46 protein-coding genes and 1 tRNA gene (1 of these 47 only partly in view) are annotated in these 57,671 nt (G+C 70.4%); 20 read left to right on the top strand and 27 right to left on the bottom strand.

Going from position 1 to position 57,671, the window contains the following annotated elements:
- Window positions 1-569 precede the first annotated feature (569 nt).
- Window positions 570-1,601, bottom strand: a complete 1,032-nt coding sequence (locus tag EV383_RS08785; RefSeq protein WP_130289457.1) for a uracil-DNA glycosylase — start codon at window positions 1,599-1,601, stop codon at window positions 570-572.
- A gap of 124 nt (window positions 1,602-1,725) precedes the next feature.
- Between EV383_RS08785 and EV383_RS08780 the strand changes: the two genes are divergently transcribed.
- The 3 genes from EV383_RS08780 to EV383_RS08770 all read left to right on the top strand — a co-directional run bounded on the left by EV383_RS08780 (window position 1,726) and on the right by EV383_RS08770 (window position 6,043).
- Entirely contained in the window at window positions 1,726-2,697 is a 972-nt protein-coding gene (locus EV383_RS08780; protein ID WP_341273711.1) for a PGN_0703 family putative restriction endonuclease, read from the top strand.
- Between the two features lie 566 nt (window positions 2,698-3,263).
- Complete coding sequence (locus EV383_RS08775; RefSeq protein WP_130289455.1) at window positions 3,264-5,717, top strand: AAA family ATPase; 2,454 nt, start codon at window positions 3,264-3,266, stop codon at window positions 5,715-5,717.
- A complete protein-coding gene (locus EV383_RS08770; protein ID WP_130289454.1) occupies window positions 5,714-6,043 on the top strand; it encodes a hypothetical protein in 330 nt (109 codons plus the stop codon). The genes EV383_RS08775 and EV383_RS08770 overlap by 4 nt, the downstream gene beginning before the upstream one ends.
- A gap of 155 nt (window positions 6,044-6,198) precedes the next feature.
- On the opposite strand, the gene EV383_RS08765 is transcribed toward EV383_RS08770, so the two are convergent.
- The 3 genes from EV383_RS08765 to EV383_RS08755 all read right to left on the bottom strand — a co-directional run bounded on the left by EV383_RS08765 (window position 6,199) and on the right by EV383_RS08755 (window position 12,193).
- Window positions 6,199-7,413 carry a hypothetical protein gene (locus tag EV383_RS08765; RefSeq protein WP_130289453.1) on the bottom strand — a complete coding sequence of 405 codons (1,215 nt, stop codon included), beginning with the start codon at window positions 7,411-7,413 and terminating at the stop codon, window positions 6,199-6,201.
- Window positions 7,410-9,266, bottom strand: coding sequence for an AAA family ATPase (locus EV383_RS08760; RefSeq protein WP_130289452.1), 1,857 nt, complete (start codon window positions 9,264-9,266; stop codon window positions 7,410-7,412). The genes EV383_RS08765 and EV383_RS08760 overlap by 4 nt, the downstream gene beginning before the upstream one ends.
- 158 nt (window positions 9,267-9,424) lie before the next feature.
- On the bottom strand, window positions 9,425-12,193 hold the full coding sequence (locus EV383_RS08755; protein WP_130289451.1) for an ATP-dependent helicase: 2,769 nt from the start codon (window positions 12,191-12,193) through the stop codon (window positions 9,425-9,427).
- A 110-nt stretch (window positions 12,194-12,303) separates the two neighbouring features.
- Here EV383_RS08755 and EV383_RS08750 point away from each other — a divergent pair, with 110 nt between their 5' ends.
- Both EV383_RS08750 and EV383_RS08745 read left to right on the top strand, forming a co-directional pair.
- On the top strand, window positions 12,304-14,412 hold the full coding sequence (locus tag EV383_RS08750) for a site-specific DNA-methyltransferase (protein ID WP_130289450.1): 2,109 nt from the start codon (window positions 12,304-12,306) through the stop codon (window positions 14,410-14,412).
- Window positions 14,409-17,039: a DEAD/DEAH box helicase gene (locus EV383_RS08745; RefSeq protein ID WP_130289449.1), complete on the top strand. Its 2,631-nt coding sequence runs from the start codon at window positions 14,409-14,411 to the stop codon at window positions 17,037-17,039. Before EV383_RS08750 ends, EV383_RS08745 begins: the two co-directional genes overlap by 4 nt.
- A gap of 17 nt (window positions 17,040-17,056) precedes the next feature.
- On the opposite strand, the gene EV383_RS08740 is transcribed toward EV383_RS08745, so the two are convergent.
- The 6 genes from EV383_RS08740 to EV383_RS08710 all read right to left on the bottom strand — a co-directional run bounded on the left by EV383_RS08740 (window position 17,057) and on the right by EV383_RS08710 (window position 24,933).
- On the bottom strand, window positions 17,057-18,556 hold the full coding sequence (locus tag EV383_RS08740) for an AAA family ATPase (protein ID WP_130289448.1): 1,500 nt from the start codon (window positions 18,554-18,556) through the stop codon (window positions 17,057-17,059).
- Between the two features lie 3 nt (window positions 18,557-18,559).
- A complete protein-coding gene (locus tag EV383_RS08735; protein ID WP_207223468.1) occupies window positions 18,560-21,181 on the bottom strand; it encodes a hypothetical protein in 2,622 nt (873 codons plus the stop codon).
- Between the two features lie 875 nt (window positions 21,182-22,056).
- The gene (locus EV383_RS08730) at window positions 22,057-23,748 is read right to left on the bottom strand and encodes a hypothetical protein (protein WP_165438282.1); all 1,692 of its coding nucleotides are present in this window, start codon (window positions 23,746-23,748) and stop codon (window positions 22,057-22,059) included.
- Between the two features lie 90 nt (window positions 23,749-23,838).
- Window positions 23,839-23,910, bottom strand: a tRNA-Val gene (locus EV383_RS08720).
- Window positions 23,911-23,957: 47 nt separating this feature from the next.
- Window positions 23,958-24,416 carry a peroxiredoxin gene (locus EV383_RS08715; protein WP_130289445.1) on the bottom strand — a complete coding sequence of 153 codons (459 nt, stop codon included), beginning with the start codon at window positions 24,414-24,416 and terminating at the stop codon, window positions 23,958-23,960.
- Between the two features lie 79 nt (window positions 24,417-24,495).
- On the bottom strand, window positions 24,496-24,933 hold the full coding sequence (locus EV383_RS08710) for a DUF3052 domain-containing protein (RefSeq protein ID WP_130289444.1): 438 nt from the start codon (window positions 24,931-24,933) through the stop codon (window positions 24,496-24,498).
- Window positions 24,934-25,338: 405 nt separating this feature from the next.
- On the opposite strand from EV383_RS08710, the gene aceE reads away from it, so the two are divergent.
- The 7 genes from aceE to EV383_RS08675 all read left to right on the top strand — a co-directional run bounded on the left by aceE (window position 25,339) and on the right by EV383_RS08675 (window position 33,725).
- Window positions 25,339-28,110, top strand: coding sequence for a pyruvate dehydrogenase (acetyl-transferring), homodimeric type (gene aceE, locus EV383_RS08705; RefSeq protein WP_242622974.1), 2,772 nt, complete (start codon window positions 25,339-25,341; stop codon window positions 28,108-28,110).
- 277 nt (window positions 28,111-28,387) lie between these two features.
- Window positions 28,388-28,594 (top strand): cold-shock protein, encoded by a 207-nt coding sequence (locus EV383_RS08700; RefSeq protein ID WP_130289442.1) that lies wholly within the window; start codon window positions 28,388-28,390, stop codon window positions 28,592-28,594.
- A 111-nt stretch (window positions 28,595-28,705) separates the two neighbouring features.
- Window positions 28,706-30,037: a helix-turn-helix domain-containing protein gene (locus tag EV383_RS08695; protein WP_242622973.1), complete on the top strand. Its 1,332-nt coding sequence runs from the start codon at window positions 28,706-28,708 to the stop codon at window positions 30,035-30,037.
- 145 nt (window positions 30,038-30,182) lie between these two features.
- Window positions 30,183-31,115 (top strand): ACP S-malonyltransferase, encoded by a 933-nt coding sequence (locus EV383_RS08690; protein ID WP_130289440.1) that lies wholly within the window; start codon window positions 30,183-30,185, stop codon window positions 31,113-31,115.
- The gene (locus tag EV383_RS08685) at window positions 31,112-32,101 is read left to right on the top strand and encodes a beta-ketoacyl-ACP synthase III (protein WP_130289439.1); all 990 of its coding nucleotides are present in this window, start codon (window positions 31,112-31,114) and stop codon (window positions 32,099-32,101) included. Before EV383_RS08690 ends, EV383_RS08685 begins: the two co-directional genes overlap by 4 nt.
- Window positions 32,102-32,161: 60 nt before the next feature.
- Entirely contained in the window at window positions 32,162-32,404 is a 243-nt protein-coding gene (locus tag EV383_RS08680) for an acyl carrier protein (RefSeq protein ID WP_130289438.1), read from the top strand.
- A gap of 67 nt (window positions 32,405-32,471) precedes the next feature.
- A complete protein-coding gene (locus tag EV383_RS08675; protein ID WP_130289437.1) occupies window positions 32,472-33,725 on the top strand; it encodes a beta-ketoacyl-[acyl-carrier-protein] synthase family protein in 1,254 nt (417 codons plus the stop codon).
- 65 nt (window positions 33,726-33,790) lie between these two features.
- Here the strand turns inward: EV383_RS08675 and EV383_RS08670 are convergent, their stop codons facing one another.
- From EV383_RS08670 to EV383_RS08660, 3 genes are all read right to left on the bottom strand, one after another.
- The gene (locus EV383_RS08670; RefSeq protein ID WP_130289436.1) at window positions 33,791-34,321 is read right to left on the bottom strand and encodes a hypothetical protein; all 531 of its coding nucleotides are present in this window, start codon (window positions 34,319-34,321) and stop codon (window positions 33,791-33,793) included.
- 91 nt (window positions 34,322-34,412) lie between these two features.
- Window positions 34,413-34,901 (bottom strand): DUF3145 domain-containing protein, encoded by a 489-nt coding sequence (locus EV383_RS08665; RefSeq protein ID WP_165438281.1) that lies wholly within the window; start codon window positions 34,899-34,901, stop codon window positions 34,413-34,415.
- 228 nt (window positions 34,902-35,129) lie between these two features.
- On the bottom strand, window positions 35,130-36,185 hold the full coding sequence (locus EV383_RS08660) for an MBL fold metallo-hydrolase (protein WP_130289435.1): 1,056 nt from the start codon (window positions 36,183-36,185) through the stop codon (window positions 35,130-35,132).
- A 68-nt stretch (window positions 36,186-36,253) separates the two neighbouring features.
- On the opposite strand from EV383_RS08660, the gene EV383_RS08655 reads away from it, so the two are divergent.
- Window positions 36,254-36,805 carry a hypothetical protein gene (locus EV383_RS08655; protein WP_130289434.1) on the top strand — a complete coding sequence of 184 codons (552 nt, stop codon included), beginning with the start codon at window positions 36,254-36,256 and terminating at the stop codon, window positions 36,803-36,805.
- Here the strand turns inward: EV383_RS08655 and EV383_RS08650 are convergent.
- Window positions 36,795-37,472, bottom strand: a complete 678-nt coding sequence (locus tag EV383_RS08650; RefSeq protein WP_130289433.1) for a transglutaminase-like domain-containing protein — start codon at window positions 37,470-37,472, stop codon at window positions 36,795-36,797. The two genes, EV383_RS08655 and EV383_RS08650, sit on opposite strands and share 11 nt — an antisense overlap.
- A 167-nt stretch (window positions 37,473-37,639) precedes the next feature.
- Between EV383_RS08650 and EV383_RS08645 the strand changes: the two genes are divergently transcribed.
- From EV383_RS08645 to EV383_RS08635, 3 genes are all read left to right on the top strand, one after another.
- Window positions 37,640-37,852 (top strand): helix-turn-helix domain-containing protein, encoded by a 213-nt coding sequence (locus tag EV383_RS08645; protein ID WP_130289432.1) that lies wholly within the window; start codon window positions 37,640-37,642, stop codon window positions 37,850-37,852.
- Window positions 37,853-37,859: 7 nt separating this feature from the next.
- Window positions 37,860-38,633, top strand: coding sequence for a methyltransferase domain-containing protein (locus tag EV383_RS08640; protein WP_130289431.1), 774 nt, complete (start codon window positions 37,860-37,862; stop codon window positions 38,631-38,633).
- A 121-nt stretch (window positions 38,634-38,754) separates the two neighbouring features.
- A complete protein-coding gene (locus tag EV383_RS08635; RefSeq protein ID WP_130289430.1) occupies window positions 38,755-38,994 on the top strand; it encodes a hypothetical protein in 240 nt (79 codons plus the stop codon).
- A gap of 3 nt (window positions 38,995-38,997) precedes the next feature.
- Here EV383_RS08635 and EV383_RS08630 read toward each other — a convergent pair whose 3' ends face one another.
- Both EV383_RS08630 and EV383_RS08625 read right to left on the bottom strand, forming a co-directional pair.
- On the bottom strand, window positions 38,998-39,999 hold the full coding sequence (locus EV383_RS08630) for a pirin family protein (RefSeq protein WP_130289429.1): 1,002 nt from the start codon (window positions 39,997-39,999) through the stop codon (window positions 38,998-39,000).
- 24 nt (window positions 40,000-40,023) lie between these two features.
- Complete coding sequence (locus EV383_RS08625) at window positions 40,024-40,500, bottom strand: NUDIX hydrolase (protein ID WP_130289428.1); 477 nt, start codon at window positions 40,498-40,500, stop codon at window positions 40,024-40,026.
- Between the two features lie 93 nt (window positions 40,501-40,593).
- Here EV383_RS08625 and EV383_RS08620 point away from each other — a divergent pair, with 93 nt between their 5' ends.
- A complete protein-coding gene (locus tag EV383_RS08620) occupies window positions 40,594-41,598 on the top strand; it encodes an alpha/beta fold hydrolase (RefSeq protein ID WP_130289427.1) in 1,005 nt (334 codons plus the stop codon).
- 151 nt (window positions 41,599-41,749) lie between these two features.
- Here EV383_RS08620 and EV383_RS08615 read toward each other — a convergent pair whose 3' ends face one another.
- The 4 genes from EV383_RS08615 to EV383_RS08600 form a co-directional block, all read right to left on the bottom strand.
- Complete coding sequence (locus tag EV383_RS08615; RefSeq protein WP_130289426.1) at window positions 41,750-44,665, bottom strand: vitamin B12-dependent ribonucleotide reductase; 2,916 nt, start codon at window positions 44,663-44,665, stop codon at window positions 41,750-41,752.
- A gap of 111 nt (window positions 44,666-44,776) precedes the next feature.
- Window positions 44,777-45,265: a transcriptional regulator NrdR gene (gene nrdR / locus EV383_RS08610; RefSeq protein ID WP_130289425.1), complete on the bottom strand. Its 489-nt coding sequence runs from the start codon at window positions 45,263-45,265 to the stop codon at window positions 44,777-44,779.
- A gap of 386 nt (window positions 45,266-45,651) precedes the next feature.
- Entirely contained in the window at window positions 45,652-46,200 is a 549-nt protein-coding gene (locus EV383_RS08605; protein WP_130289424.1) for a hypothetical protein, read from the bottom strand.
- A 136-nt stretch (window positions 46,201-46,336) separates the two neighbouring features.
- Window positions 46,337-46,786, bottom strand: coding sequence for a hypothetical protein (locus EV383_RS08600; protein ID WP_130289423.1), 450 nt, complete (start codon window positions 46,784-46,786; stop codon window positions 46,337-46,339).
- A gap of 210 nt (window positions 46,787-46,996) precedes the next feature.
- Between EV383_RS08600 and lexA the strand changes: the two genes are divergently transcribed.
- On the top strand, window positions 46,997-47,728 hold the full coding sequence (gene lexA / locus EV383_RS08595) for a transcriptional repressor LexA (protein WP_130289422.1): 732 nt from the start codon (window positions 46,997-46,999) through the stop codon (window positions 47,726-47,728).
- Between the two features lie 55 nt (window positions 47,729-47,783).
- On the opposite strand, the gene EV383_RS08590 is transcribed toward lexA, so the two are convergent.
- Together EV383_RS08590 and hflX are read right to left on the bottom strand one after the other, a co-directional pair.
- On the bottom strand, window positions 47,784-48,404 hold the full coding sequence (locus EV383_RS08590; protein WP_130289421.1) for a hypothetical protein: 621 nt from the start codon (window positions 48,402-48,404) through the stop codon (window positions 47,784-47,786).
- Between the two features lie 497 nt (window positions 48,405-48,901).
- The gene (hflX, locus tag EV383_RS08585; RefSeq protein ID WP_242623430.1) at window positions 48,902-50,308 is read right to left on the bottom strand and encodes a GTPase HflX; all 1,407 of its coding nucleotides are present in this window, start codon (window positions 50,306-50,308) and stop codon (window positions 48,902-48,904) included.
- A 317-nt stretch (window positions 50,309-50,625) separates the two neighbouring features.
- On the opposite strand from hflX, the gene EV383_RS08580 reads away from it, so the two are divergent.
- Window positions 50,626-51,822: an alpha/beta hydrolase family protein gene (locus tag EV383_RS08580; protein ID WP_130289419.1), complete on the top strand. Its 1,197-nt coding sequence runs from the start codon at window positions 50,626-50,628 to the stop codon at window positions 51,820-51,822.
- Between the two features lie 6 nt (window positions 51,823-51,828).
- Here EV383_RS08580 and dapF read toward each other — a convergent pair whose 3' ends face one another.
- From dapF to EV383_RS08565, 3 genes are read right to left on the bottom strand one after another with little or no spacing between them, the layout of a single operon-like run.
- Window positions 51,829-52,701, bottom strand: a complete 873-nt coding sequence (gene dapF, locus EV383_RS08575) for a diaminopimelate epimerase (RefSeq protein ID WP_130289418.1) — start codon at window positions 52,699-52,701, stop codon at window positions 51,829-51,831.
- A gap of 9 nt (window positions 52,702-52,710) precedes the next feature.
- Window positions 52,711-53,679, bottom strand: coding sequence for a tRNA (adenosine(37)-N6)-dimethylallyltransferase MiaA (miaA, locus tag EV383_RS08570; RefSeq protein ID WP_242622972.1), 969 nt, complete (start codon window positions 53,677-53,679; stop codon window positions 52,711-52,713).
- Complete coding sequence (locus EV383_RS08565; RefSeq protein ID WP_130289417.1) at window positions 53,664-54,386, bottom strand: class III extradiol ring-cleavage dioxygenase family protein; 723 nt, start codon at window positions 54,384-54,386, stop codon at window positions 53,664-53,666. The genes miaA and EV383_RS08565 overlap by 16 nt, the downstream gene beginning before the upstream one ends.
- 508 nt (window positions 54,387-54,894) lie before the next feature.
- Between EV383_RS08565 and EV383_RS08560 the strand changes: the two genes are divergently transcribed.
- Window positions 54,895-56,166, top strand: coding sequence for a DUF349 domain-containing protein (locus EV383_RS08560; RefSeq protein ID WP_207223764.1), 1,272 nt, complete (start codon window positions 54,895-54,897; stop codon window positions 56,164-56,166).
- A 29-nt stretch (window positions 56,167-56,195) separates the two neighbouring features.
- Here EV383_RS08560 and EV383_RS08555 read toward each other — a convergent pair whose 3' ends face one another.
- Both EV383_RS08555 and miaB read right to left on the bottom strand, forming a co-directional pair.
- Window positions 56,196-56,684 carry an Rv2732c family membrane protein gene (locus tag EV383_RS08555; RefSeq protein ID WP_130289415.1) on the bottom strand — a complete coding sequence of 163 codons (489 nt, stop codon included), beginning with the start codon at window positions 56,682-56,684 and terminating at the stop codon, window positions 56,196-56,198.
- A protein-coding gene (miaB, locus tag EV383_RS08550; RefSeq protein ID WP_207223467.1) for a tRNA (N6-isopentenyl adenosine(37)-C2)-methylthiotransferase MiaB crosses the window boundary here: on the bottom strand, window positions 56,681-57,671 show its 3' portion. The gene runs 545 nt beyond the window's last position; 991 of the gene's 1,536 nt are visible here — the last part of the coding sequence; its start codon lies off the right edge, out of view; its stop codon occupies window positions 56,681-56,683. Before miaB ends, EV383_RS08555 begins: the two co-directional genes overlap by 4 nt.

The following is a 57,671-nucleotide window of genomic DNA, read 5'->3' as shown; positions in this document are numbered from 1 at the left end:
TTCGATCTGGGATCGGGGAGGCAGCTCGACGGACGAAGTCCATGGTCGCCGCGCGACGGTTCGGATGCGCTCGTTCGACCGCCGCCTCCTCTACCTCAGTTCGGTGCGACTCCGATACATCTGCGCTCACGTGCCCAACCTCCGCCGCTTCTCAGGCTCCTACTGAGCCGATCAGCTGGTGTGTCGACGGTCCCCACGAGTCCGTTAAACATGATCATCAATTGTGCTGATGGGTCCGCCCATGGAGCGAATAGCGCCTCCACCACAGCCGGTCGGCAGCTCGTCAGGGGGCTCGCGTGCCGACGGTGTGCTCTTCCGGACGTCGCTACGCGACCACGACGCGAGCGGTTAGCTAGGCAACGAACGCACTAGTGGGGCCGAGGACCATGAACGCAACAGACCCGCTGGAGACAAGAGGTGGGCGCGGCAGGTTCGAACCTGCGACCGCTCGAGTGTAAAGCGCATGCGAGACGCTTTACGTCGCCTCTACCTGCGACGATGGTTCGCCCTGGCGCCCACCTGCTGTCTCGCGAACCCGTCGTAGCCAGGATTTCGTGTCACGACTCGTGTCACGGACTTGCGAGCGGCACGATGCGCAGCCGCGCTCCCGGCTCCTCGTCCCTAGTTGCCGGACGCTTCGACGCGACGATCCGGTCGATTCGCTCGTCGTCGGCCTGCGGTCGCCCCTGTCCCCGCCGCCACCCGATTGCTCCGCCCAACGCCTCGAACGTCGGCGTGAGGAGGCCGTCGACATCCCATCGGTCGTTGCGCTCTCGCGACGACGGCAGCCGGAACTCCACCTCGATCGCAAAGCGCACACCATCAGGGACCTCACGACGCCCGATCGCAGCCGTCACCGCCGCACGCCACAGCAATTCGGACGGCGTCGAGGCGGCCGCCGGCCGGCCGATGACGTCCACATCGATGACCCCCAGCCCCTCGGGGGCAGAGGGCGACGGCTTCTCGGCACCTGGCCCGGTGTCGTGCTCATCGATCACGCGCGCGGCCCGGCGCAGAGTCGACCGGATGTGCTCCTCCCGCCGGTCCCGCTCGGCCGGATCCGGGTGCTGCAACGCCTGCCGGCTCGGGTGGTAGGTCGACACCGCTTCGATCTCTCGGGATCGGACCCACGCCCCGTGCCGGGCGACGAACAGATCCCACGCCGCCTTGGCATCGATGCCTTCCAGGATCACCACACGAAGATGCGGCAGGAGGGCGATCAGACGCCGGAGCGGCTCGGTGCCCTGCTGGAGCTGCTCGCGCGTGGGCTTGCTGTTGATATACCAGGGGTAGGCGTTCCACGGCACGACTTCGGCCGGATCGATCCCTGCCCCACGGAAGAATTCGTCCTGCCGCTGCGCGGACTGGTCGTCGTTCTCCACCGAGAGGAAACCCGAGCCGTTCTCCCCGCCCGCCTTCGGACCGGGATCGCGCAAGATCGCCAGCGCTCGAGCGCGGACGCCTTTGTACATCGGCGCCACGTACGGCGGATGGCCCGCCTCGTCGCGCGTGCCGAGCTCGTCCACCAACTCGTTGATCGGGGCGACGTGAGGCGCGTACCGATCCCGCCACTGTTCCTCGCGATACCGGACGTCCCTCATACGACGGACCACATCGCCCCCTGACGAATTGCAGAATCAATCAGACACTATCCCCGGCAGCAGCCGACACGACGAGCGCGCCAACCTACTTCCGTCGGGCAGCGCCCTTCGATGTACTACGAGCATGATCCCGCGATCCGTTCTGGACGCTCACCACGTTCACGTCCACGGCGACAACCCGTGGCAGCAACGAGCCAGACTGCACCAGGCTCTGTGGCGCGAACAGCAATCGCTACCTGCCGGGCTCCACAACGGCTCGCCCCTCGGATCCCGCCTGGAAACCTCCGTCGCTCAACCCCCGGAACTGCGGAACTACCTATCCGCAATGGCCCGGGAGCAGGTACACAAGGCGGTCACCGACGCACCACGCACCGGGGCACTGCTGTTCCGCCCACGACTCTGGGTCGACCTGCTCTCGAGCCAACCGCTGTGCTTCAACATGTTCGGCCCGCTGGCCGCCGACCTGGAGCTCGCGACTACGACGCTCCGCCAGATCTGGCCGGACATCCGCGCCGTACGCGACATCCGGTTCGAGTGGTCCCCTGGCCGTATCGACGCGACTTACACCGCCAACCGGTCCGCCTTCGATGTGTTCATCGAGTACGACGGCGACCACGGCCACAGCTTCATCGGTATCGAGGTCAAGTATCACGAGGACCTCCGCGGCACGCCGGCGTCGAACAAGGACGGCCTCTACGTCGAGATCGCGAGAGACACTGCCGCCTTCGACCCGTCGACTTTCCACCTCCTGTCCGCTCTCCCGCTTCAGCAGATCTGGCTGGACCACTTGCTCGCGCTCCGGATGCTCGACAACAGCAACGACGGCTGGGACGCGGGGACGTTCGTGCTGCTCTATCCCGTCGGCAACACGCGCTGCGCCGTCGCGGGCCGGGACTACGGGCGCTGCCTCATCGACAGCCGGACCTTCGAGGCCCGCACGCTGGACGAGGTCGTTCAGGCGATGCGGCTTGTGACGACCGACGCGTGGCCGGACGAGGTCTACGCCCGCTATCTCGACGCTGCTCTTGTCAACACCACGATCACGACGCTTCCTCCCAGCGAGCAGCCCTCACCCGGCGGACTCTGCGATCGATGAGCTCCAAACGACATCGGCGTGGGCCGGTCGCCGCCAGACGGAGGAAGTCCTCGATCCGCCGGCCCGGCTCCGAAGATCGGCGGCAGCATGGCTGGCTGTCGCCGTCAGCGGTGAGCGGTGACCGGTGAGCGAGAAGGACAAGCACCACCCTCGTTCGGTCGATGGCCTGTTAACTCTAGAGAGCGGACTCGCTACGCTCTGCGCATGTCGATGGGATGCTCGGTAGTCGACGCACCTGACATCGGGGAGCTCCTCCGTGTGTGCGGGGAGCGACGGGGGACGGAGTGGCACCACTTCAGTTTCCATTGTCGCGAGGAGCTCGTAGGCGACGTGCCAGGCCAAACCGTCACGCTGCTTCCCAGTGCAACGCGTCCAGCCGAAGTGACGCTGCGCAAGCTGCGAGTCGCAGGCGATCACACTGTCCCCGCCGTTCGCGGCTGGGATCTCGCCCCAGAGATCGGCCACCACTCCACCAAGCTCGCCACCCGATCGAGGGTGTGCCCGGGCGACCTCCCAGTGCCATTCTCGCTGCTGATTGAGAACAGCCTGCACGCGGAGCACACGCCGTGACCGCCGTGCCGCTGCCGATCCCCGAGCCGTTACGGCTGCTCACCTTCGAGGATCTGATCGAGCTGGCCGAGGCGAAGCGCTCCCGCGCCACGTCGGAGGCGAGCCGGTCCGGTTGGGATCGCCTTCTGGAGGTCGCTCGCGCCCTCGGCGGCCGGGCGACCGCGGGCGATCTCGTCAGCGGACGCACGTGGACGCTGCTGCGCGTCAGTATCGACGGTTACCAGGGCGTAGGGGCGCCGCTCACCATCGACCTGGACCCCACCCCGGGCGTGACGGTACTGATCGGCCGCAACGGATCGGGCAAGTCCAGCATCGCCGACGCGATCGAAACCGCCCTGCACGGCGAGCCCCGTGCCCCCGCCAGCAACGGAAAGGGAGGCAAGGCGCCGCTCTGGGAGCGCCAGCACTGCGGCCGCGACGCGACCCAGGCCCATGTCGAGGTCACCCTCCTCGCGGGCGAGGAGACCTTGACGCTGGGCGTCCGGATCGCCCCGGACGGCAGCGTCACGGGCCGGACCGCCCGGCACGCCGCGGCCGACGGCACCACGACCGACGTAGACCTGGACACGACGTCGTGGCGTTCCGCGCTGGCCGGGCATCGGCCGGTGTTCGGCTATGCCGCCGTCGAGCGCCAGGTACAGCTCGCACAGAACCTGCAAGAGTTCTTGGAGCCTCTACTCGCCTTCGGTGGCTGCTTCGACGAGCTCAAGACTGGCGTCGACTCCGCCGGGAGCGCGGCAGCGCGGGCCCAGGACCGGTGGACGAAGGCTCGCGACGATGCGCGGCACCGCACCGATCAGGTCGACCACGAGCGCGCCGACCCAGCGCCGACCCAGATCGACTGGCCGGACGTCACCGACGACCCCAACGCGTGGCTTACCGCCGCTGGCCTCACCGAGACCGGCGCCGCCGCACCGGAGATCACCAGCGACCACCACGACCGGCTACACGCCGCCGCGACCAAGGCCTTCGCCGCGCTTAGAGACCTCGAGTCGGCCGAGGCCACCCCTGCACCCGACCTGGTCACCGCGAAGCTCGCCGCACCGCTTGCTGAGCTGCACCGTGCTGTAGAGCACCTCGACACCCCCGGCGACATCTGCCCCGTCTGCCGGCGCGAAGGACCCGACTGGGCCACCAACCTCGCCGCGACCGTCGACACCGCCCCGACCACCGAAACACAGACGACCGAGTTCGCACGCCGGCTCGGCGCACTGCGGGCGGCACTCGACAACGACCTTGTACCGATCAAGGAGGTGGTCGCGTACGACTGGTGCACGGACGCGCTCCGCGACGCAGCCCGCCCTGTCCTAGCGGCCGGGGCCGACCTCCGGCACCAGCTCGACGAGGACGGCAGGCGCGCCACCCCCGAGGTACGCGCCGCCGTCCGCGCGGCACACAGCCGTCTGACCTCAACTGGCTGGCACGCGACGGTCACCGAGCTCGCCGCGCACACCGACCGAGAGCGGCAGTGGCAGCGGGCCCGCCGCAGCGCCGTCGAACCGTTCCTAAGCGTGTGGCGGGAGGTTCGCGACGACGCGGCCGCTGCTGCGTCCTGGAAATCCGCCAGCGACTGCGTCCGCACCCTGCAGAACGACCTTCGAGCCGATCGCACCCGCAACCTGCAGGCCCTGACCGACTCCTCAGTCCGGACGCTGCTCGACGACGTCGGCCTACACATCACCGGGCTCTCGGTGAAGGGCACGAAAGCCGACGTCCAAGTCGTCGATGTCACCGGTCAGGCAGTAGGACTCTCTCTGCTCAGCGCTGGCCAGCGCAACGCCCTGCTACTCGCTCCCCTATTGGCTGTCGCCCACGGTGGTCCGTTCGGGTTCCTCGTGCTCGATGACCCGGTTCACGCCTTCGACCAGATCCGCGTCGACCGGCTCGCCCAACTCATTGATGCCCTGGCAGCCGACCGCCGAGTCATAGTGCTCACCCATGACGAACGCCTACGTGAGCACCTCCTCGTCCATTCCCCGCACCACACTGCCCGCAAAGTGCACCGAGACCATCTGACCGGAGTTGTCGAGGAGACCCCGAGCCCACCGATGTGGGAGGTTCTCCTGAAGGATGCGGACGCCGCGCTCGCGAAGGCTCCGAAGCCGGGACCTACAACGACCCCGCCGACCGTACTTATTCGCAGCCTATGTCGGATGGCGTTCGACGACGCCCTGCGCCATTTCGTCTTGCAGGAGTCCGTCGGTGTGCCCCGCGACCCGCAGTCTGACCTCGCTTTTCTCGATGAGACGGCGACGACGAAGAAAAGGATCTCCGCTGCTCTCACGCTGCACCCAGGGCATCCACGGGTACTCGCCAGCCAATCAATCATCGCGCCCCATCTCGATGGTTGGAACCAGGCCGCACACGGCAGAGCAAAAAGTCCCGAACCGACCACGGCGGAGATCAGCGACGCACGGAGCGCCTGTCAAACGCTGCTCGGGCTGCCGTGAGCGCCGACGCAATCAGCCGCCGACTGGAGGTCCTCGATCTGCGGATCCGGCTCGAACGCACCGCGGTCGAGGCGTATGTGCGCGTGTGCAACCCGCAGCAGCGGCCGCGAGCGTCAGGTGTTCGAGTACTGCTGCTGTTCCTGGTCGGTCTCGTCGACCCAGTCGAGCAAGCGGAGGTGCACCGGCTCGCCAGGCTAGGAGACCACGTCTATGGCCGTACTTCCGACGTCCTGCACGGACGGTTGAACGCGCTAGACCTAACCGACGTTGTGGTCGAGGAATGGCGAACGATTGTAACAAACCTCGAAGCGGTACTCGAAGGATGAATAGGCCTCGCTGTGTGCTCAACTGACGCTTGAATGAACGTTGTCAGCTGAAAAACGACTTGTGTGGCCGGTGGGGACGCCGACGCCGGCGACGTGGATGCGGGTGATCAGAGCGAGGCTGCGGCGGGGGAATCGGTAAAGGGTCAGGCTCCAGATCAGGCGAGGAACCGATCGAGCGCCTCCCCGATGCAGTCTCGAGTGCACACCCCGACGGGATGCTCGGCCGCGGCGAGACCCTCTCCCCACACCACACCGAGCCCCCACATCGGCTGGTCATCGAGGACAGGGGCGAAGGCCGCGCGGTAGGCAAGCAGATCTGTCAGCGCACGACGTGCGAGACGCGGGACGCCGACCGAGCCCTCGGTCGTCTTTGCCTCAATCGCGAGCCACCGGGTTGGCTCGCCCGCTCGTTCGAGACGGAGGGTCACGTCGGGACGGAGATCGTGGACTGCCGCGAACCCGTGGGCGAGCTGAGCGGCCCGATACTGGCTGCTGTCCCGCCAGGACGATGGTGTCTCCTGATAGAAGCCCATGATCTGCTCGTCGCCGCGGCGACCTCCAAACCGCAGACGTCCACGGAACAGGCGCAGCGGCTCCAGCGCGAATCCTGCCACCTGTAGTTGCAACCGCAGGGCGAACAGCACCGCGATCTCGAATAGGGTGCCGTCCGAGCTCGCTGCGAACCCGTACCGCTCGACCGAGTCACGGATGGCGGCCCTGTCCACGTGGGAGATCAACCGCTGGTGCACCGCATGTGCGTCGAGGGCAGCTGAGAACCGTCGACGTAGCCGGGGGCTTCGTAGCGCCGCAGCGTCCCTTGACGAGAGGGACGCAGGGGTGACCTCGGAGAGCGTTCGATGCGAGGCGAGGAACCCCGCGCGTGTTCCGATGGCCGTGATCTGTGCGGACAGACCAGCCTCGTGCGATCCCGCCCAGCCACCGACAAGGGACCGCGCCTGGTCCCGAATCTCGTTCAACAGCAGCGCCACGGCGCGGTTGGGCTGGATGTCCACGTCGCGGCGAGGAGGCCGAGTGACGAAGTGGGGCTCACGGGTGACCAGCCGTCTGCGCCGGGTTGCCTGCCAGTCGACGGGACCGCGGATCCGGTCGTGGGTGATCTCCACATTCTGCGTCATGTCGCTTGTCGGTCGACGGAGGAGATCCGGGGCGGCGTCGAGGAACGACGAGATTGCCGGATGGAGCAGGAAGTGGAGCTGACCGAGCGCTGCGGCTTCGTCGAACCGAAGCCCCAGCAGGGCCGCCGCGTCGAGGGCTATGTCGTGCGCGGTCGCCGACGGCGACAGATGCAGCCAGACCCGGTCGCGCAGCTCGGCGATAAGCGAGGCTCGATCCCACGGGACGGGCCTCACGAGGAATGCTCGGCGTCGGCTTCTCCGACGTCGTCGGAGAAGCCGCTGGTCCTCTCCGCCGCGAAGACTCCCAGCGACCTTCGAAGCAACGCGGTTACGACGGACGCCGAGCTTCCCGAGGCCAGAGTAAGGCGGCTACGCAGCTCGCCAGCCTCGCGCTCGTCGATGCCTTCGAACTGAGGAAGCAGGTAGGCGTGGAAGGCCGCGAGCGCCAACTCAACACGCGATGCCGTCGGTAGGTCCGCCAGCATGCCGGCGACGAATCGCGCAGCGTCCCTGAACAGGGCTGGGCCGAGCTCGCGAACCTCGCGGAGCGGCAGGAGCGCCCCGACGACAGCCTCTGCGCGGCCGCGGACCTCCTCCTCGAGGTCGGCGACGGCATCGTGGATAAGTCCAAGGTAGCCATCGTGGTCTGGGCAGTTGACCTCGATGAAGGCGAAGCGCCGCATTAGGGCAAAGGAGAGGTCGAACAGCAGCGCACGGTCCAGGATGTTGGTCGTGGCGATGATCCGCCATCCCGCGGGGACGACGTAGTCGTGGAAGGACTCGTCCGGTGCGGTGGCCTCGGGTCGAATCCGCACGGGCCGGCCGTTCTGCTCGGCGGCGATGGCGACTGCTTGCCCGGATAGGACGGTGAACAGGGGCCCCAAGGCTCGGTCGGTGTTCGCTCGGTTCATCTCGTCGAGGACGAGCCATCGCTCGTGCAGGATGGCGTCGAGCACCAGCCCGGGGGCGAATTCGAGCCCGCCGTCCTGCGGTCGGGGCCGGTAGCCGCCGACGGTCTCATAGGTAGACCAGTCGGCTGTCGCCGTCGCGAGCACGTGGCCGCGACAGCGACCGGCACGTTCGGCCGTACGTGCGACGAGCTCCGCAAGAGTCGTCTTGGCAGTGCCGGGTGCTCCGGTGAGGATGACGTGCTTGCCGCTGTTTAGCGCGGCCACCACCGCAGCCAAGACCCGCTCGGGGATGACGAGCCGCGCGTCCTCGGCCGCCTCAACGACGTCGCTCAGCCGCAGCCTCGACGCGACTCTGGGCTGCGGTGTGGTCGGCGTCGGTTCCTCGCCATCCGGCCCCTCGCCGTCAGGCGTCTCGATATCCGGAGGGTTCCAGAGGGGGCGGATGTCGGTGTCGTAGAAGCTGAAGCCTTCAGGAAAGCCTTCGGCGGTCATCCGGCGGCGGAGGTCGCGCAGCTCCTGGTCGAGATCGGTGTCCGTCCGGACCTTCACCTGGCCGACCTCGCGAAGGATCTTCTGCTTGGCGGTAAGCGCCGCGATCGGCTCGAAGGCCTCTGGATGGACGAGGTGCTTTGTGGCCTCACGTGCGAACACTGCGCCCTTCTCGTGGACATCGTCCAGCAACGTGCGGAACGCGTCCGGGTCGACGAGAAGGGTCTGCCGATCCTCGGCCGTCGTCTGCGCCCACCGCTTCGCCAGACGAAGTACGAACAGGTAGTCATACAGGCTCCGCATGCGACCCGACCCGTACCGCGCCATCCCGAAGCTGAGCGCATCTTCGAGCCGTTCGGGGATCCGGACCGACGGCTCGAGCCCAGCCAGTAATGCCTGGATCTGAGCTCGCTTCGTGGCAGCACGCCCGCTTGCATCCTTTATCTGGAAGACGAACATCGCCTCCGCGGCGAGCCGTTGGGCGGCCTCGCCCTCCTGGTGGACCTGGTGCAGCAGCTTCTCCTGAAAGCCGCTGCTATCGGTCTGCGGATCACCGACGATCCTCTGGTAGAGAGCCTCGATCGTCTCCGGCGTCCACACCGAAGCCTCGGGGAGGAACAACGAGCCGCCGCGGGCGACAGCGTCCAACCACTCCCTGGTGACGCTATAGATCAAGGGCCGCTTCACCAGTCGAGCCACATCTCCCCCGTTCACGGCTACGCAAGTCGCCGAAGATCTCGTGAGTCTGCCAGCGCGATTGACGATGCACCGAATAGTCCAGTCGTGACGGGCTGGACCCGCACCCAGCGCCGTCCCAAGGAAGTCTGGCCGCAGACTTTGACGCCTCAGGACAGCCGCTCGCGGCACAGGCCGACGAGGTCACACGAGCCGCATCTGCCATCGTCCCAGACGGGAAGACGCGGTAGGTCGTTGCGGCGCAGCGCCTCCCCGGCGTCGTGGATCTTGTCGCGGACGGCCTCCAGAAGGGGCTCGTGGACCGGTTCTCGAGTCGTCTTGCCCTTGTCGTCGAGGTTCAGCACCTCGATGACGTCGGCGGAAGAGCCCGTGAGTTCCTTATAGCCGACGGCGTAGACGTGAAGCTGGTCGCGAGTGACGTCCTCCGCCTGCGCCCGCTCGGTTGACTTGAAGTCCACGATAGCGGTCTCACCGGTGTCGAGACGGCGAATGAGGTCGATGCGCCCGTCGACAGTGATGCCGGGCGCGACGTGGACGCGGATCTGCTTCTCTGAGAACTCCGTCTGCGCGATCTCCCTGCCGTGAGTGTCGAAGTACCGCTCGACGGCCTTAACGCCCGCGCTTCGGAGCTGCTCGCGCAACGTCGGGTAGGCGAACGGCGTGTGCAGGTGCCGGCCGATCAGAGACTCGGCGACGTCCTTCGTGAGGATGTCGCCTTCGAGTGCCCGCTTGTGAATCTCTGCCAAGGCGTCGTGAAGGCCCTTTCCGTAGCCGAGTGCCTCGTGGATCGGAGCGTTGAAGCCGTAGAGGAAGCGCAGCTTGAACTGGTAGGAGCACTCGAACAGATACTTCAGCTCCGAGAACGAGAGGGTCACCTGCGGCGTCTCGTGCCGTGGCTGCGGCGCCAGGCGGTCGCTCAGCAGTGGACTGACGACGGTCGAGACCCACTGCTGGGCCGCGACGTGGTCCCAGAACACGGAGCGCCGGCGCTGTTGCTGATTCGACTGGATGGGAGCCCACGTCGCGAAGAGGTACTTCTGCGAGCGAGTCACAGCCACGTAGAAGAGACGCGTCTCGTCTTCGACCGTCCCCCGGTAGCGGCCAGGGTCCTGGATCGCCGCGTCGGGGATGACGTGCCGCATGCTCACGCCACCCATGACGCGAGCCGGGAACCGATTCTGGCGGAGGGCGGGAAGGAAGACTGCGGGCCACTGGAGCCCTTTCGACTGATGGACGGTCGCGATCGTCACGGCGTCCGGGGTCGCGTACCCGACGTCGGCGTCAGCGTCGGCGTAGTAGCCCGGGGCTTGAAAGCGGAGCCACTGCGCAAAGCCTGTGTACTTGGCCTTCGGCTCTGTCGTGAAGTAGATCTGCTCGTAGTCAGAGATTACCTGGCTGAACTTGCCGAGCTGGTAGAAGGCGAGCTCCCTGCGGACAGGAGCCCCGGGCAAGTTATCCTCGCGCATGTCGAGAGCTTCGAGGAAGTCCAGGTAGAGGCGCTGAATGTTGTAGACGGCGTGGCGCTTGCTTGCCCCGAAGTCACGGCCGCTCTCGAGAACGGCGAGCGCCTTCGCCCAGTCAGAGCCGACGGGGAGGAGCTGGGCGTCCTCCCACATCAGCTTCAGCGCATCCGCGTCGATGGTGTTGACGATGAACTCAAAGATGCCGACGACTGCCTGGATCTCGGGGCTGTCGAAGAGCTTGTTGAGGCCCTTCACGATGAAGGGAATGCCGCGTTCGCGGAGCTCTTTGACGAGCGGCTCGGAGTCGTTGGAGACGGAGCGGAAGAGGACGGCGAAGTCAGACCAGGACAGGCCACGCGGGTCGCCGCCGGGAGTGTCCGCGAACGCCAGCCCGCTCATTGCTTCGATGCGGTCTGCGATCCAGCCGGCCTCTCCGGCGGGATCGTCGAACTCGAGGGCGAGCATGTCGCCGCGCCCCCACTGCTGGTGGCCTGCGGCGACCATCGATTTCGGAAGGCGCTGCCCGCCGGGGATCCGCTCGGCGACGGAACGGCCGACCTCGACCACGCCGCGGCTGGACCGAAAGTTGTCGTCGAGCGTGACCTGCTTGACCCCTGCGTAACGGTCGGCGAAGGTCACGATGTTCGCCACCTGGCTGCCGCGCCACTGGTAGATGGTCTGGTCGTCGTCGCCGACGACGCACAGGTTGGCACCAAACTGCACCAGGCCACGCACCAGGCGCTCCTGCAGTGGGTTGACGTCCTGATACTCATCGACCACCACGTACTGGATGTCGCGTTCGACGTGCTCCTGGACCCGGACGACGTCGTCGTCCTCGTACGGGTCGCCTTCGAGGTACTGGACCGCGACGTTGATCATCTGGGTGTAGTCGAAGAGGGCGTGGTCATCGATGAGCGTCATGTACTTGTCGAAGGACTCAATGACCCCTTCGGGCACGTGCGTTGCGTCGATCGTGTCTTCCCGCAGCACGTTGAGTATCTGCATGTAGAGCTTCGAGTTCCGGTAGCGCCTCAGCGCTCCCTGCGCTGAGGACGTCGGACACGACGTCAGACCGGACTTTGCGCTGTAGCGGTCGATGAACAGCTGGTTCGTGATGTCCGTCAGCACCGAGAACTTGAAGGTGTCGGGAACGAGCCGTTGTAGCAGGTCCAGGGCGTAGCCGTGCATGGTGCCGACGTACATCTCGGCGAGTCCGGTCACGTCGCCGAGCTCTGTTTCGACCAGGCCGAGGATGCGTTCCTTCAGCTCGGCTGCGGCCTTCTCGGTGAACGTGAAGGCGACAACGTTGCGCGGCTCGACACCGGGACGCGCCAGGATGCTGGCGATCCGCTGAGAGATCACCTGCGTCTTGCCCGAGCCCGCGCACGCGATGATCTGGAGCGGCTCGTCGAGGGTCGCGATCGCCTCGGCCTGCGCGTCGGTGTACGTCGTCACACTTGCATCCTGTCAGCGACCACCGACAGAAGCTGGCCGGCAACAGCTCGGACGACACGAGAGGGTCGGCCTCAGCCCACCCAGATCTGCTCACGTGGGAGGATTCTGTCGTGTCGCGCCTGAACGATCTGCTCCGACAGCTCCGCACCGAGAATGAGCCGCTGGCCAAGGATATTGAGCGCGAGGTGCAGGCCCTCGCCGAGCGCCGAGCGTTCGGCCTCAACTTCGAGCGGCATGTCCCTGAGGCCGTCGAGCTTCCCGGTCGTCGGGTCCGCAAGGGCGACAAAGTGCGACAGCTTCCGCCGCGGGGCGAGTTGGCGAAAAGCGCCGACGAGCGAGTCTGGCTTGTCACCTCAATCGAGCGAATCGAGGGCACGGCGATCGCGCTGCTCGAGTCGGTGGACGGGAAGAAGGTCTCCCGCAGTCCAGTCCAAGACCTTGTCGTAGTAGCTGAGTTTCGCGACTCTATCTACCCGGGCCTAGTTTCTACCGGCAAGATTGAACGCGGAGGTGACAAGCCGTTTCATGCCGTCATAAACGCCGAAAACTACCATGCCCTCCAAACGTTGCTCTTCACGCACCGCGGAAAAGTCGACTGCATCTACATCGACCCGCCGTATAACACAGGCGCGAAGGACTGGAAGTACAACAACAGCTATGTCGAGGGAGACGATCTCTATCGACACTCGAAATGGCTGGCATTCATGGAGCGGCGCCTACTTCTTGCGAAAGAGATACTCAACCCGGACAATTCTGTTCTTATCATCACAATCGACGAAAAGGAGTACCTGAGGCTTGGATTGCTCTTAGAGCAGACGTTCCCAGGTGCACGCGTCCAGATGGTTACATCCGTCATTAATGCGACCGGCGTGATCCGCGCTACTGAATTCACACGCAACAACGAATACATCTATTTTGTATCTTTTGGCGACGCTAAGATCACTCCCGAGCGCTCCATGGATGGAGAAGTCGAGCTCCTCTGGAACCTCCTGCAACGCCGTGAGGATTCATCTCGACGCCATGGGCCGGTTCCACGATTGGATCAGTTCTATCCCATCTATGTTGAGCGCACGTCGGGTCGGATCAAGTGTCTCGGGAAGTCACTTACCCTCGATGAATCGCGCCTTGACGTTCCAAGCGTCGAGGGATGCGAAGCCGTCTTTCCAATCCGTCCAGACGGAACGGAAATGACTTGGGGCGTTACGCCAGGAACCCTGCAAGGCCTCATCGACAAGGGCTATGTCCGCGTGAACGCCACCCGAGGAAAGTATAGCGTCTATTACCTCACATCAGGGAAAGTAAAGGATATCGCTGAGGGCAGGGCAAGCATTACTGGAAGGCGCCCTGACGGATCGGTCATCGCAGTAAGCGACGCAGGTAAAGTCTCGATGCCAACCTCCACTTGGGAGCGACCCAGCCATAACGCTCAGTCACATGGGACCAAGCTGCTATCTAGAATTGTCCCGAATAGGAGGTTCCCGTTTCCAAAGAGCTTGTACGCCGTCGAAGACTGCCTCCGATTCTTTATCGGAGATAAACCGGATGCAACAGTGATTGACTTCTTCTCCGGTTCTGGTACTACCACTCATGCAGTCATGCGACTGAATAGGCAGGACGGCGGACGGCGACGTTCGATAGCAATAACGAATAACGAAGTCGGATCGGAAGAGCAGCGCGATCTACGCAAGAAAGGGTTTCGACCAGGCGATTCTGATTGGGAGAGTTGGGGTATCTGCGACTACATCACCAAGCCTCGCATCGCCGCCTCTGTTTCAGGACTCACGCCGGAAGGTGAACCAATCAAGGGCGATTACAAGTTCACCGACGAGTTTCCCCTGACGGAAGGCTTTGAGGAGAACGTCGAATTCTTCACCCTCACCTACGAGGCGCCGTTACGCGTCGCGAGTAACCGCGAGTTTCGCAAGATCGCTCCGCTCCTCTGGATCCGCGCTGGCTCGCAGGGCCGCCGCATCGAGGCCATCTCGATGGGTTGGGACGTCGCCGAAACTTACGGCGTGCTTGCCGATCTCGACCATACCGAAACTTTCTTGAAGGCCGTGGCTGCCACTAACAAGGTCGCGGTAGCCTACATCGTGACCGACGAGGACCGACTGTTCGAGTCCGTTTCCCAAGAGCTGCCAGACCACATCGAACCGGTGCGATTGTACGAAGCGTATTTGCGCAATTTTGAGATTGAGTCCGGGAGGGGTTCCCTTTGAAATTTACCCTTAAGGACTACCAAGCGGATGCTGTCGCTGACGTCCTTCGTAATCTTATGTCCGCCCGAACCCTCTACCAGAAATCCGAACCTACAGTCCCCTCGTCCTTTTCGCTGACCGCCACTACAGGCGCTGGCAAGACCGTGATGGCGGCTGCTGCGATCGAGGCGCTCTTCTGGGGCAATGAGGCGTACGATTTCTCGCCCGACCCTGGCGCGGTCGTCATCTGGTTCTCCGACGACCCAGCCCTAAACGAGCAGACGCGCAACCGCTTGTTGGATGCGTCTGAGAAGTTCACCCACGCCAACCTGGTGCGAATCGAGCCACCGTTCGCCAAGCCTCGGCTGGACCCCGGCAAGGTGTACTTTCTCAACACCCAGAAGCTCACCAAGTCTTCGAAGCTCACACGAGGTCACGCCGAACCAACCGACGATGCTGCACAGCCTCAGATTGCCGGTCTGAAGGAGATCGCCACACCGGACCTTCAGGGCTGGACGATCTGGCAGACATTGGCCAACACCATCGACGACCCCGACCTCACCCTCTACCTGGTCCTCGACGAGGCGCACCGAGGGTTCAACAACAAGACGAATTCTGACAAGCCCACCATTGTGAGAAAGCTCGTTAACGGCACGAAACTCCGTCCGGCCGTTCCGGTGGTCTGGGGAATCTCGGCGACTATCGAGCACTTCGATGAGGCGATGAAGCAGGCGGAGGCAACGAAGAATCGGCAGTCCCTTAAACCAGTGCTCGTGGATCCGTCACGGGTCCAGGAGTCCGGACTGGTGAAGGACACCCTGGTCTTGGACATCCCCGACGAGGCGGGTAACTTCGACTCCGTCCTCGTCCGCCGGGCGGCGCGAAAGCTCAGGGAGTCCACCGAACGCTGGGCGACCTACGTCGAGTCGCAGGGCCTCCACGAGACCGTCAAACCACTGCTCGTCCTGCAGACTCCGAACACGCCGGCCCCGGACGACGTCGGTTTGGCGCTGGACACGATCTTCGCCGAGTACCCCGAGCTGACAGCCGACGCGGTGCGTCACGTGCTCGGTGACCACTCGACACAGAAGTTCGGGGCTTGGGCTGTCGAGTGGATTGAGCCGCAGCGCGTCCAAGAGGACGACCACGTACGGATTCTCGTCGCAAAAGACGCGATCTCGACGGGGTGGGATTGCCCGCGGGCCGAGGTGCTCGTGTCGTTCAGGCCTGCCAAGGACAACACGCACATCACGCAGTTGCTGGGCCGCATGGTCCGCAGCCCCCTCGCCCGTCGGGTGCCCGGCGACGAGCGGCTCAACGCCGTCGACTGCATCCTGCCCTTCTTCGACCGGACGACGGCGGTGAAGGTCGTGCGTTACCTGACGGGCGATCTCGCATCGATGCCCGGCGACCAGAAGAAGGCCGTTATCGACGGCAAGGAGTTGACGCGGAACCCGAACGTGCCGCAGGCGGTATGGGATTTGTGGGAGCAGTTGCCGACGCAGACTCTGCCCCAGCGCGGCGCGAAGCCCGTAAAGCGGTTGGTCGCCCTGGCGCAGGCGCTCTCCGCCGACGGGCTTCGGCCGGGTGCTCTCAGAATCGCCGAGGGCGAGGTTCATGCAAGTCTCGATGCGTTCGCGATCAAGTACGCGAAGCAGCTTGAGGCCGCGGTCCAAGAGATCTGGGACGTGCACGTGAAGGAGATTTCGGGCCGCTACGGCAAGTCCGGGCTCTCCTACACCGAGTTCGTCGAGCGCGCTGACGATCGAGCGATCCGCACCGGCTTCGAAGCTGCGAAGAAGGCCTTCGGCGCCGACATCGCACAGTCCTACGTCAGCCACGTGGCAGGGCCCGACGATCCAGACGCCGACGACGACGGCCTGCGCGAGGCCTACGTCAGGGCGGCTGCCCTAGCAACCGTGAAGGAGGTCCGCGAGAAGGTCGACGCCGATGCTTTGGAGCTGACCACCTCGTGGTTCGCCGAGCACCGTGTCGCCATAAAGGGACTTCCGGACGTGCGACAGCAAGAGTACGAGGACATTCGGGCGCTTGCCACTGAGCCCCAGATCGGGGCGCTCAGACCGCCGCGAACCCGAATCGAGGGCTTCACCGTCGAATTGGCGGACGGCCAATTTGCGCGAGCGCCGCTTGCACCGCTTCACCTCATGTCGGATGAGAAAGGCGACTTCCCGCTCACCGCACTGAACGAGTGGGAGCGCAAGGTAGTGTTCACCGAGTTGCGCCGCACTGACTCTCGCGGGTGGTATCGAAATCCTTCCCGAGCTGCGTTCGATTCACTGGGGATCGCCTATCGGGACCCGTCAGGGAACTGGCGGTCAATGCATCCCGATTTCGTCTTCTTCAACGAAGTTGATGGAAAGATCACCGCCTCAATCATCGACCCTCACGGTCACCACCTCGGGGACGCGTCGACAAAGTTGCAGGCGCTCGCCAACTTCGCTTCAGAATTCGGAGACAGATTCCATCGAATCGAGGCACTGGCCGAGGACGGCGGAAGGATGCGCGTCATCGATTTGAAGAATGAAATTGTGAGAGGCGCGGTACTGTCAAACACGATGGCGCCGATCGACTACTACCGCTCACAGTTCGCCGTCGAGTACGACCCTGGCCCCCAGCACGGACGCTGAGGGCTCACAAGCGCCCGCTATCCACCCTCAGGAGCGAGCTGGTACGTGGCTCGATTGAACGTCTTCAGAATCCGCTGGTGCGTTTGTCTCGGCAGGGAACGAGTCCCCGGCTCACCCAGCGGGGTACCCGGCTGCGCTGCGGCGTCGTCGAGGAGCTGGCTCAACCCCCTGCGCGCGACCATCAGCAGGCCATGAGTGGCTCGCGTGCAGGTGACGGCGAGGCGGCCGAAGGCGGAGTTGAAGTCGTCGAGCCTCTGGGCGCCGGAGAGGGGGTGGATCGCGATTGTGATCGCGTTCGTCTGGCCCTGCCAGGAGTCGACCGTGGACGCGTGTAGCACGCCCTCGGGAAGACCGAGACGCTCGGTGAGGGCGTCGACGATCGCCGCGGCGTCGTCGACCGCCTGGTTGCGGGTGGCGAGGATGACGATGAGCGGGTCGTCGCCGGGCTCTGCCGAGTCGACGAGCTTCTGCCCGGTCGGGTCGCCGTTGCTGTCGTAGTCGCGCGAGGAGATGGCGAAACCGCCGGTCAGTAGCGGCTCGAGAAGGCTGGCGACCTCGTCGAGGAGGGGCTGGTCGATGTCGGGTGCCTCGGCATCGGCGAGGCCATCGAACTCGACGAGCGTCGGTCTGCCCGTCGCGACCGACTCCCACACGGTGCAGGCTAAGCCGGACATGTCGGGCAGATCCACCGCCCGGTCGCCAGGAGCAGCGACGCAGTCGAGGGCGTCCCAGTCGCTGTAGAAGGCACGCCAGAGTGACAGTTGTGCCGCCGTCGGGCGCCACACCGCCGGTAGCTCCTCGACGTATGTGTGCTTGTCGTCCTCGTAGGCGGTCGGCCACGCGCGGTACGGGTTGTAGCCGGGGTCGCCCCGCCACGGGTTCTCTGCGGGATCGATCGGGGGGAGCTGGCCCACGTCCCCCACTCCGACAGAGAGCGGCGCGAGGTTCCGGACGGTGACATACCTGTGTAGTGGAAGCTGCCAAGCCTCGTCGACGAACAGGACGTCGAACGGCCTCGAGCCGTTGGCCGCCCTGCCCAGTCTGTCCCACTGGCGGTGGTACGCGGGAGCCCCGAGCTTGTGCGAGACGCCGAGGATCACGGTGGCGGTCGAGGGAATCTCGGCAATGGACGTCGCGATCGTGACGGCGTCGCGCACGTGAGCGGCGATGTTCGGTACGCGATCGGCCTTGACGAACAGGCACACCTGAGCGGCGCCGAGCTCCTTACCGAGGTCCTCGGCCAGCGGGTACACCTGCTTGTTGGCGAACGCTGTCACGGCGACACGGTGGCACGCAGCGTGCTTCAATGCCGTTGTCACCATTCGCACAAGCGCGTGCGACTTGCCAGCGCCCGCGGCGGCACGCAGCAAAATTCGCTCGTAGGTTGCGGAGCCGTCGAGAACCGTCTGCAGAACGGCGAGAGCTCGCGTCGTCGCGTCCCGGTTACCCTGAGCAGCGTCGCGGTGGTGCGAGCCCACGAGCGAGGCCTCAGCGGCAGGCGTGAAGCTGATGGTCATCTATCAGTCCAGGTTATCGAGAGTGAGCCCGTCGGGCGCGGCGGTGGCTGGAACAGACGGGGCGGGAACACCGCCGACATCGAAGCGTTCCTCGTCAACGAGCGGCGGCCACGTGTCGGGGTTCAGCTCGCCTCGCGACCGCCGGATGGCGAGCAGATCCGACCACTCCGCCTCGGCAACAGCATGCGGGCGGCAGCACCAACGGTGTTCTCCCGGGTCGGCGGCGAAGGAGTCCGGTCCGCAGCCGTCCTTTGGCGCGGCCTTCTTGTCCTGCGCCGGTCGCTTTACCTCGATCTCGTGACCAGAGCTGAAGGTCTTGCCGAACCAGGCGACGTCGGCGATGACGATCTCGTCGCCGACGGCCACCGACGGAGACACGCGTGAGTTCCACTCGAGTACCCCGGCCTCCGCCGTCTCCTCAAGGAGCCCGACCGCCATCTGACCGAACTTGAAGGATCCCTTCTGGATCTTGAGCGTCGTGCTCGCCTGCTCGACCAGGCTCTGTCCGTTGATGTGCAGGGCGACGACGCGGGATCCGGCCACGAGGCGGCGAGACTGAACCGTCAGCCGGAGAGGTTGGACCTCCATGACGATGGCCCGAGCCACCTCGCGCACGCCGGCATCGACCGCCCTGTCGTGCGCGACTCCGTAGTCGCTCAGGCAGGCGAGCTGGTCAGCGCATTTGCGGTCCGCGTCCAGCAGCTCCACCTGAGCGTTGCGCCAATGCTCGTAGGTCCGCGAGAACCGGACGAGATCGGATGCTTCGAGCGCGCGTCTCCGTCCCCACACCTCCTGCGCGTCGGTCTCGAGCGCGCGGTGCACGTCGCGCAACCGCGACGACGCCACTCGCTCAAGCGCCGCGATAGCCCTCTCGACGACGTCGATCCGGTAGCCAAGCGCAGCGTTGACAAGCCGCTCGTAACCCGTCGGGTCGTCGCGACGGGCACGGTGGAGTGCGTCAGACATCGCGTTCGACAGCCTCGCCCCCGGGGTCTCGTCCCGGCCTGCGATCTGGTCAACGATCTCGCGGTGTTCAACAGGATTCTGCGCCTCGGCCCAGGTGACGAGGTAGTCGAGTCGACCGGAGTCCATCGCCGGGCCGCCGGCGGTCACGTGAGCGGCGAGTACCTGCCGGAGGTCGACGATCGGCGTGCGGAGGGACATCGCCCGCGCCCTATCCTCCTCCAGCAGGAAGCTGACCGCCAGGCGCTCGTCGGGGTGGAGCGGCTCCGGGACAGAGGCGGGCTCACCGTCGAAGGTGAGCGCGGGACGTCCGAGCTCGAGATCGCGCTCCCATCGCAGTCGGCTTAGCTCCACCCCGGCAAGCGAGTCCGCGGCAGTCGCCAACAGGTCGGCGGTGGGGCGATCTGGCACGACCAGCTGGACCGTCGCGCTGCCGGCGCCGCGGATGGCGTCGCCGACGAGGCGCATCAAGGCGCGCCTGGTGAGCGGCGACTGGGGTTCGGCAAAGACCTGTCGGACCCACGGACCGCCCACTCGTTGCACTGCTACGCCGTGAACGCCGAGAGCTGCCGAGTCGGACTTGGCGAGCACAACGTTGACGGTTCCAGGCAGCCCGCACGCGTCCGTGCGGCGCCGCGAAGTCCACTGCGGCAGACCGGTCACCGTGGCGCGGACCTGGTCGGTGATCACCTTCGGCGCCTGGCCGGCCTCACCACCGTCGACGATCGGCGCGACGGCGGACCTGTAGTGCCGTTCGATACCGATCTCTGTTAGCAGGGCGATCGGATCAGAACTCGCGCGCAGCTCGGCACGGCAATAGACGAACAGGCTGCAGGTGACACAGCCGTGTGGGTCGTAGGCCGCCGTCCGATGCGCGACGAATTCCGCGAGCTCGTCGTCCGTGGGACGGCCGTCCCCGAGCTTGGCTCGGGCGGCGAGGCGCTCGTCGGCCCGGGCACGAACCTCGGCGCGGTGGTCATCGAGGTTCTCGACGACGGCCTCAGGCTGCAGGAACGCATTGCGCGGCACGGCGAGCGAGCCGTAGCGGTGAACCTTCATGCCGTCGGGGAGCTTCGACCACCAATTGGCGGACTCGGCCCCGAGGGCCACTTGCAGGAAGCCCTTCAGCATCCGCTTGTCGTCGATGCGCGAGCGGATGCGTTCGTAGTCCTTGGCATCACCCATGATGAGCCAGGAGCCTGGACTGCGGGGACAAACAATCGCGAAGTCCGGTTGCACCGGCGTGGCGCCTGGCTCGTCCTCGAGGTGGACGAACGGCACGGCAAGCCTCGTCAGCATCGTCGCCTGCCGGTTCGCCGCAGCCAGGTGCGCCGAGATGAGCGCGGCATGTGTGCCCACGACCGTGCCGCCGCAGTCGCGACGACCAACGGTCTCAGGGCGTGCCAGACCGAGCCTGCCGACGGTGCGGGTTAAGATTTCGGACACGAAGCGGTCGCCGTGAACAAGCGACTCGAACGTCACCGCCCTCATCCACCTCGCTTCCGGGATGGCCGCGCTGTTGTCGGGGAAGCCTAGGTGCTCCGCGGTGGCTCGACGGGTCTTGCCCGTGATGAACGGATCGGTGAATCTGAACCGCTCGCACCCCGCATGCGCCGACGCCGCAACAGCGCTCGTTCCTCCGCCGGACTGCAGTCCCCCCACGCTCACTCCCTCGTCGCTGCTCAATCCGTGCATCGCGCGGAGGCGTACCGGTCATTACGAACGCCGTAGCGCATCAGCAGAATTAGGTAAGCCGCTTGATCGAGCGATTGCTCTGCCTAACGGCCCAGCTCGTCTCACCACTGAGAGCAGCCATAACGGTCCGGTCCGTCCGGTGGTCTGCAGCGGAGCGCCGAGGAGCTCATCGTGTCGATGTAGATCGCTGCCTCCTCGGCGGGCTCGACCGGCGAGACTGTCGGGGGCCTGTCGCACACTCTGCTGACACGGAGCTGACCGAGCAGCAGCTGGTGGACGAGCTGGAGAACATCGCCGTCGCGACGACGGACGCGATGCTGGCCGAGGGCGGATTCGTCCCGCCCCCGACCACGCACATGTTCTGCAACGACCTCGGTTCTCAGTCGTACGCGGGCTACGTCCGCGCGCGGACGTTCTACCCGGGCGGTGACGCGCACACGGCCGTCGAGACCCTCGGCCTCGTCGCGTCGTTCGTGAGCGCATCGCGGCTGGGGCTGGTCTGGGAGCAGGCGGACCTACAGATCGCGTTGCAGAGCCCCGGCGAGCTGCAACCGACGGGGCTCGTCGTGGTCGATGCGCCGCGGGTCGGTGAGCACGTCGTGCGGTTGAACCCGGCCGAGCTGGTGCAGACCGGTACCCGCGCGGACGGCTGTCCGGTCGTGGAGGCGTCGTGGGGCCCGGCGCAGCGGATCCCGGGCGGCCGGCTGCCGGCGCCGGTGGCCGCGGCTCTGGCGCTGTGGCGGTCACTGCGGGCGTGGTCGGCTGTGGAGATCGCCGAGGCGTATCTCGACATGGAGGACGACGGCTTCCACATGGCGTGGCCGGTGCGTGACCGTTTAGGGTCAGCCCCAGCGGTCGTCGTAGTCGTCCTCGCCGTCCCCGGACTGGTCGGCGTACGGGTCCTCGCGGGCGTCGGCGTCGCGGGCCTCGGGGGTGTCGAGGCCGGCCTCGTAGACCTCCTGGGCCTGGATCTCGTCCAGGGCCCGGCGGGCGCGGGTGACCGCATCCTCGGACTCGCCGGTGGTCGGCACCCGCACGTCGTCCTCGTGCCGTTCTCGGGGCTCGGCTGCGGCGGTTTCGGGCAGGTCGGGGACCGCGGCCTCCAGGACCGGGCTGTCGTCGAGGGCCTCGTGCTCGTCGGTGGTGTGGTCGTCGAGGTCGTGTTCGGTGATCGGGCGGTGCTCGTCCTCGGCGCGCATGGCCTCGTCGCGGGCGGTGAGCCACTCGTCGGCGGTAACTCGCTCGTCGGGGGCGTCGCGGTCGCTGTTGCGGTGCGCGAGCGCGATCACCGCGCGGTCGTGCTTGTCCCGGTCGACCGCGGTGCGCAGGAGCCAGCGGCCGCGGGTGGCTTCGACCTCCTCCAGTTCGCCGGTGCGCCGGTCCAGCTCGGCGGCGAGCGCGGCGGCGCCGTCTGCGGCCTGGTGCAGCTCGGCGGCGCGGGCCGGGTCCGTGGCTGCGTCGGCTTCGGCGCGGTGCAAGACGGCGGCGCTACGGTGGTGTTCGGCAGCCTGGCGGGTTCCGGCGGTTTCGGTGGCGACGTAGCGGGGTGCCCATGCTTGCTGGCGCTCGTAGGCGCGCACTCGCATCCGCAGCGCGCCGTCGGACAGCCCGAGCTCTTCCCGGTCCGCGCGAGGCCGACCCAACGCCTCCCATCCCGCGCAGTAGACGGCGTGGTGCTCGACCATCCCCGGCTTCGGTGCGGCACCGAGGACGTCGAGGGCCTCAGCGGGGCCGGTGTCGGCGTCGTCGGCGTCCTCGCGGCCGGTCAACGCGCGGCAGGCGGCGACGGCACCGACCTTGCGTTCCCACTCGGCGCAGGCCTCGGCGTCGTCCCGGTCGGGGACCTGTCCGAGGAGGTCGACGGCCCATCGCGGCGGCTCGGCCGCGGTCGCCGCGCCCAGGTCAGCGGTGCGCTGGTCCAGGTGCTCGGCGAGCCGGTCAAGGTAGCGGCCCATATGCGGGTCATCGAGTGCCGGGACCCGGTCGGCCCACGTGCCGACCTGCGGCTCGAACCGCTGCCGGTCGCGCAGCCGGGCATGGATGACGTTGGTCAGGTTCCGCGCCCCCGTCAACGGCTGCCCGGCGATCGTCCGATGGTCGACCCCGCGGCCGGACCGGTCACGGTGATCGCGGCAGCGGCGCAGCTCGGCGTACAGCGAGTCAAGCGCCTCGGCGCCGACGGCGCCGGCCTTCGTCCGGCCGAGGAACGGACGGACGTGCAGCTCCAGGTACCGGGTGTACGCCCGGTGCGTGGTCGCTCCGACGTCGAGAGTCTCCAGGTACCGGTCGAGCAACTGGTCCAGCGTCGCGCTCGTGCGCGGACTGCGCTGCTCGTCAACGGCGTTGAGGAGTCGCGTCCGCGCGGCCTCGGCGCGGGCTTCCTGGCGCGGGCCGGGCTCGATCACCTCGACGAGGGTGTTCCGCTTCCCCGACACCGGGTCCTGCCCGCCGTACACGCGGACGCGCAGGGCACCGCTCGGCAGCCTGTCGATCGTCCCGCGCTGCCTCCGGCGACCGGCCTTCGCCCGTGTCATGGGCTGAGGATACGAGCCCTTCGTGTCACGAAACGTGTCACGCGGGCTGACAAGTGATCTTGCAGAGGCTAGAGCCCCTGGTCAGGAGTGTGGGCGCGGCAGGGTTCGAACCTGCGACCGCTCGGGTGTAAACCGAGTGCTCTCCCGCTGAGCTACGCGCCCGTCGCCGACCGGATCATGCTGACCCGACCGGCGTCGTCGGAGGGTTTCTACAGGGCCGCCAGGGCCTTGCGCCAGCCGTCCTGGTCCCGGGCCTCCCCCGGTCCGTTCACCTCGGCGAACGACACGACGCCGTCCGTACCGATGAGGAACGTCCCGCGCAGGGCGAACCCGGCGTCGGCGTTGAACACGCCGTAGGACTCGGCGACGGCACCGTGCGGCCAGAAGTCCGACAGCAGCGGGAACTCGTAGCCCCGCGCCTCGGCCCAGGCCTTGAGGGTGAACGGGTGGTCCACCGAGACCGGCAGGACCTGGACGTCGTCGTTCTGGAACGTCGCGAGGTCGTCGCGGATCTCGTTCAACTCGCCGGTGCAGACGCCGGAGAAGGCGAACGGGTAGAACACCACCAGTACGGCCTTCTTGCCGCGGAACGACGACAGCCCCACCGGCTGCTTGTTCTGGTCCACGAGCGTGAAGTCGGGGGCCTGGGTCCCCACCTCGGGTGCCACGTCGGCGGTCTCCTCACGGGTCGGCGCGCGGCCCGGGTGTCCGGGCCGCGATCTCACCCCGCAGGGTAGAACACGGACCTCAGCGCTTCTGGCCCTTGCCCGCCTTCGGTGCGACGAGACGGGCGCCGGCCCAGTCGTCCCCGACGCTGGCGTTCGACGTCTGGGACAGGCCCGCCGTCGGTGCCGCCTCGGCGATCTCGGACGGCTCGAGGTGCCCGTCACGACCGGTCTTGGGGGTCAGCACCCAGACGACGCCGTTGTCGGCGAGCGGTGTGCGCGCGTCGACCAGGGTGTCGACGAGGTCGCCGTCCCCTTCGCGGAACCACAGCAGGACGACGTCGATGACCTCCTGCGCGTCCTCGTCGAGGAGCTCCTCGCCGCTCCGCTCCTCGACGGCGGCGCGAACCTCGTCGTCGACGTCGGAGTCATAACCCAGTTCCTGGACGACCATGCCCGGCTCTACGCCGAGCTTGCCCGCGATGTCGGACGATGATCCGGCATCTTCCGCGGCCACCACTCGTTCCCCTCTCACACAACCATCGATTCGCCGTCCGGCAGACAGCGCTCGCGCGGCCCGGCCGGATCGGATGCGGAATCCGAACACGGAGGGCGGACCGCGCGCAACACCCTGCCCGACACTCGGGGCCACCATATCCGGAAGGTCATGTCCGGGGCAGCTCACGCGCCCGCCCGGCGGAACACTTCAGTTACGCACGGGTAGTACATAAGGTCCGCAGACCGAGACGCAACCCACCTGCCGCTCTCCGCGCTTGAGTTTCGAGCGCGCTCCGGAACAGGCACGATGGGGCCGGGACCCCGGAGTCACCGACCGCCACCACCGTGGCCGGTCGGGCGGCGGCCGGGGCAGCAGACCCAGCACGGCCGGCAGACCCGGCCACCACGAGTTAGGCAGGGAGAACCCTTGACCGCGCAGAGCAGCCAGGCCGGCGACGAGCCACGCCGCGTGAACATCATCCGCGACGGACTCGCCGCACATCTGCCGGACATCGACCCGGACGAGACGAGCGAGTGGCTCGAGTCGTTCGACGCGGTCCTCGACAACGCCGGTCAGCAGCGGGCCCGGTACCTGATGCTCACCATGCTCCAGCGCGCACGCGAGCGGCACGTCGGCGTCCCGTCGCTGACCAGCACCGACTACGTCAACACGATCCCCACCGACCGCGAGCCGTGGTTCCCCGGCGACGAGGAGGCCGAGCGCGCCTACCGCCGTTGGATCCGCTGGAACGCGGCGATGACCGTGCACCGCGCGCAGCGGCCGGGCATCGGCGTCGGCGGGCACATCTCGTCGTACGCGTCCTCGGCGACGCTCTACGAGGTCGGCTTCAACCACTTCTTCCGCGGCAAGGACCACCCCGGCGGCGGCGACCAGATCTACATCCAGGGCCACGCCTCCCCCGGCGTCTACGCCCGCGCCTACCTCGAGGGCCGCCTGAGTGAGGACCGTCTCGACGGCTTCCGCCAGGAGCTCTCGCACGGCGGCAAGGGCGCCGGTCTGCCGTCGTACCCGCACCCGCGCCTGATGCCGGACTTCTGGGAGTTCCCCACCGTCTCGATGGGCCTCGGCCCGATGAACGCGATCATGCAGGCGCGGTTCAATCGATACCTGGGCGACCGCGGCATCTCCAACACCGCCGACCAGCGTGTGTGGGCGTTCCTCGGCGACGGCGAGATGGACGAGCCGGAGTCGCGCGGCATGATCCACGTCGCGGCCACCGAGGGCCTGGACAACCTGACGTTCGTCGTCAACTGCAACCTCCAGCGCCTCGACGGGCCGGTGCGCGGCAACGGCAAGATCGTCCAGGAGCTGGAGTCGTTCTTCCGCGGCGCGGGCTGGAACGTGATCAAGGTCGTGTGGGGCCGGGAGTGGGACACGCTCCTGCACGCCGACCGCGACGGCGCCCTGATCAACCTGATGAACACCACGCCGGACGGCGACTTCCAGACCTACAAGGCCAACGACGGCGCCTACGTGCGCGACCACTTCTTCGGCCGCGACCCGCGGACCAAGGCCATGGTCGACCCGATGTCGGACGCCGAGATCTGGAACCTCAAGCGCGGCGGGCACGACTACCGCAAGGTGCACGCGGCCTACGCGGCGGCGACGGCGCACCACGGCCAGCCGACCGTCATCCTGGCCAAGACGATCAAGGGCTACGGCCTGGGCTCGCACTTCGCCGGCCGCAACGCCACGCACCAGATGAAGAAGCTCTCGCTCGACGACCTCAAGCAGTTCCGCGACGAGCAGCGCATCCCGATCACCGACGCGGCGCTGGAGAAGGACCCGTACCTGCCGCCGTACTACCACCCCGGTGAGGACTCCTCGGAGATCCAGTACCTCAAGGAGCGCCGTCGCGCCCTGGGCGGCCCGCTGCCCGCGCGCCGCACCAAGTCCAAGTCGCTGGTGCTGCCCGGGGACAAGGTCTACGACTTCATCAAGAAGGGCTCGGGCAAGCAGGAGGTCGCCACCACGATGGCGTTCGTCCGGCTGCTCCGGGAGCTGATCAAGGACAAGGAGATCGGCGGCCGGTTCGTGCCGATCATCCCGGACGAGGCGCGCACGTTCGGGATGGACTCCATGTTCCCGACGCAGAAGATCTACAACCCGCACGGGCAGCAGTACACCTCCGTCGACGCGGAGCTGATGCTGGCCTACAAGGAGTCCGAGCAGGGCCAGATCCTGCACGAGGGGATCAACGAGGCCGGCTCGGTCGGGTCCTTCACGGCCGCCGGGACGTCCTACGCCACGCACGACGAGCCGATGATCCCGGTCTACGTCTTCTACTCGATGTTCGGGTTCCAGCGCACCGGCGACTCGATCTGGGCCGCCGCCGACCAGATGGCCCGCGGGTTCCTCGTCGGCGCCACCGCGGGGCGGACCACGCTGACCGGTGAGGGCCTGCAGCACAACGACGGCCACTCGCTGCTGCTGGCCAGCACGAACACCGCGGTCATGGCCTACGACCCGGCGTTCTCCTTCGAGATCGCGCACATCGTCAAGGACGGCCTGCGCCGCATGGTGGGCGACGAGCCGGAGAACGTCATGTACTACCTGACGGTCTACAACGAGCCCTACGTCCAGCCCGCCGAGCCCGAGGGCGTCGACACCGAGGGCATCCTGCGCGGCATCTACCGCTACGCCGAGTCCCCGAAGACCGACGGCCCGCAGGTGCGACTGCTCGCCTCCGGCGTCTCGGTGCCGTGGGCGCTGACCGCGCAGAAGATGCTGGCCGACGAGTGGGACGTCGGGGCCGAGGTCTGGTCGGTGACGTCGTGGGGCGAGCTGCGCCGCGACGGCGTCGAGGCCGAGCACCAGAACCTGCTCCACCCCGGTGACGACCCGGTCGTGCCCTACGTCAGCCAGGCGCTGGCCGGCTCCGAGGCCCCCGTGGTCGCGGTGTCGGACTGGATGCGCGCGGTGCCCGACCAGATCCGGCAGTGGGTGCCGTCGTCGTTCAGCTCGCTGGGCACCGACGGGTTCGGCCTGTCCGACACCCGCCCCGCGGTCCGGCGCCACTTCGCCGTCGACGCCGAGTCGATCACGGTCGCGGCACTGGCGGCACTGGGCAAGCAGGGCACGGTCCCGGCCAAGCTCGCCGCCGAGGCGGCCGCCGGTTACAAGATCGACGACCCGCGGGCCGCCGGTCCGCAGACGAGCGACTCGGGCGTCGCCTGAGAGGAGCGCAGGCGGAACGAACCGTCTGCGCTGACCGTTCGAGCTCTACCATCGCGGCCCGCCGGCACGTCCGGCGGGCCGCGTTCTTTATCCCGGGATCACCGAATCCGCACGTCGAACACTCTTATCGAGCGACGCAGATCACGCTAGGCTCCTTTCGAGACCGGGGCACGTGATCACGTGAGCGGCCTCCCGACCAGGGCGCGGACCGTTGCGCCGGGCCGGTGCGAAGCCCGCGGCGAGGTGCCGCGGATTGCAGGGCACGAGGAGAGCAAGAATGGCAGAGGGCACCGTCAAGTGGTTCAACAGCGAGAAGGGCTACGGCTTCCTCGCTCCCGACGGTGGTGGCGCGGACGTGTTCGTGCACTACTCGGCGATCCAGGTCAACGGCTACAAGACCCTCGACGAAGGCCAGCGCGTGACCTTCGACGTCGAGCAGGGCCAGAAGGGTCCGCAGGCCAGCAAGGTCGAACCGCTCGTCTAGTTCGTCCCGTTCACCGCGCGGGGAGGCCTTGCGCCGCAACCGCGCCTCGCCGGGGGTCCCGGGGTTCGTCCCCACTCCCCCGGAGCCTCGCGGCGTGACATGCTGCCGCACGTGGCCACCGAACTGCCGGTCGCGGCAACGACGCTGCGCCGCCTCGAACTGGCGGCGGGCGGACTCGCCGCGACGTGCATGGCCGCGATGGAGCAACGTCAGCCCTGGTTCGCGCGTCTGACCGCGGACCAGCGCGCCGCCGTCGCCCTGGTCACGCAGACCGGGGTGAGCAACTTCGTGGCGTGGCTCGCCGAGCCCGGCGCGACCATCCGGCTCACCGCCGAGGCCTTCCGGATCGCCCCGCGCGACCTGACGCGTCGGATCAGCCTGCGCCAGACCGTCGAGCTGGTACGGATCGCGGCCGACGTGTTCGAGCAGCACCTGCCGCCGCTGGCCGCCGACGACCGGGAGCGGCGCGTGCTCACCGAGTCCGTGCTGCGCTTCGGGCGGGAGATAGCGTTCGCCGCGGCCACCGTCTACGCCGGGGCCGCGGAGTCCCGCGGGGCGTGGGACGCCCGCCTCGAGGCCCTCGTGGTCGACGGCGTGGTGCGCGGCGACACCGACGGCGCGCTCGTCTCGCGCGCCTCGGCCCTGGGCTGGGATCCCGAGGCCCCGGTCCGCTGCCTGGTCGGCAGCCCGCCGCTCGCCGGTCCGGCCCCGTCGAGCCCGGCCGAGTCCCCCGAGCTCCTCGCCGACCTGCGTCGGCACGCCGCCCGTCTCGGGCACGAGATCCTGGTCGGCGTGCAGGGTCGACGCCTGGTCGTCCTGCTGCACGAGTCCGGCCCGGACCGGGGCACCGACCGGGGCGGCACCGACCCGGCCATGGTGCTGGAACGGATCGCCGGCGAGTTCGGGCCGGGCCCGGTCGTCACCGGCCCGTCGAGCCCGGACCTGGCCCGCACCGGGACCGCCGTCGCCGAGGCCCTCGCCGGGCTGCGGGCCGCCCCCGGATGGCCCGACGCCCCACGCCCCGTCCACAGCGACGACCTGCTGCCCGAACGCGCCCTCTGCGGCGACGCCGCGGCCCGGGCGCGGCTCGCGACCGACGTCGTCGGCCCGCTGCGGGCGGCCGGGGGCGAGCTGCTGCACACGCTGTCGGTGTACCTCGAGGGCGGCGGCGCGCTGGAGGCGTGCGCACGGACGCTGTTCGTGCACCCGAACACGGTCCGGTACCGCCTCAAACGGGTCGCCGAGGTCACCGGACGGGTGCCGTCGGACCCGCGGCAGGCGTTCGTGCTGCGGACCGCCCTCGTCGTCGAGCGCACGATGGACACCGTGCCGGTCGCGGCGGGCGAGGACCCGCCTGCCAGAGTTCCCGGCGCCGGTCGCGACACGCCCGGATCCCCGGTCACGGAGAGGTCGCGTCCCGATCCCGAGGCGGCGAGGATTTGATGAACCCTACAAAGATGCGGTCAGGTGGTCCGGTGATGTCAGCTCCATCACAGTGCTCCACTTGGAGGTTTCCTCCAACTTCCGGGCCGGGAGTTCGTGGACGCCGGTATGCCGCCACGATGCCCGAGGGGTGTGTGATGTCCCGGTGATCGCCCTGCTCGCACCCGGCCAGGGGGCGCAGACCCCCGGCATGCTCTCCCCCTGGCTCACCGACCCGGACGCCGAGAAGACCGTCGCCGGCTGGTCCGACGCCGTCGGGCTGGACCTCGTCCGGCTGGGCACCACCGCCGAGGCCGAGGAGATCACCGACACCGCGGTCACCCAGCCGCTGATCGTCGCGCTCGGGCTGCTGGCCGCGCGCCGCCTGCTGGCCCAGGTCGACCTCCCCGACGACGTCGTCGTGGCCGGGCACTCGATCGGCGAGCTCACCGCCTGCGCGATCGCCGGCGTCCTGACCGACGACGACGCCGTCGCCCTGGCCGGTGTCCGCGGCCGCGAGATGGCCGCCGCCTGCGCCGCCGAGCCGACGTCGATGGCCGCCGTGCTCGGGGGCGCCGAGGAGACCGTCCTGGCGCGGCTGTCCGAGCTGGGCCTGGACCCGGCCAACCGCAACGGCGCCGGGCAGATCGTCGCCGCCGGTGCCACCCCGGCCATCGAGGAGCTCGTCGCGACCCCGCCCGAGGGCGCGCGGGTCAAGCAGCTGCCGGTCGCCGGGGCGTTCCACACCCGCTACATGGCCTCCGCGGGCGAGGCGATGGCCGCCCACGCGACATCGGTCACCGTCACCGACCCGACCCGCACGCTGCTCTCGAACGCCGACGGCGAGCCCGTCACCAGCGGCGCGCAGGCCCTGGAGCGCCTGGTGGCGCAGGTGACCCGCCCCGTCCGCTGGGACTCCTGCATGGCCACGCTCGGACGCGACGGCCTGTCGGCCGCTCTCGAGCTCCCGCCCGGCGCGACGCTCGTCGGCCTGGTCAAGCGTGAGCTCAAGGGCACCCCGACGCTGGCCGTCAAGACGCCCGAGCAGCTGGAGAAAGCCGCCGAGCTGGTCGCCGAGCACCGGGGCGGCGACCGGTGAGCGCCGGACTGCAGCTGCCCCCGACCGCGCCCGGAGCCCGCCTGCTGGGCACCGGGAGCTTCCGGCCCGAGCGGGTCGTGACCAACGAGGATCTGGCGAAGCGGGTGGACACCGACGACGCGTGGATCCGCTCCCGCGTCGGGATCGCCGAGCGCCGCGTCGCCGACGCCGACACGTCGCTGCCGGACATGGCCGTGGCCGCGGGCAGGGCCGCGCTGACCGACGCCGGTCTCGATCCCTCCGATGTGGACGCCGTCATCGTCGCGACCTGCACGATGCCCAACCCGATCCCCAACGCCGCGGCGCAGGTCGCGGACCGCCTCGGCGCGGGCGGCGTGGCCGCGTTCGACGTGAACACCGCGTGCGCCGGGTTCTGCTACGGCCTCGGCGTCGCCAACGACATGATCCGCTCCGGCACCGCCCGGCACGTGCTGGTGATCGGCGCGGAGAAGCTGTCCGACTGGATCGACTGGGACGACCGCTCGACCTGCATCATCTTCGCCGACGCCGCCGGCGCGGCCGTCGTCGGCGCCGCGGCCGAGGACGAGGTCGGCATCGGGCCGGTCGCCTGGGGCAGCGCCGGGGACCACGCCACCACCATCCGGATCCTCGGCGAGTCCACCAACAAGCTGCACCAGGAGGGCCAGACGGTCTTCCGCTGGGCGACCGGCGAGATCGCCCCGGTCGCCCTGGACGCCATCGCCCGCGCCGGTCTCGAGCCCGCCGACATCGACGTCCTGATCCCGCACCAGGCGAACCTGCGCATCGTCGAGGCGATCGCCAAGCGCCTGCGGGCCAAGGGGGCCCGGGAGGACCTGGTCGTCGCCGACGACATCGTGACGACCGGCAACACCTCGTCGGCGTCCATCCCGGTTGCGCTGGATCACATGCGTGCCGCCGGACGGGTACGTTCCGGCGACACGATGTTGCTCGTAGGCTTCGGCGCGGGTCTGTCCTACGCGGGACAGGTCGTCGTCTGCCCGTAGCGACGCCGCACCATCTGTACGACCCATCGCAGTACCCGACAACGCTAGGAGCGCACCACCGTGGCTGACAACGCTGAGATCCTCTCCGGCCTGGCCGAGATCGTGGAGGAGGTCGCCGGCATCGACACCGCCGAGGTGACCTCCGAGAAGTCCTTCGTCGACGACCTCGACATCGACTCGCTGTCCATGGTCGAAATCGCCGTGCAGGCCGAGGACAAGTTCGGCGCCAAGATCCCGGACGACCAGCTCGCCGAGCTCAAGACCGTCGGCGACGCCGTCGACTTCATCTCCAAGCACCAGTGAGCCCGACCGGCTGCAGCACGGAGTCCGTGCTGAGCGCGGCTCCGCACGGCGCCGGGGAGGAGACATCATGAGCAACGGAGTCGTCGTCACCGGGTACGGGGCGACCACCCCGCTCGGCGGCGACGTGGCCTCCACCTGGGAGGGCATGCTCGCCGGCCGGTCCGGCGTCGGCCCGATCAAGGCCGAGTGGACCGAGAAGATCGACCTGCCGGTGCACATCGCGGCGCAGCTCGCCGTCGAGCCCACCGACGTGATCTCCCGGGTGCAGGCGCGCCGGATGGACCGCTGCGAGCAGGTGGCGATCGTCGCGGCGCGTGAGGCGTGGGCGCACGCCGGGCTCGGCGACGCCCCGAACGCCGAGGGCGGCAGCCCGCAGGTCGAGGGCGAACGTCTGGCGATCGTGATCGGCGCCGGGATCGGCGGGGCCCCGACGCTGCTCGCGCAGGACGACCTGCTCGAGGAGCACGGCCTGCGCAAGGTCTCCCCGCTGACCGTCCCGATGCTGATGCCGAACGGCCCGGCCGCCATGGTCAGCCTCGAGTGGGGCGCGCAGGGCGGGGTGCACTCCCCCGCGTCGGCGTGCGCGACCGGTGCCGAGGCCATGGTCTGGGCCTACCGGCTGCTGATGGCCGGCGAGGTCGACGTGATCCTGGCCGGCGGCGCGGAGTCCTGCATCGTGCCGATCACCGTGGCCGGCTTCGTGCAGGCCCGGACACTGTCGCAGCGCAACGACGACCCGGAGCGCGCCTCGCGGCCGTTCGACACCGGGCGCGACGGGTTCGTGCTCGGTGAGGGTGCGGGCGTCGTCGTGCTGGAGCGCGAGGAGTTCGCGAAGGCCCGCGGCGCGACGATCCGCGGCCGGCTCGCCGGCGTGGGGCTGACGTCGGACGCCTACCACATCACCGGGCCCGACCCGGAGGGCGTGGGACAGTCCCGGGCGATGAAGGCGGCCGTGAAGACGGCCGGTCTCGAGCCGTCCGACGTGGGGCACGTCAACTGCCACGCGACGTCGACGGTCGCCGGCGACGTCGGCGAGACGGTGGCGATCCGCAAGGCGCTGGGCGACCACCCGGTGCTGACCGCGCCCAAGTCCGCGCTCGGCCACTTGGTCGGCGGGGCCGGAGCGGTCGAGGGCATCGTCACGATGCTCTCGCTGTCCGAGGGCGTCATCCCGGCGACGCTGAACCTGGAGAACCTCGACCCGGGCGTGGAGCTCGACGTCGTGGCCGGGGAACCGCGTCGCACCGACGTCACCGCGGCGATCAACAACTCGTTCGGTTTCGGCGGGCACAACGCGTCGCTGCTGTTCACCAAGGTCTGACAGGCGCTGCGCGCTCGTGCGCGGATATCGCTGCCCCGGCAGTGGTATCCGCGCACAGCCGTTTTTCAGCAGGGGGCGCCGAGGGTGCTGGCCGCGTCGCCGACCTCCAGGCGCGGCGGGGAGCCTGCCATCGGCAGCGACGCCCGCCAGCAGATCCGGCCGACCTTCAGACCCGCCGGGCCGTCGGCGGGGTTCTGCACGCTGACGAACCGGACGAGCGCCAGCACGCGCCCCTGGTCCAGGTCGGTGATCCGGTCGACCCGGATCGTGCCGTCGGTGGTCGAGCCGATCCCGCGCAGCCAGTCCTCGCGGGGCTGCTGGGCCGCGCGCTCGTCGGTGACGACCTGGGTCCACGTCGGATAGTCGCGGTTGTTGATCGCGTTGAAGTAGAGCTGGATCTGCTCCAGCACGAGCGTGGCCGCGGGGTGCGTGGCGGCGTCGTCGCTGAGCTGGACGGTGTTGGACCCGGCACCGGAGTCCGGAAGGGACGGCGGTGCGGCGCCCGGAGAGGGGCCCTGCAGTGCCTGCCCCGAGGCGTAGAAGGCTGCGGCACCGACACCCGCGAGAACGAGGACCAGCGCCACGCAGAGTGCCACCGCTCGACGCCCACCTCTGCTCGCCACGGTGACAGTCTGCTATCCGCCCGCCCGCCCCGGGCCCCCGGGGTGATCGATCCCGCCGGTGCGCCTAACCCACCTGGTGCAGCCAGGTGACGGCCGCGCCGTCGCCGGCGAACCGGAAGGACTCCAGCTCGTCGTCCCAGGCGGTGCCCAGGAGCTGGTCGAGCCGCCGCGGCAGCTGCGCCCCGGAGCACTCGGCCATGATCGACCGGATCTGGTCCTCCGGCAGCACGACGTCACCGTTCGCGCTGGTCCGTCCACGCCACATCCCCAGGCCGGGGACGTGGGCGAACCGCTCGCCGTCCATCCCCGGGCTCGGGTCCTCGGTGACCTCGAAGCGCAGCATCGACCACGCGCGCAACGCGCCCGCGATCGCACCCCCGCTACCGGCGGGTCCGGACCACGAGCACTCGGCTCGCATCTGTCCGGACACGACGGGCTGAGGTGACCACTCCAAGGACACCCGTGCCCCGAGGACACCTGAGATCGCCCACTCGACGTGCGGACAGACCGCAGTCGGCGACGAGTGGACGAAAACCACCCCGCGTGTGCTCACTGCTACCTCCGCTGTACGTCGACGAGGATCGTCTTCCCCTACGTCCTCGAACGTGCTGCGTGGTGCGTGCGGCAGAGCGTGGTGTGGATCTGTGCGTGGCTGGGTCCGGCGTTCTCCTTCTCGGGGGTCGGATGACGTTGGCGCCACTGTGCCGTATCCGGGTGCTCCCCGGCCAGCCCGACACCCGCATTCCGGGCGTGTCGCGGCCGGTGTGTCCCGCTCCGGCTGCTAGGCCCGCCGGTAGATCGCGACGCCGTCCTCGTCGGACACCGCGAGAACCCCCCGCTCGACCAGCACGTCGAGGTGCGCGCTGGTCTCCATGACCGCGAGCATGGAGTTGAAGAGGTCCAGGTCGGAGAGGTGGTGCTCACGCCGGGTCCAGCGCAGGCGCCCGGCCACCTCGAAGCCGGTGCCGCACCCGGCGTCGATCGCGGCCAGGCTGGCGTCGAGCCGGGTCACGTGGTGGGCGAGCAGCTCGTCCACCCGTTCGTGTACCCGCCGTCCGAGGGGGCCGTGCGCCGGCAGCAGGCGCGCGTCCGGACGGCTGCGCAGCAGCTGCAGCGAGGTCAGGAAGTCGCCCAGGGGGTTGGCCACCGGGTTCGGCTGCAGGCCGATCGACGGCGTGATCCGGGGCAGGACGTGGTCGCCGGCGAACATCAGGTCCGACGCGTCGTCGGCGAAGACCAGGTGACCGCGGGTGTGGCCGGGGGTCTCGATCGCCTCCAGCCGGCGGATCCCCTCCCCCTCGCCGACCTCGAGGACGGCCCGGTCCTCGATCCACTCGTCCGGGAACTCCCACTGGGTGACGTCCGGGACCGGCCACGGGGTGTCGCGGACCTGGCGGGCCAGGTCGTGCGCGCCGGACCGGACCAGGCGCGGGGCGTCGGCGTCGCCCGGGCGGCGGGCCGCGTCGTGCATGACGTCGAGATTGGGCTCCTCACCGCGGCCGAGCAGCACCGGGGTCCCGTACTCGCGGCGCAGCACCGAGGCCATCGTGTAGTGGTCGCGGTGGGCGTGGGTGACGAGGAACCGGCGGACGTCGCCGAACCCGGAGCCCAGGGCCTTGAGCGCCGACTCGAGCAGGTCGCGCGCCTCGTCCAGGGCCCAGCCGGAGTCGATCAGGGTCCAGCCGTCGGTGTCGGCGACGGCGTAGACGTTCACCGCGCGCAGACCGTCCTGCGGCAGCGGCAGCGGGATCCGGTAGACGTCCGGGGCGGACCGGAACACCCCCGGGGCGGTCCAGTCGCCTGCCGGGTCGTCGTCGGTCACCGAGTGAGGGGTCACCACCGCACTGTAGTTCGCAACGCTTCGCAGTTTTCGCCCCCGTTCCCCCGGGCTGGTCTACTGGATCGATGCTCCCCTCCGCCGACCTGCTGGGCGTCCGCCCGCGCGCGGCGGAACGCGCCGCCGCCCTCCCCGGTGACGACCTCGTCCCGGACGCCGAGGTCGTCATGGACCGGGCGTTCTCCCTGCCCGCGACGCAGGCGTCGGTGTGGCCGTGGATCGTGCAGCTGGGCAAGGGCCGATCCGGCTGGTACCTCCCCCGCCGGGTGGAGACCGTCGTCCCGGCGCGGCGGCGCGGGATCCGCCGGATCGACCCGGAGCTGCAGCACCTGCGTCCCGGCGACGTGATCGCGGACTGGGGCGGGCCGGACGCGACGTTCGAGGTCGTCGTGCACGAGCCGCCGCACGTGCTGGTGCACCGGTCGGCCCGGGGCCGGATCCGGTTGAGCTGGGCGATCGTGGCGCGCGCCGAGGGCGCCGGGACCCGGATGCACCTGCGGCTGCGGATGGCCGGTATCCGGCGGCGGCGCCTGGCCGAGGTCGGTGGAGGCGTCGTCGACCTGCTGACGATCGCCGGGCTCGCGGCCGGGCTGCGGGAGCGCGTCACGCTCACCGGGTGAACGTGTCGGCTCCCCGGTCGTCGGCGGCGAACATGGCCTCGCCGTAGTGCTCACGGAACGTCGTGAGCAGCTCGTCGAGTGGCAGGTCGGTGTACTGGCCGCGGTCGTGGACGTACTCCATGTACTCGTCCCCGGCGCCGTCGTAGGGGTGCATCAGCGCGTCGGTGCGGCCGTCGAAGTCGATCGGGTCGACGCCGAAGCGGGCGCAGAGCTCGGCGTTGAACGCCGGGGTGGCCTTCACCCAGCGCCCGTCGAGGTGCAGGGCGGTGTAGCCGTGGAAGACGAACAGGTCGGCGCCGCCCATCCGGGCGCGCAGCCGTTCGGTGTTGAGGTGGTTGCGCACGTCGGCGAACCCGAGCCGGGCCGGGATGCCGGCGGCCCGCGCGGCCGCGGTGAGCAGCACGGCCTTCGGGACGCACCAGTTGTTGCCCTGCTCCGCGATCGCGCTCGCGCGGCAGGCGGCGGGCTCGGTGACCAGGCAGAACGGGTCGTACCAGATCTCGTCGCGCACGGCGGTGAACAGCGCGACGGCCCGCTCGACCGGGTCGTCGACCCCCTCGGTCACCCGTGCGGTGAACGCGCGCACCTCGGTGGAGTCGGAGTCCACGAACCCCGCGGGGGCCAGATCGGCCGGCTGCGGCGTGTCCGACGTCGTCGTCAGGCTCATCGATCGGAGACTACGCGACGCCCGTCGTCACGCTGGGTCGTCGCGCCACCACCCAGGGCAGGTGTCATCGGACGATGCCACCCGACCGGGGACGTGAACGCACCCGGAGGGTGTCGGCATCTGGGCTACCGTCTCGTCACGCAAAGTACGTGGGAGGGGTCGCGAGAATGGGTGCTGGAATACCGGAGCAGCGGGCCGGGCAGGACGCACCGTTCCTGACCGTGGCCGAGGTCGCGGAACGCATGCGGGTCTCGCGGATGACCGTGTACCGCCTGGTGCACAGTGGTGAGTTGCCGGCCGTCCGGTTCGGACGGTCGTTCCGGGTGCCACCGGAGGCGGTGTCCGAGCTGATCGAGTCGGCCCGGTACACCGGCGGGTAGCCGCGCGATGGCAGGCATGCTGCCGTTCGACGCGGCGAGTGCCCGGCGGGTGGCGCGGACGTACGCCACGCACGACGTCGTCACGCAGCGGGAGCGCACGCTCGCGCTGCTGGACGTGCGTCCCGGGGAGCACGTGCTCGACATCGGTACCGGTCCGGGTCAGCTGCTGGAGGCGATCGCCGCCGCGGCCGGCCCGGACGGGGTCGCGCACGGGATCGATCCGAGCCCGTCGATGGTGGAGATGGCCCGGGAGCGCTGTGGCGACCGGGCCCGGGTGGACGAGCGCGGGATCGACGGGCCGGGCTCGCTGCCCGACGGCCCGTTCGACGCCGTGGTCTCCACCCAGGTCCTGGAGTACGTCGCCGACGTCCCGGCGGCGCTGACCGAGATCGCCCGGGTCCTGCGCCCGGGCGGCCGGGTGCTGCTGCTCGACACGGACTGGGACTCGGTGGTCTGGAACGTGACCGACCGGGACCGGCACCGCCGCGTGCTGCGGGCGTGGGAGGCGCACCTGGCCGACCCGCGCCTGCGCTGCACGCTCGGACCCCGCCTGCGCTCCGCCGGGTTCACCGGCGTCACGGTCGACATGGTGTCGCTGCTCAACCCGGAGTTCGACACCGACACCTACAGCGCCGGCATGATCGAGATGATCACCGACTTCGTGGCCGGGCGCGAGGGTCTGACCGCCGACGACGCCCACGCCTGGCGCGCCGACGTCCGGGACCGGGACGACTATTTCTTCAGCCTCGACCGCTACTGCTTCCGCGCGGTGCTGCCGTAGCCCCGAGGGCGTGCACGAGAGCAGCTCCCGTCCGACCCGGGCGCGCGAGCGGAGCTCTCGTCCACCGCCGTCCGGCGATCGGGGGCAGCGCGGAGCGCGTGGGAGTTGGCACCATGCCGGGATGCCCGACGCACACGACGGTCTCGTGCCGGCCCTGGTCCGGGTCGGTCAGCAGAAGGGCCAGCTGCGCTGGTTCCGGGTCATCCCTCGCACCGGCGAGTGGGTCAACCACGCGCCGCGGGGGTGGCCGCGCGACGACTACGAGGTCGAGTGGGTGCTCCACTGGGCCTGGGACCCCGACGAGCCGGTCGACGAGCGTCCCGAGGTGACGGTCGAGATCTGCCTGGTCGAACCGGAGTAGAGCTCAGGACCGGCGGCGCTCGACGCGTCCGCGCGGGCGCAGGCGTCCGGCCGCGGGCAGCTCCGGGGACGGCAGCGGGTCGCCCTCGTAGCCGGGCACCGCACCGAAGCGCGGCGTGCCGGGTCCCGAGCCGGCGATCTCGTCCTGCCACTGCTCGCGGAACGACTCGATCTCCCGCGAGCTGCGGCCGATGAAGTTCCAGAACATGACGATCTTCTCGTCGAACGGCGCGCCGCCGATCAGCAGCAGGCGGTCGTGGTCGCTGCCCGCGCGCAGCCGCACCTCGTCGCGCCCGCAGCCCAGGTAGAGCAGCGCGCCCGGGTCCAGCTCACCGTCGGCGACGTCCGGGTGCCCGGACACGGTGAGCACCGCGTACTCCCAGTCCCGCTGCAGCGGGAGCAGCACGTCCGCGCCCCGGGAGACCGAGACGTCCACCCCGGCCAGCGGGCTGTGCGTACGGCCCGGGGAGACCGCACCGGCGAACTCGCCGAGCAGGACCGTCGCCGACAGGCCGCGGTCGGTGACGACCGGCAGGTCGGTGTGGTGCTCGAACCGGGGCTCGATGTCGCGCTCCGCCTCGGGAAGCGCCACCCACAGCTGGGCGCCCTGCAGGAGCGGGGAGTGCGGGTCCGGCGACTGCTCGGAGTGCGCGATCCCGTGCCCGGCCGTCATCAGCCCGAGCTCCCCGGCGCGCACGACCTGGTCGCTGCCGACCGAGTCGCGGTGGTGCACCTCGCCGTCGACGAGCCAGCTGACCGTCTGCAGGCCGGTGTGCGGGTGCGGGGCGACCTGCATGCCGGGCTCGTCGGCGATGTCGTCCGGGCCGTAGGTGTCGACGAAGCACCAGGCGCCGACCATCCGCCGTCCCAGACGGGGCAGCAGGCGCTGCACGTCGGTGTGCTCGCCGAGGCGCACCGTCGTCGCGTCGATGACCTCTCGGACCGGTCCGGCCTCGGGGTCTCCGGCACAGACCTGCACGGTGGGGTCGGACGCGACGTCGCTCACCTCGTCAGGTTAGGCCTTTCCGGATCACGAATCGAAGCCGTGGGTGGTGATCGCGGGCGGGCCCCCGGCGCGGAGCGCCTCGAGGACGGCGAGCTCGTGCGGGACGACCGGGTCGGGCAGCGCGTCGAGGGCGAACCAGGCGACGTCGGCGCTCTTCGCGGCCTCCATCCGGCGCGGCTCGCCCTCCCAGCGCCGGCAGGTGAAGAAGAAGTCGACGCGCTCGTCGATCGCGTTGCCGTTGCCCTGGGTGCGGTGGACCGCCGTCAGCGGGACGAGATCGGCCTCGGCGATCGTGACGCCGAGCTCCTCGGCGGCCTCGCGGACGGCTCCGGCGAGGGCGGACTCCCCCTCCTCGACGTGCCCGGCGGCGGCCGCGGCCCAGTAGCCGTCCCGGAAGCCGGTGTTGCGTCGTAGCTGCAGCAGGACCTCTCCCCCGCCGTCGACGGGGCCGCGGAGCAGCAGGACGTAGGCGGCGGGAACGACGCTGAAACGACTCGTCACACGCCTGACTCTAGGCAGCCGCTCGGCGCAACACCGCGGTAACCGGGCGGGCCTACCGTCTCCCGGAACCGCCCGAGGACCCGAGGAGGCGCCGTGGCCGTCCGGCAGGACCCGCGCAGCCGCGCCGGGGGTGACCGCCTCGGGGTCGTCCCGCCGCGGGACTCCGAGCTGCGGTTCCGCACCGTGCACGGCTACCGGCGGGCGTTCCGGGTCGCCGGGTCCGGCCCTCCGGTGGTGCTGATCCACGGCATCGGGGACAGCTCCGCGACGTGGGAGCCGATCCTGCCCGCGCTGGCGCGCCACCACCTCGTGATCGCCCCGGACCTGCTCGGGCACGGGCACTCGGACAAGCCCCGCGCCGACTACTCGGTCGCCGCCTACGCCAACGGCGTCCGCGACCTGCTCGGCGTGCTCGGCATTCAGCGCGCGACGCTGATCGGGCACTCGCTCGGCGGCGGCGTCGCGATGCAGTTCGCCTACCAGTTCCCCGACCGCACCGAGCGTCTCGTCCTGATCGGCAGCGGCGGCGCCGGGCTGGAGGTGGCGAACGTCCTGCGCGCGGCCAGCCTCCCCGGTGCGCAGACCGTGCTGGCCGCGCTGTCGCTGCCCACCGCGCGCTGGCAGGCCGGACTGGCCGTCCAGATGCTGAAGACGCTCGGCACCGACCTCGGTGTGGACGCCTCCGACCTCCTGCGAATCGTCGACGCCCTGCCCGACGCGACGGCGCGCTCGGCGTTCATCCGGACCCTGCGGGCGGTGGTGGACTGGCGCGGGCAGGTCGTGAGCATGCTGGACCGCTGCTACCTCACCCGCGGGATGCCGACGCTGCTCGTCTGGGGTGCCCGCGACGCCGTCGTCCCGGTCGAGCACGGCCGCCGTGCGCACGAGGCCATGCCGGGCAGCCGGCTGGAGATCTTCGCCGACTCGGGGCACTTCCCGTTCCACACCGACCCGGCGCGCTTCGTCGGGTTGCTGGAGGAGTTCCTGCACTCAACCGAACCGGCGCGGTGGAGCCCGGAGCAGTGGCGCCAGCTCCTGCGCAGCCCCACCACCGGCCCGGACCCGGGCGAGGCCGGGGCGGAGCGCTCCGCCACCTGAGCGGTCACCCGGTCCGACGACCTGGACGAAGGCTCCGCTCGCACGACCGGGGTGGACGGGAGCTCCGTTCGTGCGGAGTCCGAAGGCGACGGCGTCCGGACACGCCGACGGCCCGGCACGGGGGATCCGGTGCCGGGCCGTCGGCGGTGGGTCAGCTGCAGCCGCTGGTGGAGCCGCAGCCCTCGCAGAGGTAGCAGGATCCGGCGGGGCGCATCTTCGTCCCGCAGGTCATGCACAGCGGGGCGTCGGCGGCCTTGCCCAGGCGCAGCTCGAGCAGCTCGGTGGAGCTGCCGACCTCGGCCGGGGCCGGGTCCACCCCGGCGGGCTCGTCGGACTTCGTCGACGCGGGCACCGACGAGCGGAACTCGTCCATGTCCAGGTCACCGTCGGTGCCGTAGTTCTCGTTGACCTGCGCCGTGCGCTCGTCCGCGGAGTAGATGCCCAGCTGGACCCGCTTCTCGTAGGGCAGGTGGTCCAGCGCGAGACGGCGGAACAGGTAGTCCAGGACGCTGGTCGCGATCCGGACGTCCGGGTCGTCGGTCATGCCGGCCGGCTCGAAGCGCAGGTTGGAGAACTTCGAGACGTAGAACTCCAGCGGGATGCCGTACTGCAGCCCGACCGAGATCGACATCGAGAACGCGTCCATCACGCCGGCGAGCGTCGAGCCCTGCTTGCCGAGCTTGACGAAGATCTCGCCCAGGCCGTCGTCGGGGTAGGAGCCGGCGGTCAGGTAGCCCTCGGCGCCGCCGACGGTGAACGAGACGGTCTCGCTGGGGCGCTTCTTCGGCAACCGCCGGCGGACCGGGCGCTGCTCGACGACCGTGACGGTCTCCGGCTCGGCCTTCTTCTCCCCGCCCTTGCCGGCCGAGAGCGGCTGGCCGACCTTGCAGTTGTCGCGGTAGATGGCCAGCGCCTTGAGGCCCAGGCGCCACCCCTCGAGGTAGATCCGCTCGACGTCGGCGACGGTGGCCCGCTCGGGCATGTTCACCGTCTTGGAGATCGCGCCGGACAGGAACGGCTGTGCCGCGGCCATCATCCGGACGTGCCCCATCGCGGGGATGACCCGCTCGCCCATCGCGCAGTCGAACACGTCGTAGTGCTCGGGCTTCATGCCCGGGGCGTCGACGACGTGACCGTGCTCGGCGACGTACTCGACGATCGCCTCGGCCTGCTCGGGCTGGTAGCCGAGGTTGTCCAGGGCGCGGCGCACCGTCTGGTTGACGATCTGCATGGAGCCGCCGCCGACCAGCTTCTTGAACTTGACCAGCGCCAGGTCCGGCTCGATGCCGGTCGTGTCGCAGTCCATCATCAGGCCGATCGTGCCGGTCGGGGCGAGGACGGAGGCCTGCGCGTTGCGCCAGCCGTTGGTCTCGCCGAGCGCCAGGCACTCCTTCCACGTGATCGTGGCCAGCTTCTGGATCGTGGTGCTGGCCGGGTTCGCGCGGATCGCGTCGTTGGCCGCGGAGTGCTTGCGCATGACGCGCTGGTGGGCCTCGGCGTTGCGGGCGTAGCCGTCGTAGGTGCCGACGATCGCGGCCAACTCGGCCGAGCGCTTGTAGGCGGCACCCGTCATCAGCGAGGTGATGGAGCCGGCGACGGCGCGGCCACCCTCGGAGTCGTAGGCGTGCCCGGTCGCCATCAGCAGCGCGCCCAGGTTCGCATAGCCGATGCCCAGCTGGCGGAACTGCCGGGTGGTCTCGGCGATCGGCTCGGTCGGGAAGTCGGCGAAGCAGATCGAGATGTCCATCGCGGTGATGATCAGCTCGACGGCCTTGGCGAACGTCGCGGCGTCGAACTGGTCGTCGTCGCCGAGGAACTTCATCAGGTTCAGCGAGGCCAGGTTGCAGCTGGAGTTGTCCAGGTGCATGTACTCCGAGCACGGGTTCGACGCGGAGATCCGGCCGGACTCCGGGCAGGTGTGCCAGTCGTTGATCGTGGAGTCGTACTGGATGCCGGGGTCGGCGCAGTTCCAGGCCGCCTCGGCGATGCCGTGGAAGAGCTTCTTCGCGCTGACCGTCTCGATGACCTCACCGGTCATCCGGCCGCGCAGGCCGAAGTCGCCGTCCTCCTCGACCGCGCGCATGAACTCGTCGTTCACGCGGATCGAGTTGTTGGCGTTCTGGTACTGCACGGACGTGATGTCCGAGCCGCCCAGGTCCATGTCGAACCCGGCGTCGCGCAGCACCCGGACCTTGGCCTCCTCCTTGGCCTTGGTCTCGACGAACTCCTCGATGTCGGGATGGTCGACGTCGAGGACGACCATCTTCGCCGCGCGACGGGTCGCGCCGCCGGACTTGATGGTGCCCGCGCTGGCGTCGGCACCGCGCATGAACGAGACCGGACCCGAGGCGGTGCCGCCGGAGGACAGGAGCTCCTTCGACGAGCGGATGCGGGAGAGGTTGAGGCCGGCACCGGAGCCGCCCTTGAAGATCAGGCCCTCCTCGCGGTACCAGTTCAGGATCGACTCCATGGTGTCGTCGACCGAGAGGATGAAGCAGGCGCTGACCTGCTGCGGGGAGCTCGTCCCGACGTTGAACCAGACCGGCGAGTTGAAGCTGAACACCTGGTGCAGCAGCATCCAGGTCAGCTCGTGGTCGAAGATCTCGGCGTCGGCGTCGGTGGCGAAGTAGCCGTTCTCGATGCCGGCGCGGCGGTAGGTACCGACCACGCGGTCGATCAGGTCGCGCAGGCTCGACTCGCGCTGCGGACTGCCGACGGCGCCGCGGAAGTACTTGCTCGTGACGATGTTGGTCGCGTTCACCGACCAGTCCGACGGGAACTCCACGCCGCGCTGCTCGAAGTTGACCGTGCCGTCGCGCCAGTTCGTCATGACGACGTCGCGGCGCTCCCAGGTCACCTCGTCATACGGGTGGCTCCCGGCGGTCGTGAACACACGTCCCACCGTCAGCCCGGCGCGGCCGCCCTTGTCCGCGGCGCGTGCCCCGTTCTTGCCGGAGCGGGCGGTGCGGGTCTTCCCCTGCTCCGCGGCACCGTGGGTGCCGGCTCCGTTCGTTGCAGCGTCTGCGGCCTGCTCGGCCGCCGTCGGGCCCCCGACGGTTTCGGTCATGAACGTCTTCTTCCGTTGTCGACGAATCCTTGAGCCCGCGCCCTCAGGGCAGCGCGGACCGCGGTGCCGTCCACGGTTTCCCGCACCCGACACCGTGCCCCTCCGGCTCACTCAGCCCGGCGGGGCGCCACCTGTTCCGTCGACTGCTTCCCCGGCAGCCGCAGAACGCAGGTCGGCGATCTCCTTCTCGAAATCCTCGATCGACGAGAACGCGCGGTAGACGCTCGCGAAGCGCAGGTATGCGACCTCGTCGAGCTCACGCAGCGGTCCGAGGATCGCCAGCCCCACCTCGTGGCTGGGGATCTCGGCCGCACCGCCCGCCCGTACGCACTCCTCGACCTTGTGTGCCAGCTGTTGCAGGTCGTCCTCGTCGACGGGCCGGCCCTGGCACGCCCTCCGGACGCCGCTCACCACCTTGGGGCGGCTGAACGGCTCGGTCACCCCGCTGCGCTTGACGACGGCCAACACGGCTTCCTCGACCGTGGTGAACCGTTTGGCACAGGCGGCGCACGACCGGCGACGGCGCGTGGCGGTCCCGTCGTCGGCGGTCCGGGAGTCGATCACACGGGAGTCCGGGTGACGGCAGAACGGGCAGCGCATGCGCGAACTCCCCTCCCGAACTCCTGATCATGTCCCCAACTTGTGGGAGAACGACACGAATGTAACCCCTACATGTAGGGGTGCGCCACCAGCGATGGCATTCCCCGCATCACTTCGCCCGATCGTGCGCAGCAGCGTCGCACACCGGTGATCGGCCGCCGTAGCAGCTCGGCCGGGACCGCCGGAACGTCCGCCCAGCTCAGCGGGTCGTCCTTCCCGGGGGCGCCGTCCGCAGCACCCGGCGGAGGCCGTCCGCCCGCCGGTCGCATCGGGGACACGCCGGGGTGACGCGCCGGGCGGGTCGTCGCCCGAGCCCCCGGGCGGTCCGGCGTCCCGACCCGGGCACCACGGTCAGGGCGGCCCGACGGGCGGCCCGACCGCGCGCGTCAGCGCGAGGACCCCACACCCGACGGCACGACGCCGTCCGACCCTGGCGACGGCACCGACCACGCGGGAGCCGAGTACCCCGGCTCCGGGGACGGAACACCGACGCCCGGGGCGTCGACCCGCCCGGCGGAGGCGTCGGCGAGCAGGCCCAGGACGACGACCGCCACGGCGGAGCACAGGACCGTCGCGAGCCCGACGAGGAACCGTTCGGTGCGCGTCCGGACGCGGTGACCCCTCGTCCGGTGTCCGGCGGTGCGGGCCGGCACCAGGCACGCCCGCGTCCGCGGCGCCCGCTCCGGCACCGCGGCGGCACCGGCGATAGCGGCCGGCAGAACGGGGACCGGCACCGCACCGGGGGCGCCGGCCGTGTCCGGCCCGGGAACGCACACCCGGCGCCGGGGCGCGAGCGGCGTCACCGTGGCCGTGCCCGGCCCGGACCGCCGGGCGACGGGAACCCGGCGGCGGGTCCGCCGGCGGCGCCGGTCGGCCCCCGTCCGCGGCCGGGGGATCTCCCCGCCGGTCCGGACCATCACGTCGAGCTCTTCCATGACCCCTCCGCAGTGCTACCCGTCGCCGCTTCCTCGTCGCCACCGCACCGGCCACCGAGGACCGGTCGAACGCGCGTGCGAAAGGTGTAACAGCGACCCCCGACAAAAACGGGTGGGCGGCCGCACGCGCCCGTCGTCAGAAGCCGTGGAGAACGGTCACCGGGGCGATCGGAGCACCGTTCGCCGCGGCCGAGGCGTCGGCGAGCAGCCCGAGCCCGAACACCACGGCCGCCGATGCGAGCACCAGGCCCGCCCCCGCGACCAGACGGCGCATCCGGTACCGGGCGGCCGAGACCACGGCGCGCGGCGCGAGCGGCACCGGACCGGGGCACAGCGCCACGCCGCGTGCGGCGGACCGGGTCCGGCCGGGCGCGGTCCGCGCCGGGACGGGGCGGTCCCGGCGAACCGACGTCCTCTGTCGCGCAACCACGGCGACCCCGGACGCCGGACGGCGACCGGCGCCGGACCGCACGGACCGCGCGGTCCGGATGTCACGGACGTCCTCGGCACCGGCGACCCGGACGGACGGGTGGCGGCGACCGTCGACGGGCACGTCGCGGGTCTCCTGCAGCTCGTACGTGATCACGGCCCTGCCCCTCACCGGGCCCGGTTCTCGCACCGGGCTCCTGTCGACGAATCGCACTGATGTTCGATCGAACGCTCGTGCGAGTGTCTACCACCGAGCCCCGACAGAAATCCACGACATACCGGCGTGTCGTTCGAACATGTGTTTGGCGATCGTGCCGGTGGCGACTACCGTTCGAACTCGAACGAATCCTTGAGGAGGCGAGATCGCATGGCAGCGGACGAGTCCGGAACCGGCACGACCGCCGGTCCCGGGGCCGGGAACGTGCGTGACTTCCCCGATCCTGCGGCGGACACGCGTGCCCTGACCCCCCGCCAGCGCAAGGTGCTCGCGGTGATCCGGGACTGGGTGGAGCGCTTCGGCTACCCGCCGAGCGTGCGCGAGATCGGCGACGCGGTCGGGCTGACCTCCACGTCGTCGGTGCACCACCAGCTGCGGACGCTGGAGAAGAAGGGGTTCCTGCGCCGGGACCCGAACCGCACCCGTGCGGTCGACGTGCGCAGCCCCGACACCGGCGAGAGCTCCGAGAACGACGGCGACCCGTCGGCGGTGCGGTCCGAGCGGCCGTCCCCGGCGTTCGTGCCGCTGCTCGGCGACATCGCCGCCGGTGGCCCGATCCTGGCCGAGCAGGCCGTGCAGAGCGTGTTCCCGCTCCCCCGCGAGATCGTCGGCGAGGGGACGCTGTTTCTGCTCAACGTCAAGGGCGACTCGATGGTCGAGGCCGCGATCACCGACGGCGACTGGGTCGTGGTGCGTCAGCAGCCGGTGGCCGAGCAGGGCGAGGTGGTCGCCGCGATGATCGACGGCGAGGCCACGGTGAAGACGTTCCGCCGCAAGGACGGGCACGCCTGGCTGATGCCGGCGAACGCGGCCTACCAGCCGATACCCGGTGACGACGCAACCATCCTGGGCCGGGTCGTGGCGGTGCTGCGGCGCCTGTGACGCCCCTGTCGCCCCGTGCCCTCACCGGAGGGAACAGCGCCGAGCGGGCGGGGCGTCAGTGGCGGCGCCGGCCGTGCACCGTCATCGCGACGCCGGCGCCCAGCAGCAGCACGACCACCACGGCACCGCCGAGGACGGCGGGCAGCCATGTGGGGAACGTCCGGGTCGGCGGTGCCTGCGCCGGTTGCGCCTGTGCCGCCGCGCCCGGGGCGAGGGCCGCGGCGACCGCACCGGGCACCGTGCGGATCCCGGCCGGACGCCCGCTCCGGGTCTCGGACCCGGACAGCAGCGTCCCGTCACCGGTGAGCGCGACCGCCTCGCCCTGCGGTTCGTCCGGTAGCGGTATCCGGACGGGTGCCCCGGTCAGGGCCGTCACGATCGCGTCCGCGGAGGCGCCGTCGCGCAGCGGGAACAGCCACGCGTCGGTGTAGGTGCGCAGGGCGAGCGCGCGGCCCCCGGTCGCGGTCGCGGGGCTCAACCCGGCCCCGGTGACCGTGCGGCTGCCGATCCCGCCGAGCGGGCCACCGGCCGTCGACGACACCGGGAGCACCACCTGGCCGGCCCGCACCAGCGGGGTCGGCCCGGGCTCGGCGAGCGGGCCCGACGGCCGGTAGACCCCGGCCGCGCCGGAGGCCTTGGTGACGATCACCGGGACGCCGTCGTCGCCGACGGCCATCGCCTCGGCGTCGCGCGGCCCGTCCGGATAGGTGAGCCGGTACAGGCGCGGCGGGCCGGTGCGCGGCAGGACGATCAGCGCGACCGAGTCCCGGCGGCCGGCGTTGTCGCCGATGTCGGCGAGCCACAGCGCGCCGTCCGGGCCGAGGGCGAGGTCCTCGACGTCGGCGGGGTCGATCCGGGCGGAGCGGGTGCCGGTGACGGCGCAGGTCGCCGGGTCGATGCGGTAGGCGACCGATCGCGAGCCGCTGTCGACGATCCCCCACAGCTCCCCGCCGCCGCCGGGGCCGCCGCCGCGGCCGCCGCCCGGACCGCCGTCGGAGATCAGGCCGGACAGCTCGTCGAGCCGGTCGTCGGTGATCGTGCATCCCGGCCCGGGTGAGGGCTGCGCGGGCGAAGGGGTCGCCGCCGACGCCGCTCCGGCCCCACCCGGGACCGGGGTGGTCAGGAGGAGGGCGGCGGCCAGAACGAGCGTCGAACCGCTACGGAACGCCCTGCTCAGGGCCGCGACTTGCCGGAACCGGCCACGGACCGCGTCCCGGCCGTGACGAACGCCGACACCGCCGTGCCCAGCTCCGGGCTGACCCGGGCGTGCAGACGGGTGCCCTCCGGGGTGTGCTCCTCGGACAGCACCTCGCCCTCGTCGTGCACCCGCGCGACCAGGCCGCCCTCGGTGTAGGGCAGCAGCAGGTCGACCTCGTACTCCGGGTGCGGCAACAGCTCGGCGATCCGGTCGCGCAGCTTGGTGATCCCGTCGCCGCGGCGCGCCGAGACGAACACGGCCTCGCCGGCCAGCGCCCCGCGCAGCCGGGCCAGGGCCAGGTCACCCGCGGCGTCGGTCTTGTTCACCACGAGCAGCTCGCGCGGCATCGTTCCGCCCTGCTGCTCCCCGATCTCGACCAGGACCTGGCGCACGGCCGAGATCTGCTCGTCCGGGAACGCGTCGGAGGCGTCCACGACGTGCACCAGCAGGTCGGCCTCCGCGGCCTCCTCCAGCGTCGACCGGAACGCCTCGACGAGCTGGTGCGGCAGGTGCCGCACGAACCCGACCGTGTCGGTGAGGGTGTAGTGCCGCCCGTCCGGGGTCTCGGCCTTGCGGGTGGTCGGGTCCAGCGTCGCGAACAGCGAGTCCTGGACCAGCACACCGGCGTCGGTGAGCGCGTTGAGCAGGCTGGACTTGCCGGCGTTGGTGTAGCCGACGATGGCCACCGACGGCACCTCGTAGCGGCGGCGGTTGCCGCGCTGGGTCTCCCGGACCCGGCGCATCGCACCGATCTCGCGGCGCAGCTTGGACATGCGGGTCCGGATCCGGCGGCGGTCCAGCTCGATCTTCGTCTCACCGGGGCCGCGGCCACCGATGCCGACGCCGTTCGCGGCCCGTCCACCGACCTGCCGGGACAGCGCCTCACCCCAGCCGCGCAGTCGCGGCAGCAGGTAGGACAGCTGGGCCAGCTCGACCTGGGCCTTGCCGTCCCGGGAACGGGCGTGCTGGGCGAAGATGTCGAGGATCAACGCGGTCCGGTCGATGACCTTGACCTTGAGCTTCTCCTCGAGCTGGCGCAGCTGACCGGGCGAGAGCTCGCCGTCGCAGATCACGGTGTCCGCCCCGGCCGCGCGCACCGCGGAGTCGAGCTCGGAGACCTTGCCGGCGCCGATGAACGTCGACGGGTCGGGGTTCGTGCGGCGCTGCACCAGGCCGTCGAGCACCTGGGAGCCGGCCGTCTCGGCCAGGCGGGCGAGCTCGGCGAGCGAGGCGTTGGCCTGCTCGGAGGAGCCCTCGGTCCAGACGCCGACCAGCACGACCCGCTCCAGGCGCAGCTGCCGGTACTCGACCTCGGTGACGTCGGTGAGCTCGGTGGAGAGCCCGGCGACACGGCGCAGCGAGGACCGCTCCTCCAGGTCCATCTCACCGGAGGAGGGGTTCCCGCCACGCGGGGCGGGGGCACGGGAGGCACGCGGCGCGCGGACGGGCTCGTCGACGGTGTCCACGGCAGGGGTCACGTCGGGGTTGCGCGGGGCCGGGTCGTTCAGTGGGGCTTCAGTCATGTTCCCTCCATGCTCCCACGTCTCGCGCCCCCGTGTCCGCCTCCTTTCGTCGGGGTGCCACCGGGGTGTTCCGGACGCAGTCCGGGGCCGAACGGCGCAACCCTTCGCGGGAACCGCGACGCGGGACCCGATCGGGAGCACAGTCACGGCCACATCCGCGGCGAGAGGTGGACCCCGTGCGTCCGTTCTTCAAGAACCACGACTTCGACTTCGCCACCAGGATCGCGCTCGGCGGGGTCTTCCACCGCGCCGCCGACGTCGGCGAGGTCCTGGCGACGGTCGAGCACGTTCCCCACGGCAGGGCTCCGGCGTGGGTCCGGGCGTGGACGGCGACCGCCGACCGGCTCGTCACCGGGGCGGGCGCGCGCGCCGCGTCCGGGCACCGGCGTTCGGCGGCGGCGCAGTACCTGCGGGCGTCGAACTACTACGCCGTCGCCTCGGACCAGGCCGCGGACCACGAGGAGTTCGCCGGCCTGTGGGAACGCCACCGCGAGGCGTGGGACCGGTTCGCCGACCTCACCGACGTCGCGGTCGAGCGGATCGAGATCCCGTACGAGGGCACGACGCTGCCCGGCTACCTGTTCCGGTCCGGTCCGACGGACGAGCCCCGCCGCACCCTGGTCCACAACAACGGCAGCGACGGCTCCGTCGTCGGCGCCTGGGTCGGCGGGATCGCCGACGCGCTGGCGCGGGGCTGGAACGCCGTCACGTTCGACGGGCCCGGGCAGAACGCGGCCCTGGTCCGCCAGGCAATCCCGTTCCGACCGGACTGGGAGAAGGTGATCACCCCGGTGCTCGACCACCTGGCCGCGCGCCCGGAGGTCGACCCGTCCGCCGTCGCGCTGATGGGGATCAGCCAGGGCGGTTACTGGGTGCCGCGGGCGCTGGCGTTCGAGCACCGCGTCGCCGCCGCCGTCGCCGACCCGGGTGTCGTCGACGTCGCGACCGTGATGCTTTCGCAGATCCCGCACCCGCTGGTGACGCTGCTCGACGAGGGCGACCGGGACAAGTTCGACCGCGAGATGGGCTGGGCACTGAAGCTCTCCCCCGCCACCGCGGCGATGATGGCGGCCCGGATGCGTCCCTACGGCGTGACGTCGGCGTTCGACTTCTTCACCGCCGCACGCGCCTACGCCCTCACCGACGAGATGATCGGGGAGATCACCTGCCCCGTCCTGGTCACCGACCCGGAGCACGAGCAGTTCTGGCCCGGCCAGTCCCGGCGCCTCTACGACGCGCTGCGCTCCCCGAAGGACATCGTCGCGTTCACCGAGGACGAGGGCGCGGACTCGCACTGCGAGCCGGCCGCGGCCGGGCTGCGCGGGGAACGGATCTTCGACTGGCTCGACGAGCAGGTCCCCGCCCGGGGCTGAGCCGGCTCAGGCCAGGGCATCCCACCACGTCCGGTCCAGCTCGCCGTGCGCGACGAGCTCGGCCGGTCCGTGCAGCGTCGTCGCACCGGGCTCGACGGTGACCCGCAGGGCTCCGCCGGGGGTGGCGACGTGGACGTCGCCGGTGTCGCGGCCGGCCGCGCGCAGGGCGGCGACGACGGCGGCGACGGTCCCGGTGCCGCACGACCGGGTCTCCCCCACCCCGCGCTCGTGCACCCGCATCCGCACGGCGTCGCCGTCCGGACCGGCGGCGACCGGCGTCACGAACTCGACGTTGACGCCGTGCGGGAACAGCGACGCGTCGTGCGACGGGGCGCGGGTCAGGTCCAGGGTGTCCGGGTCGGTCGCGCCCACGCAGGCCAGGTGCGGGTTGCCGACGTCGATCGCGACCCCGCCGAACGCGACGCCGTCGACGACCGCGGTGGACTCGGCACCGATCCGGGCCGGGCCCATCCCGACCGAGACGACGGTGTCCGCGCCCGAGCCGGTGACCGTCACCGTGCGGACGCCGGCACGGGTGCCCAGCGGGCCGTCGCCGCCCCAGCCGCGGTCGCGCAGGTAGCGGCCGAACACCCGGACACCGTTGCCGCACATCTCCGCGGCCGAGCCGTCGGCGTTGCGGTAGTCCATGAACCACTCGACACCGGGCTCCGGGTCCGGCACACCGGCAACCCCGGCCACCTTCGCCCACCGCACCACCCGCAGCACCCCGTCCGCACCCAGACCGCGGCGGCGGTCGCACAGCGCGGCGACGCGGGCCGCGGTCAGGTCGAGCGAGGCGTCCGGGTCGGGCAGCACGACGAAGTCGTTCTGCGTGCCGTGGCCCTTGGTGAACGCGACGCCGTGGGTGGACGAGCTCATGCGACCAGCCTACGACCGGGCCGCGCCCCGGCTCCCGACGGCGTGCACGGCGTCGAGGGCGCGCTCGAGCAGGTCCGGGTCGGCGCCGTCGAGCCAGCGGATGCGCTTGTCGCGGCGGAACCAGGACCGCTGACGGCGGACGAACCGCCGGGTCGCCCGCACGGTCTCGGACCGGACCCGTTCCAGGGCCGCCGCGGTCAGCTCGGCGTCGTCGGACCCGGCCTCGTCCAGCGCGTCGAGCACCTGGCTGTAGCCCAGCGCACGCGACGCCGTGGGGCCGTCGCGCAGGCCGCGCCGCAGCAGCGCACGGGTCTCGGCGACCATCCCGCCGGCCAGCATCGCGTCCACCCGGACCGCGATCCGCTCGTCGAGCACGCCCGTGTCGCGGTCCACCCCGATCAGCACGGCGTCGTAGCGGGGCACGGCGGCGGCGGGCATCCGGGCCCGGAACGGCTTCCCGGTCAGCGCGATCACCTCCAGCGCGCGCACGATCCGGCGTCCGTTGCTCGGCAGGACGTCGGCCGCGGCGGCGGGGTCGCGCTCGGCGAGGCGCCGGTGCAGCGCCGCGGCGCCGAGGGTGTCCAGCTCGGTCTGCAGCTGCGCCCGCAGCTCCGGGTCGGTGCCCGGGAACTCCAGCTCGTCGACGACGGCCTGGACGTAGAGCCCGGACCCTCCGACCAGCACCGGTGTGCGGCCGGCCGCCCGCAACGCCTCGACGTCGGCGCGGGCGTGCCGCTGGTAGGCCGCCACCGAGGCCGCCTCAGTGACGTCGAGGACGTCGAGCTGGTGGTGCGGCACACCGCGGCGCTCACCGACCGGCAGCTTCGCGGTCCCGACGTCGAGGCCTCGGTAGAGCTGCATGGCGTCGGCGTTGACGACCTCTCCGCCGCAGCGCAGCGCGAGGTCGAGCGCGAGGTCGGACTTGCCGGTGGCGGTCGGGCCGACCACGGCCACCAGCGGCGTCAGCTCCGGTGCCACGTCGCCACGTGGTAGGCCACGCCGTAGGGGATCGAGGTGTGGCGCAGCCTCCCGGTCCACGTCCCACCGGCCCGCGCCGCGCCGGCCAGCACCTGCCACGGCGCGCGGCCGGCCGCCCACAGCTCGCGGGCGAGTTCCGGGTCCAGCTCGGCGAGCGGCTCCGGGTCGGCGGCGTCCAGTGCGGCGGCGACGACGGCGTCGAAGGCCTCGGCGCGCTCGTCGAAACCGCCCGGGGACGTCGCGGTGTGCCGGGCCGCACCGTCGCCGACCACCAGGAGACCGACGTCCTCGGCCCCGGTGGCGGCCAGCTCGGCCCCGAGCGCGAGGCAGTCCGCCGGCGACGCGTCCGGGGAGATCAGCTCGCCGCGCACCCGCAGGTCGGTACCGGTGCCCGCGGCGGCCCACCCGGCGATCAGCAGCGGCAGCGGCAGGCGGGGGCCCTCGTCGTCGACCCGTCCTACTCCCCCGGGCAGCACGACCGGGACGTCGCGCCCGTACCCGGCGAACGTGCCGGTGGTGCCGGGCTCGACGCTGCGCCGCCCGCCGGAGTCGGCGCCGACCACGATCCACGACCGGGTGGCCTCGGCGAGCGCGGCGGCGGTGTCGCGGCACGCCTCCCGCAGCGCCTCGGTCTCCACGGCGGCACCCCCCGTCAGCTCCGGCACGAGCAACGGGGGCTGGGGCAGGACGGCGATCACGGAGAGCACGGACGCCGAGGATAGGGCTCCTCCGCCGCCCACCCCGACACACCCGGCGACGAACGGCGCCACGGCCTGGTCACGGCCGCGACGACGGTTCACCGATGGGCACCCGCCGCTGACGGCGCGCAGCGTCTCCCGGAGGGCCTCAGCGGTTCCCCTGGACGGTGCCGACCTGCTTGAATCGCCGGTCCGACGGTTGTCACGAACCGGTCGGCGCGCGTACGGCTCCGCCTGTCGGCGGGGCGCCCGCCGCGACACCGCGGCGGGCCGAACGAGGAGGACATCGGTGCCCGACACAGACCCCGCCCGGTCCGCCCCCGACCGGTCGGTCGAGGACAGCACGGTCCAGGAGAGCCACGCCGCAGGGACAGTCGCAGGGACGGAGGCCGGCGACACCGGTTCCGGTCCGGTCCCCGGCCCGCGCAACGGCTCGTCGGGCCCGGTCCCCGGTCCTCCACCCTCCGCCCGGCCCGGGCCGCCGCCGGCCCGTCCGGGCCCGCCGCCGGCCGCCGCGGTGCCCCGCCCCCGCCCGGTCGCGCCGCCCGCCGCGCAGCCCTCGCCCGTCCCCGCGAGCTCGCCGGACCCGTCCCGCTGGGGCCGCGCCGACGACGACGGCACCATCCACCTGATCACCGCCGACGGCGAGCGCGTGGTCGGCTCGTTCCAGGCCGGGACCCCGCAGGAGGGGCTGGAGCACTACGCCCGCCGCTTCGACGACCTGGTCACCGAGACCGAGGTGCTGGCCGCGCGGCTCGAGGCCGGTGGCGACGCCAAGGCCACCCGGACCGGCATCACGGCCCTGCTCGAGGGCCTCGACACGGCGTCGGTCGTCGGTGACGTCGCGGCGCTGCGGTCGCGGCTCGACGACCTCGTCGGGCGCGCCGAGTCCGGTGTCGCCGCGGCCAAGGCCGACCGCGACAAGGCCCGCGCCGACGCGCTCGCGCGCAAGGAGGCCCTCGCCGTCGAGGCCGAGAAGATGGCCGAGGACTCCACGCAGTGGAAGGAGGCCGGCGATCGCTACAAGGCGATCCTCGACGAGTGGCGCACGATCAAGGGTGTCGACCGCAAGACCGACGAGGCGCTCTGGAAGCGCTTCTCCAAGGCCCGCGAGTCGTTCAACCGCCGCCGCGGCTCGCACTTCGCCGACCTCGACCGCCAGCGCACCGTGGCCAAGGAGCGCAAGGAGGAGCTCGCCGTCGAGGCCGAGGCCCTGGCCGACTCCGACGACTGGGCCGCCACCGCCACCCGCTACCGCGACCTGATGGCCGAGTGGAAGGCCGCCGGCCGCGCGCACCGCGACACCGACGACGCGCTGTGGGCCCGCTTCCGCGGCGCTCAGGACGCGTTCTTCGCCCGCCGCAACGCCTCCTTCGCCGAGCGCGACGCCGAGTTCGCGGCGAACGCCGAGGCCAAGCGCACGCTGCTGGCCGAGGCCGAGAAGATCGACCTGTCCGACCCGGACTCGGCGCGGTCCGCCCTGCGCGGCATCCAGGCCCGCTGGGAGGACATCGGCAAGGTCCCGCGCGACGACATCCGCACCCTCGAGGGCCGGCTGCGCAGCGTCGAGGAGAAGGTCTCCGACGCCGCGGACAAGCAGTGGCGCCGCAGCGATCCGGAGGCCCTGGCCCGTCTGGACCAGTTCCGGACGAAGGTCACCCAGTTCGAGGCGCAGGCGGAGAAGGCCCGCGCGGCCGGTGACGCCCGCCGCGAGGCCGAGGCCCAGCGCCAGGCCGACCAGTGGCGGGAGTGGCTCTCCGCCGCCGAGCAGGCCGTCGAGCAGCGCTGAGGGGGCGGGGGTGACCCGGGCGGCGGGGCTCAGCCCCGGCGCAGGGCCACCCCGGCCCAGGTGAACGTCAGGACGAGGACGCCGATCGCGCCGAGGACGAGCCCCACCTGCGGGGGTGCGAGGCCGCTGTCGGCGCCGATCTGGCGCGACCAGATCGCCCAGATCCCGTTGACGGTGGAGATCCCGCAGCCGATCGCGCACACGAACGCGATCGCCCACCGTCGCGTCACCAGCGCCAGCATCGAGCCCAGCACGCCGAACGCGATGAGCGTGAAGGTGAACAGGCGCGGCAGCGGGCCGTAGGAGGCGATCCCGGCGAACACCTGCCAGCCCGGGCTGCCACCGATCCACGGCAGCAGTACCGAGCCGATCAGCACCAGGACGCCGACCGAGACCACGAGCGCCCGCGCACCGGGGTCGAACCGGCGCTCGATCTGCTCCGGCAGTCCGGCGACCTGGGCGTTGAGCTCACGCAGCTCCTCGGGGAGCTCGGCCCGCGAGCGCCGCTCGTCGCTCATCGGGCACCGGAGGTGGTCGTCACGGCGCTGGGTCGCATGGGGTCTCCGCTGCTGTCGGGGGTGCTACAGCCACCGGTCCGTGGTGGCAGAGCGTCCGGCTTGCCGAACGCCGGCAGACCCAGTGTCGTCGGGGCGGGCCCGGTCCGCGTGCCGGACTCGTACGCGTCACCGGCGCGGGTGCGGCGGTGGGTGAGCACCCCGCCGTCGGCGACGAGGTGGTGCGGGGCGCCGTAGTCGACGCGCACGGTCACCACGTCGCCCGGTCGCGGAACGGCGGCGCCCGGCGCGAAGTGCACCAGACGGCCGTCGCGGGCCCGCCCGGACATCCGGTGGGTGGCGCCGTCCTTGCGGCCCTCGCCGCCGGCGACCAGCACCTCGAGCTCGCGGCCCTCCTGGGCGCGGTTCCCGGCCCAGGAGATCTCCTCCTGCAGCGCGGTGAGCCGCATGTAGCGCTCCTGCACGACGGCCTTGGGCAGCTGACCGTCCAGCTCCGCGGCGGGCGTCCCGGGGCGCGGGGAGTACTGGAACGTGAACGCGTTGGTGAACCGCGCGCGCCGCACCACGTCGAGGGTGGCCTCGAAGTCGTCCTCGGTCTCGCCGGGGAACCCGACGATGATGTCGGTGGAGATCGCGGCGTCCGGGATCGACTCGCGCACCTCGTCGAGGATCGCCAGGAACCGTGACGACCGGTAGGAGCGCCGCATCCGCCGCAGCACGTCGTCGGAGCCGGACTGCAGCGGCATGTGCAGCTGCGGGCAGACGTTCGGCGTCTGCGCCATCGCGGCGATCACGTCGGAGGTGAAGTCGCGCGGGTGCGGAGAGGTGAAGCGGACCCGCTCCAGCCCTTCGACGTCGCCGCAGGAGCGCAGGAGCTTCGCGAAGGCCCCCCGGCTCATCTCCCCACCGAACTCCTGCCCGTAGGCGTTCACGTTCTGCCCGAGCAGGGTCACCTCCAGCACGCCGTCGGCGGCCAGTGCCTGGACTTCG

It is taken from the genome of Pseudonocardia sediminis (genome assembly GCF_004217185.1).
GTDB lineage: Bacteria > Actinomycetota > Actinomycetes > Mycobacteriales > Pseudonocardiaceae > Pseudonocardia > Pseudonocardia sediminis.
This window is presented reverse-complemented; position numbering and strand designations above follow the sequence as displayed.

Excerpts from the sequence above, each read along its gene's own strand:
- EV383_RS08785 (WP_130289457.1), bottom strand. The coding sequence starts at position 1,601 with ATGAGGGACGTCCGGTATCGCGAGGAACAGTGGCGGGATCGGTACGCG.
- EV383_RS08780 (WP_341273711.1), top strand. The coding sequence starts at position 1,726 with ATGATCCCGCGATCCGTTCTGGACGCTCACCACGTTCACGTCCACGGC.
- EV383_RS08740 (WP_130289448.1), bottom strand. The coding sequence starts at position 18,556 with ATGACCATCAGCTTCACGCCTGCCGCTGAGGCCTCGCTCGTGGGCTCG.
- EV383_RS08730 (WP_165438282.1), bottom strand. The coding sequence starts at position 23,748 with ATGACACGGGCGAAGGCCGGTCGCCGGAGGCAGCGCGGGACGATCGAC.
- EV383_RS08700 (WP_130289442.1), top strand. The coding sequence starts at position 28,388 with ATGGCAGAGGGCACCGTCAAGTGGTTCAACAGCGAGAAGGGCTACGGC.
- EV383_RS08675 (WP_130289437.1), top strand. The coding sequence starts at position 32,472 with ATGAGCAACGGAGTCGTCGTCACCGGGTACGGGGCGACCACCCCGCTC.
- EV383_RS08655 (WP_130289434.1), top strand. The coding sequence starts at position 36,254 with ATGCTCCCCTCCGCCGACCTGCTGGGCGTCCGCCCGCGCGCGGCGGAA.
- EV383_RS08650 (WP_130289433.1), bottom strand. The coding sequence starts at position 37,472 with ATGAGCCTGACGACGACGTCGGACACGCCGCAGCCGGCCGATCTGGCC.
- EV383_RS08645 (WP_130289432.1), top strand. The coding sequence starts at position 37,640 with ATGGGTGCTGGAATACCGGAGCAGCGGGCCGGGCAGGACGCACCGTTC.
- EV383_RS08640 (WP_130289431.1), top strand. The coding sequence starts at position 37,860 with ATGGCAGGCATGCTGCCGTTCGACGCGGCGAGTGCCCGGCGGGTGGCG.
- EV383_RS08635 (WP_130289430.1), top strand. The coding sequence starts at position 38,755 with ATGCCCGACGCACACGACGGTCTCGTGCCGGCCCTGGTCCGGGTCGGT.
- EV383_RS08615 (WP_130289426.1), bottom strand. The coding sequence starts at position 44,665 with ATGACCGAAACCGTCGGGGGCCCGACGGCGGCCGAGCAGGCCGCAGAC.
- nrdR (WP_130289425.1), bottom strand. The coding sequence starts at position 45,265 with ATGCGCTGCCCGTTCTGCCGTCACCCGGACTCCCGTGTGATCGACTCC.
- EV383_RS08605 (WP_130289424.1), bottom strand. The coding sequence starts at position 46,200 with ATGGAAGAGCTCGACGTGATGGTCCGGACCGGCGGGGAGATCCCCCGG.
- lexA (WP_130289422.1), top strand. The coding sequence starts at position 46,997 with ATGGCAGCGGACGAGTCCGGAACCGGCACGACCGCCGGTCCCGGGGCC.
- EV383_RS08590 (WP_130289421.1), bottom strand. The coding sequence starts at position 48,404 with ATGGCCGTCGGCGACGACGGCGTCCCGGTGATCGTCACCAAGGCCTCC.
- hflX (WP_242623430.1), bottom strand. The coding sequence starts at position 50,308 with ATGGACCTGGAGGAGCGGTCCTCGCTGCGCCGTGTCGCCGGGCTCTCC.
- dapF (WP_130289418.1), bottom strand. The coding sequence starts at position 52,701 with ATGAGCTCGTCCACCCACGGCGTCGCGTTCACCAAGGGCCACGGCACG.
- EV383_RS08555 (WP_130289415.1), bottom strand. The coding sequence starts at position 56,684 with ATGAGCGACGAGCGGCGCTCGCGGGCCGAGCTCCCCGAGGAGCTGCGT.